This window comes from Pseudodesulfovibrio piezophilus C1TLV30 (assembly GCF_000341895.1).
In the GTDB taxonomy this organism is placed as follows: Bacteria; Desulfobacterota; Desulfovibrionia; order Desulfovibrionales; family Desulfovibrionaceae; genus Pseudodesulfovibrio; species Pseudodesulfovibrio piezophilus.
Genome location: NC_020409.1, coordinates 2,842,672 through 2,900,342, shown reverse-complemented (window position 1 = coordinate 2,900,342; position 57,671 = coordinate 2,842,672). Strand labels below are relative to the sequence as shown.

Below are 57,671 nucleotides of genomic sequence, written 5' to 3'. Positions count from 1 at the left end.
AAAAGCTCTTTGCCATATTCCGTTGGCAAAGGATCAATATGTGCGAGATAGGCAGTCCCATCCACAATCAATTCATGGCTGTAGAGTGTCTTGCTCCCAACTGACTGAAAATCTTCGAGAAGAGCGGTCAGAACAGGAGATTCAAGGCAGTCCACTTCTGACCCCATGCCGGGGTGAGGTTCCAGCTGAATACTGGAAACCAGCCTGTCGGTATCAGGGTAAGCATAAATCCTGCCTTCCGTATCGAAAATCATGATATCACTGGATGGGCTGACCTTCTGCCGCTTCACGAAACAGGAGAGATTGGAGAGAGAAAGATCCACGCCAACAACACCGGATACGACACTATCGAACCGATGAGAAACCGTGATTCCCGGCTCTCCTGACAAAAAAAAGACATAAATATCACTCAGCGTGGGGATATCGTTCTCAAGAGCTGCTTTGAACCAAGGCCGTCCCCTCGGATCATATGCAATATCAGGGATGCAGTCGGAACCAACGGGAACAAATCCGGCATCGAGAAATTTTCGTATTTCATACCGTCGACCGTCTGCCATATGCCCAATGGTTTGGGTATACCATAAAGCAGTCTGTGGGAGGTGCAACTGTGCCTTGAGTTCATCCCGTTCTGCCAATGAAGAGACAAGAAAAAAATCTCCGTCATCAAAACCGATATAAACAGATGTAAAATCGGGGTGTTGACTCAAAAACTTGAAAAAGACAGGACTCATGGGATGGGAATGAATGGATGCCTTAACCCCTATATCGCGAAAACTGACATAGGTATCCACAGTGGTAAAGGCGGTGTCAAACATCTTTTGGGTTCTCTCGACGATGGACGAACCGCTCCTTTGAAGAAGAAGCTCAGCTGAAAGGATTGCGGTATCGGCATTCCTCAAATATCCATAGGAAACAACAATCGCTACCACAGCTGAAATCAAAAGAGCAAAGACAGTCAGGATATTCACGTAGAGCGGCACACGTATTTTCATGACAAGACTCCGGACCGAAAGAACAGGAACGAACCTCCTGCCGAGGGGAAAACCCGAGCAACCCATGTGAGAAAAAGAGTCTCCATACCTGCTCCTCCTGCAAACTCAAAGACCGACGCCCTTTGTTTGGTGTTGTGGCAGATTTGTTTCTTTTTTATTGCTCACTCTCTTGTCATGAGCGTAGTGAGTCTTACAAACTATAACGCTTTTTCCCTTCTTCATGTCAAGAAACAGCCTTGACACGCCACTCATGAGTGCTGGACATATCTCTGTATGAAGAAAACCGGATCCACAGAATCAAGCCATTGACGGTAGGAGTACAATGAGATCTCGCCAAGTCTTGCCCATTCTAGCAACACTCCTCTGCTTTCTCACTCTGGGGCTGAGTCCCCTGAATCGTGCATATGGGGCAGAAAATTCAAGCCAGGAAATATTTCGCTATCAGATCGAATCTTTTTCCCTGCTTCTATCAGAAGAGGAAAATGCAGCCGAAAGGACAGCATCCCTTCTCATGACAATCGAGACCCAACTCGGAGGACTTCTGGAAAGTTACCAGAAAGCGGGTATTGCCAAAAACACCTCAAGCACCTCACCCATTGATCGCAAACACTATGAGGCCTCAATTCGTCACATCCTCGACCAGTGCGATCAACTGACTGCCACGCTGCATGAAGCTGCACGAGCAGGAAACGCCCGACTGGAATTTTTGCAGTCCTATGGGCAGATGACATCGACCCTGCCGCAGGATTCCAGGGCCATGCTCCGCCACTCCGCACAAAACATGAGACAGAGGGTCTCCCGGCTGGAAAAACAGACCGAGACACACCTGGCCAAAATGAATTCATTGCTCCGTCAGATAAAACGATTGAACGGAAAACTGGAATCCCCCAAGGAAGACACTCAAACACTATACGACATATGGATACAATATCTTCTTGTGGGCAAGATGCCCGTCTTCAGTCTTGATTTCTGGCAAAGTCCCGCTCTCGGCAAGAACTGGTTGATACTGAAGCAAACAGAATTTGAATCAGCCCTTATCTCACTCCATGACGGGGGGATCAAATTTATCTTCATCCTGATAACGCTTGCGGCCGTGGGTCTTTCGTCCAAACGTCTCCTCAAGTTGCTGCCCAGCCCGGCGCTCAGAAACAAAAATCACGGCCGAATCAATCTGTACTTTCTGACAGCGGTCGTGGGCCTTTCACTCTTTCTCGCCATCCGCTTCACCTTTCCCAATGGCATGGATTCACTGGCCGCCCTTGCTGCCGGACTTTTCCTGCTCAGTATTCTCAAGCTTGCGAAACACATCTGTGCCGACAGGTATCTTGCCACCTACGGGCACACTCGGTTGGCCTTTCTCTTCGTGGTCTCCACGCAGTTACTCATACTCTATATGCCAAGCCGGACCACGACAGTGACGTTCATGCTCATTGTCCTTATCTTGTGGGCGAACGATTCTTTTCATGCATGGAGAAAAAAAGGACAGAAACTCACGGTCACGGCCATGCGCGGCGGGGCACTGGCTCCTTTGTTTGCCATCACCCTCTTCGGCTATGGCCGCTTGGCCTGTCTCTTGACACTCCTCTGGTGCCTGGGAGTTTTCATTCGGGCGCTCGGGAATGTCTGGGCACAATGTCTGTCCCTGGAAACTGAAAGGAGTGCGAAATTCCAAAAGGGATTGGTTCGGAGTCTGCTGGTCCCTTTTGGCTGGGCTGTCGCTTTTGTCATGACATTTCTCTGGCTTGTCGATTTCTTTGGTGAAAAGACCATAGCAACAGTGCTAGAAATGAAGGCAACCTTTGGGGGCCAGTCCCTCTATCTCAAAGATGTCATCGCCCTCGCAATTCTCTTTTTCCTGACAAAAAGCTGCATTTCCACTTTCAAGGTCTCTCTCGAACACGTCGGCAACCGATGGCCCAGGGCCAAACGCGGGGCTGTCCCATCAATCCAGACACTTTTTTCCTACGCTGTCTGGTCTCTTTTCACTCTGGCAGCCCTGCGCATCCTCGGAGTCAGCCTGACCAGCATCACTGTCATCGCCGGAGGTCTCAGTGTCGGTATCGGTTTCGGCTTGCAAAATGTTGTCAACAACTTCATCAGCGGCCTGATCCTGCTTTTCGGCAGATCCATCCAGCAAGGAGATGTGATTGAGATGGGGCAGGTTTGGTGCACGGTCAAAAAAATCAATATCCGCACAACCCTGGTGGAGACATTCGAAAATGCCGTCATCATGATACCCAACTCGGATCTCGTGACCACACAGGTGACCAACTGGACCAAGAATAACCCGACACTGAGACGGGATATCCTCGTGGGTGTGGCCTACGGATCAGAGACAAGAAAGGTAGAACAAACCCTGTTGGCTCTTGCCCAGGAACACCCGCATGTCCTGAAAACCCCCGCAGCCCAGGTTCTGTTCAATGATTTTGGTGCCAGCAGCCTCGACTTTATTCTCAGGATATGGATTGACGACATTGACAACACAGTCAAAGCGACATCCGAACTGCGTTTCGCCATTGACGCGGCATTCCGGGAAGCCGATATTGAAATTGCCTTCCCACAGATGGATATTCATTTCAAGACTGCCCCGGCCCTTGCAGAGCACTTGATGAAAAAAGAATCCTGATCACGTCGCCGAAGGGCGACCGCTTCGTCGAACCCGAGAGATGCCACGCATCAACCGCCCGAATATATCGGCTCCGGTAATGATGCGCCGATGACGCGCTGTCCAGACAAGTATGGTGTCTGCGTCAATGACATCGTCCTCCGGTGACACCGGGTGAACCTCAAGCCTGTTCAGCACTTCACCCAGTCGGATATGATCATTGTGAACGAGAATAGGTAGGTGGCAATAATCCGCAGGCGAGACAACCCCGCCCTTCATGACGTTTCTCAGATATCCATCGGCATCGAGCAACAGGCGGGGACGGTCCTGGCTATCCGTCAGGACAACCCACTTCTCACCGGAAGAATTGACCTGTTCCACGAAGGTTGCAACGTCCGAGGGAAAAATTGGCCGACCATTCTCAAAACGAAGCCCTATAATACTCTGAATCTGAATAGGCTCTCCTTCCTGACAGACTTCGATGTCGTCAAGTGTCAGGAAATTCATGGCTCCCATCCCTTCGATTTCATCGATGTCGGCGTCAGTGGAATCAATGTGCATCTTCAGCAGATGACGAATCTTGTTCTCCTTGAAATACTCGATATTTTCCCTGCCCACCAGCCGATCCAACATCATTGAAGCGGGTTTGGCCAGAGGATAGAGCACCACCTGATAAAAACGGATGACCGGCACGAGCGTTGCTCCAATCAAAAGAGCCTGGCGTGAGAAGTAGGCCTGTGGCAAAATTTCACCAACAATGGTGATGACAAACGTGGAAAAGGCAAAAGAGGCGACGCCTGTCATGACCGACTCCGAGAGCAGGGTCAGCAGGACGTTGATGCCGACATTCCCCCAGAGAATGGTGCATAAAAGAAGATTCGGCTCCTGCCGCAACGCCAAGACCTTGGCTGCCCGCCGATTGCCGGAATATGCCTCCACTTCCAAGCGAAGCCTGCTGAGACTGAAATAGGCGAGATTGAGACCGGAGAAGATGGCTGACTGGGTCAGACAAAAAACAATGCCACACCAAATGAAGACCGTTTGCATAATACACACTCTTGTTTCAAACTGACGACAGGATCAACCCTGGCGTGTTAAAAAGACAGTCTTTCCATCCCGAGGCTGTCCTCTTGCCATCTCAGAATAAAAGGGGAAGCAGGCGCTCCAACTCCCGATCAAATCCGACGTCTCCATGCCCGAAAAGCACTCGAAAGAGTAAGACTAAAACGAGAAGTACCACCATATGCTCTCCCTCCCCAAATCCGTCTTTCTATCCCTCTTTTTCCATGGCCCCATTCTGCAAAACCACACGCCGACGGGGGAGGCACTCGGGGTAGTTCCGTCGCAGGAAATCTATCAATCCCTCACGCACCATGCATCGGAGGTCCCATGCGGCTGAGGCTCCGGGGGAACTGACCAACGCTCTGACTGTCATGCTCTCTCCCCCTGCCTCCGTCACCTGAAGCACGCAGGTCTTGCCATTCCACAAGGCTCCGGAAGCCTCACACAAGGACTTGAGTTCTTCGCGCAGTGGCTGCAACGGCGTGGTATAATCCACATGCAAAGTCACGGTCCCGATTATTTCAGCGCTTTTTTTTGTCCAGTTCTGAAAGGGTGTCTCAACAAAATAGCTGATGGGGACAACCATGCGCCGCAAATCCCATATCTTGACTACTACATAAGTAAATGTGATCTCCTCGATCCGCCCCCACTCTCCTTCCACGATAACCACGTCATCCAGGTTGATGGGATGGGTCAGAGCTATCTGCACTCCGGCTATAACCGCGCCAAAAGTCTTTTGTGCAGAAAGCCCGAGAACAATGCTCAAGACCCCCGCCGAGGCCAGCATGGCCCCACCAAGAGCCCGAAATCGCTCGAACTGCATCAATATTCCGGCAAGAGCTCCAAGCCAGACAAGAACGGCAGCAATTCGATGCAGAACCCGTACCTTGGTATTTATCTGACGCGCACCCAGATTGTCCTCCACACCAATATCATACTTCCACTGAACCAACCCGGTCAGCACCGTCAGCAATAAAGTCAATGCCCATGCAACGAGTATGATCCAGGCGGTTCCTAAAAAGGCCGTGACAAAAACATCCACCCCGGCATCAAATCGAGCAAGAGGAGCCAACACTGCCAAGCACACCACAAGACCAAGCATCACCATGAAAAGAATGATCTTTCTTTTCATGGAGACTGTCAGCATATCAAGCAATTCCCGCCAGCCTTTTGCATTCCCCTTCTTCAACCAACGAGCGGCGATATATATGCCGAGCAGCACCAACACCGCGAACCACGCCCTGAGCATCACGCCCGAACCATTACTCCAATCCATGCCCCCCTCCTTTTCTTCATTAAACCATGATCAAAACAGTTCCCAAGTCTGGGTATTATTAATATGATAAGACAATCAAATCCATTGCCGGAAGCAATGAATTCATTCTCCCTTAATAGAAAGGATATCGGAGGAAGTACATGGCTCGTTTCCTGAAAAAACGCGACCAGGAGACCGGACGATCACCGGGGTCACTCATTTTCGTCGGACAGCAAAAGACCGACACTCCCCGTCTGCGGTTGATCGACTATGACCAGGAGATGCTCAAGGATGATTTTATCGACTCCCTGGACACTCTCTCGGCTTGCACGGACAGCCAATCCACCAGTTGGCTCAACATAGACGGACTCCATGTCCCAGATCTGATGTCACAGGTGGGAAACCTGTTTGATCTCTCTTCCCTGATTCTGGAGGATATCGTCAATACGGGACAACGCCCCAAGCTTGAAGAATTTCCCGATGCCCTGTTCGTCACGCTCAAGATGCTCTCCCTGGACGAAGAACTAGGCCGGATCAATGCAGAACAGCTGAGCGCCGTGCTGACCGGAAACTGCCTGATCACCTTTCAGGAGAAACCCGGCGATGTCTTTGACCCGGTCCGCGAACGCCTCAGGAGGCAATCCGGCAGACTGCGTCGCCTTGGAGCGGACTACCTGCTCTACACACTCCTTGACTGCGTTTTCGAAAACTACCTCAAGGTAGTTGAAATCCTTGGAGAGAGGATCGAGGAATTTGATGAGGAGGTTCTCGGCAATCCCACCCCGGACCTTTTGGAAGAGATCAACCTCTACAGGCGGGAAATGGCGTATATCCGAAAAGCAGTTCGCCCGGCGCGTGAAATTATCCTGAAATTGGCAAAAACAGAAAACGAAATTATCACGCCTCAGATAGCCCCATTCATTCGCGACCTGCACGACATGGCGGAACAGGTTGTGGATGCGGTGGACATCTACCGAGAGATGCTCAACGACCATCTCAACAGTTACAACATGGCCGTGACCAACAGGCTCAATGACGTCATGAAATTCTTGACAGTATTTGCCACCATTTTTATCCCGCTTTCCTTTCTGGCAGGCGTGTATGGCATGAACTTCGAAATCATGCCCGAACTACACTACAGGAATGGATATTTCATCCTGCTCGGTATTATGGGCACGGTCGCCGCCGTCATGCTGGCATATTTCAAAAAAAGAAAATGGATATGATCGGTCTGCTGCTGTTCTCAAAAAAGAACGAGGACATATTGATACTCAGGGAGACGGCAAAAATGATTTTCATACGACTTTGACAACTGCCAACTCTCAGGTCAGTCCAGCAAATGAACTCAGGGCGACACAACCTCGATCAGCAGCCGTTTTTCCCTGACGCTTTCCCGATGCCAAGAAATGGTTTCTTGTATCGAATTTCATTCACCCCGACGTTGCCAATGCCCACAACAAACAATCAGCATGAACAGGCCATTTTTCGAGGAAAATCATGGGTAAAAGAAAGGCTATCAAAATTCGCAGTTGGAATGAGGATGATCTCCCGGCCATTGTCGCCTGCCAAAAGGCGGCTTATCCCGATTTTGACGACCATTACGACGAGCGCACATATGCCATGCAGTTTGCCGCCTTCCCGGAAGGACAAGTCCTGGCTGAGTGCGATGGAGAAATCATCGGCTACGCGACTTCCATCATCGTCCAATTGGATGAATCCGTTGACTGGTATCGCTATGATGAGATCACCGGAGGGGGGACATTCAGCACGCATACCCCAACCGGCGATACCCTATATGGCGCAGATATCGCGGTTCGACCGGAATACCGGGGCCAGGGAGTAGCCGGGAAAATATATAAATACCGAAAACGTATCATGAAGCGCTACAATCTAAGCAGGATGATCGCCCATGGACGCATAATGAATTACAGCGAGCAGGAAGGTATTCTGACCGCCAAGGAATATGTCGAGATGGTCGCCAAAGGTGAACTGAAGGATTCTGCCCTCAATGCGCACCTCAAGGCCGGATATCGGGTCAAGGGCGTTTTCCTCGACCTGCTCCAGGACGACTCCAGTCTGAATTACTCCACCTTTCTGGAAATGCCCAACCCGGACTTCCAGCCGGTTCGGCGCAAGATCGCGGGTGCTCCTCTGCGTCGCCCTGTTCGCCAATATCGAGTCTGCGCCGCTCAGTACCAAATGCGCAGGATATCATCCTGGGAAGATCTGCGGCAATCCGTTGAGTTTTTTGTCGTGACGGCCGACGCATACCACTGTCATTTCCTGGTCCTGCCCGAACTGTTCACAGCACAAATGTTCAGCACCATGCCCCCGGAGTGGACTCCACGCAGAGCGGTTGCGGAACTGGCAGGAATGACTGACAAATATCTGGACATGTTTCGAGAGCTCGCTAGCACATACAATCTGCATATCATTGGTGGCTCCCACCCCGTACTGCGTGACGGCAAGCTTTACAATGTCGGGCACCTTTTCACGCCTACGGGCAATGTATACACGCAAGACAAACTTCACATCACTCCAGGAGAGCGTGAGGACTGGGGTATCCATCCCGGCGAAGGCTTGAGCGTTTTCCAGACCCCACTGGGGCGCATAGCCATTCAGGTCTGCTATGATATCGAGTTCCCCGAAACCTCCCGACTCCTGGCAATGGCCGGGGCCGAAGTCATCTTCGTCCCTTTCAGTACCGATGAGAAACGGGCCTACCATCGAGTACGGGCCACAGCACAGGCTCGTGCCATCGAAAACTCGATTTATACCGTCATTGCGGCCAACGTGGGAAACCTGCCGGGCGTCAAGACATATCTGTTGAACTATGGACAGTCAGCGATCTTCGCACCGAGCGACTTTGCATTTCCCATTCCGTCTCTTAGCGGAGAGGCTGACCCCGGCGTGGAAACAGTGGTTATAGCGGATCTGGATTTTGCCAGCCTGTCACAAATCAGGGAGTTTGGCAGTGTCCGTCCCCTGCATGAACGCAGGCCGGACATCTATGAACTCAAGGCGCGAAAGAAAATCACCGTAATCAGAACGGAATAAAACACAAAAAAAAGACGGCAGCACCCCCATGGAGCCAGTGCTGCCGTCCTCGAAAGATCTCGAAACACGACTCTGCCGTTCCCTGACTCCTTTCACTGTTCTCTGCTGAGACCGGACAGGGCTACTCGCCAGAGCAGTCTCCAATCCGCCACTTCAGATTTTTCACGGATGCATACGCACCCTCCCCCGAAACCAAGGCATCAAGCCTGGCCCGATGCTGTGCCCCGAGCAGGTCGAGCAATGGTTGCTCCAGATCGAAAATACGCAACAGATTTTCCTCCACAAGCGCATCCCAGGCATCACCATATGTATCGACATCATCAAGCCGCAGTGCTTCTCGGCAGCTCTCACAGTGGCAACAAATTTCATACGGGTCCTGGATATTAAGCAGGCCGTACTCGGTGGTCAGTTCCTCACCTGCCGCAATATCCCTGACTGCAAGCTCCAAACCGTAATCCGTCATCATCGTGTTGCTCTGGCAGTGGTGATTCATATATCGGGCATGATCCCAACTCAAAATCAGATTGCCGCATTTATCATGATAAAGATACGTCTCCATGGAAAGACGAACCGCCTCCGGAAGCGCACAGAATTCCTGCCGAGTCAGGCAGGTATCAAGACTGTCACGGACGACCACAATGGTCCCCCTGGCAATGGGATGAGTGGCGAAGACACCGACGCCGATACATGGGGAAACTGTTCGTACCGTGGTATGTGGATGAATCATGAGGGCCTCCCTCCATCAGTAAAGATATCGAACCTGGTGACGTTCAGCTTCGATGCGGTTGTAGAGTGAATGCATGATGCGTTCGTACAACTCATCCCCCAACAACAAGTCTTCGATCCCGGCATCAATATTCGGATTATCGTTGACCTCTATGACGTAAGCTTTCTTGTTGACCTCTTTCAGGTCCACTCCGTACAGCCCGTTACCGATAAGCGACGAGGCATTAACTGCCGCCTTAAGGATATGGGCCGGAATCTGACTAACGGGAATGGTCTCCGATCGGCCGCTGAACTCCTCGGACTCGCTCGACTGCCAGTTGTAAATTTGCCAATGATTGTTTGCCATGTAATATTTGCATGCGAACAAAGGCATGTTGTCGAGCAGCCCGATGCGCCAGTCATAATCAGAAGTCAGAAACTCCTGGGCTATAACCAGATCGGTTTGCCGAAACATCTCATGCAACTTTGAGCGGAGTTCCTCAAGGGAACACACCCGGTAGACCCCCTGGGAAAAAGAACTCTCCGGCAACTTCAAAACCACCGGCAATGGCAAGGATTTGAGAAGTTCGTCCGAGCATCCTTTTCTGGTCAAAAGCCAACCCCGAGGTTGGCAGACTCCTGCATTGGCCAACCGTTCATGAAGATACACCTTGTTGGAACACAGCAGTATCGACCAGGGATCATCAATGACAACCAATCCTTCGGTATAGGCATGGCGAGCCATCTCATACGTGTGGTTTTCGATTGCGGTTGTCTCCCGCATAAAAAGAGCATCAAACTCACATAACCGCCGATGATCGGCTTTGGTAATAAATTCAACGAAAAACCCAACACGCTCGGCAGCCTTGCGAAATTTCTCCAATGCCAATGGGCACGATGGAGGCGTCCCCTCTTCCTCGTTTATCAAGATGGCGAGATCGTATTTATAGCTCTTGAGTCGTGGACGATTATATCGTTTTTTCTCACAATAACAGGTCAATGCATCCTGCAAGAGCTCTGGATGTTGATGCGCGACTTGCTTGAGATGAAGCGTTTTCAATTTCTTAAATCTCCAGGAATCATGCCGCTCCATCGTGATGGAAAAAAAAGGTATGGAAAAAAGAGAAAACAATTTTCGAGCCAACTCGCCATGATGAGGGTCATCAGTCTTACCCAGCACGATGGTCAGTTCCACCACGCTCCCATCATGAGAGGGCAGCTTGTCATGGGTATACTCACGAATCTCATCCAGCAGGCTCTGGGCGATGCTTGGTGTTGTCCCATCCTTCACCGCCATGACCGATGGCGTAATTCTGTGATTTCTCGCTGAAGCCAGCAGGGAAACGTAATAGCCCATGGAGTGGGTCTTATAGGAATTGCACAGATTCAGAATATGAAACCGATTTGAATTGGAAAAATTGGTATCGGAAAGATACTCTGGAGCAGAGCAGAACTGAATGCCTGAAACACATTTTTTTGCCAAATTGGAATCATCGACGACAATGACGATACGCTCCGATGTCCGTCCTTTGTTGGCCAGGAGCAAAACCATACGAAGCGCAGCTTCTGCCGGACCATAATAATCGGGCATAGCCTTGGTGCCTTCAAAGCCGAATTGGCGGTACCAATCAACAAGTTTCGGGTTCCCAGCGTCTGCTTCAAGGGATATCCGTTCATAGCCATGGCTGAGAGCGAAATCAATAATATGCTGCATGAGCGCTTCGCCCATCCCCTGCATCCTGTGTTCTTTCAGAATCGCCAATGAGTAAACACGCAGCGACCGCTTGTACTCAAAGACAACAGCAGCCCCGGTCGGAACGCCTTGTTTTCTTCCTTTTTTCCTTTCGGCGATAAAAACCATCTGGCTGGCACTCGTAAGACTGTGCCGCAAACTTTGCCTGGAACTTTGTCTGGTTCCACTAAAGCAGTCCCTCTCCAGACTTTCCAAAAAATCCAGATCAGCCGGAACAGCCTCTCGAACCACTGGGCTGAAGCCGGAATCGGGCACAGCCTTGCATTGCGCACTCATACAACCTCCCTCCTGGGAGTAAAATTGCCCACCAACTGCGTGTCATGCACACAAAAGACAGACGGCCAATATCCGTTGTATAAGGTCAGGTAAATAGAAAAAACGATTCAGGAAGAATTTTTTTAAAGGCCGCAAGTCACAACTCGAACACCAGACCAACAACGTCAAAAAAAACTGGGTATCAAAAACTTGTTGATACGTTGAAAAAATAAAGCAAAAGAATTTTCAAGCCAAGCCAAGACAAGAGACAGTGCCGCATACCACCTTTTCGCCGACCAGACCAATCATCCCATGAAAATTGACACTTGCCCGCAAAAAATCATGGTGCCATCACCGTCACTCTTTCTCCATATGTAGCAAAGGAAATGGCTTGCCCATGCCATCAACCGGAGAGCGCCCCGTGGTCTTGAAGCCCATATGCTCATAAAATCCGACTGCTGCCGGATTCTGTTCATTCACATCAACCTTTGTCGCCCCCAATTCGTCAGTAGCAAAAAGCACCAATTTCCTCCCTAATCCGCTCCCTCGCGCGCGTGGAGCCAGAAACAACATCTCTATACTTTGCCCTGACGTTCCCAAAAACCCCTGAATTACGCCCTGATCATCCTTTGCACAAAACAATGTCACGGCAGCCAGATATTCATTGAGAATAAGCTGCTTATAATATTGAATATCTTCTTCAGACAAAAACAAATGCGTCGCCCGTACCGAAGCTTCCCAAACTTCGACAATTTCACTAAAATCACCTTCCCGAGCTGGTACGATCATCAATGTTCCCTCCATATGATACTGTCCTTTTGATTTACAAAGCGCAGGAAACGGCTCAAACTATATAAATTTTTCTGCCACGGCCAATAAGACAACAACAAACTAAAAATTATGGATGTAATCCAATGCACCCTAATATGACCACATACTTACACCAGAATTACCTCTGAGAATCTCATGACATGCCTCATGGCCTTCTCTTGACAGATCAAAAGGAGAAGGAGCACTATATTTACAATATGGTATAGCTAAAGTAGAGAAACTGTGTCTAAAGAAAGAACCAAGTCATCCTCTCCATTTATACTACGCAACGAGATCTTCCCCTCATCGAAGCTGTAAATTCGCTCCTCGACAAACAAAAATAATAAAATTGGCTCTATTTGCCCATTGCTAATGAAGAAAAAAATATACATTGCAGATCTGGTTCACAACACTCTCCCAGGGAATTACTCTGTCCCATTAAACGCCGCAAGCCTTGCTGCTTATCTGAGCACACAAGGAACTCCTCCCCCCGTAACACTTTTTAAATACACAGCAGATCTACTCGACGCGGTGAAACAAGCCTCCCCGGCTGTAGTCGGGCTTTCTATGTACGAATGGAACTGGAACCTAAGCGTCTCAGTGGCAAAAAGGATTAAGCAACTCTCCCCAGCCACCCACATATCCGTAGGAGGTCCATCAATAGAAAATGACCTTACCTTTCTTACCAATTTCTTAACAAAAAATCCTGCCATCGATTCTGCTATCGTATTTGAAGGAGAGATGGCCTTCGCGAATATTGTAAAAGACATCACTTCTCCATCTAACCAACTCAATACATTACATCCTGGAGTTGCATTCCTTCGACATGGAAACCTATGCTATCGCCCCCCCCAGCTCTTTGATGATCTAAGCCACCTCCCATCACCATACCTCGCAGGGTATCTTGATTCTTTCCTTGATCAAGGACTTATACCTCTCTTCGAATCCAATAGAGGTTGTCCATACTCATGCTCCTATTGTGCTTGGGGAATATCCTTTTTAAATCAAACCAGAAAATTTCCTATGGAGAGAATTCTCGCAGAAATAGACTACGTGGGGACCAAATTCCCCACTCTCCCAACCTATATTCTTGCCGATGGGAACTTCGGGATATTCAAACGAGACATCCAAATAGCTAAGGCCCTTAGATCCATAAAAGATGTAAACCCAATTCTTCAACGTATCGTCTTCTGGTCGAGCAAAAACAATGCTGAAACCAATTATGAAATAGTCAAACTGCTCGGAGAAGGAGAACGAGTTTTATTGGCAGTTCAGTCCTTAGACCCAGTAGTGCAAGAAAATATAGGTAGGCGAAATATTCAACAAGATGACCTCAAGGACTACCTCTCCACATACAAAAAAAAACATATCCAAGTCGGCACGGATTTAATAGGAGGACTTCCAGGAGAAACATATGCAAACCACCTGAAAACCCTTGAAAAATGCTTCGAACTAGGATTTGACGTCATTGGGGATAGGACACTTCTCTTTTTGCCAGGGACTCAACTAAATTTGGAAGAAGAACGCAAAAAATATCAATACCAAACAAGTTTTAGGCTAAAATCTGGCTGCTATGGCGAATATCAAGGAATCAAAGTTGTTGAATGTGAAGAAGTTGCAAGTGGCTCAAAGGATATGAGCCCTAACGAATTTAAATCAATGCGACTTTTACAATGCCTAGTAGGATTTTGCTGGAATTCTGGACACCTCAAGCCTTTTCTCTCAAACCTCCACCACACTAATAAGATTAACCCCATACATGTCCTTAACAGCCTTGTTGAGAAAATTACTGAATTGAAGGGCACAGAGACACGACTTGGCCATTTTGCGCGCGATATTATAAACTCGCTGGACACAGAATTACATCCCAGTAGAGATGCATTAATAAAAAAACACACAAAAGAACCACACTGGGGAAGGCTGCTTTCTGGAGGCTTTTCAAAATTATATTTTAAAGTTGTCAGCAGATTGCTGTATGATAGAAAATTATTACTTGATTTTCTCAGTCTTATTTTTTCAGCCACAGAAGAATTAAGTTCACAAAAAGTATCTCCTGCTTTTCAGAAGGTGACTGAAAACAGCTTTATCGACCCCTTAACAGTTTATAACAAACTGCCAGGTTGTACCCATAAAATCCTACCTTTTCCTCATCCTAGCAACTTCAAAACTACTGAATTGGAATATCTTCGTCCCTTCCTTGATTTAGAGAACCGCTCAACTATAACGTTATACAAAGATGAGAAAGTTTGTTCAGCTGTGCGGGCATTACTAAAGAAATATGAATTTGAAAAAAACCCCCAATACGCAGTCGAGAAAGTTCTAGAGACATATCAAAATGCATTTTGCTTTGAACTTAAAGCTTGCGATTAGTTCTCACGACAATACGAACGAGTTACCTTTCGCTTGAATCGACGAGTGCCGGAACAACTATAGGAAGTTGGAATCTGATTGAATAAAATATTCCGACAGTTTGCGGATGTTAAGATTGGGAACCAAGAATCAAATCTAAAGGCAAAGACTCTTTGATCTCAGTTTTTAAACCATGATGCTCACAATGTTATCGAGAATTTGCTGAGACCATTTCAGCGAACAGTCCTTGTTTTCATGCACTTTTGTAACATGCCCCCAGCCTTCAGACGGAAGCATCACGCCCTCTAGCTCCTCATTATGGCAACGCATCCATCGCACTTGCCCAAACTTGATTGAGAAGCCCTAAAGCTACGAAAAACATATTTACATCCTCAATTATAACCTATTTTCAAAGTCATAACACCCCCGGCAAAGCCGGGGGCTTGAGCTTGTGAGCCACTCAAAGTGGCTTTAAGAACCGCCTAAAGGCGGAATTTCAACTGCTCCACCCGCTTGTCTTCATGTTCTTGTTTGCGGATGTATTCCCTTATTACCTTTTCGTCTCGTCCAACCGTGGTCACATAGTAACCACGCGCCCAGAAGCTTTGCCCTGCAAATCCCCTTGCGCGATTTTGGACTTCACGCGCTATGTGTATTGCGCTCTTACCTTTTATATAACCAACTACTTGTGCCACAGAGTATTTGGGAGGAATGGCGATGTACATATGCACATGATCAATGCATAAATGCCCTTCCAAAATCATACATTCACGTTGACGTGCGAGCTTGTGGAACACCTCGCCCAAGTAGTTTTTCAACTTGCCAAACAATACCTTACGCCGACATTTCGGTATCCACACAACATGATACTTGCAGTCCCATTTTGTATGGCATAGGCTTGAATTGCACTTCATAGAGCCTCTCCTCTGCTCACTCTGAGCAGCTCACAAGGAGAGGCTTTATATTACTCCCGCATAAGTCAAACTTTACTGGTCCCCCAGCAGAGCTGGGGGGTTTCTCATTGGACTAAAATTGGAAATATATAAATGGGTTGAAGCCTGTAGGTTGAAAGATAATGACAAGCCACAGCAGGCTGAACAAAAGCGCAGGCGAGTACCAACGAACCGTCTCTGACTCCAAATACTTTTCATAAAACCCAAACCCCTTCAAAATGTGAGCTCCTGCGACCACACCAAGAACAAAAGGGAAATAAGGGAAAAACCAATTTACTCCAGATTCAGGAACAAACATCTGGCGGAGCATCAAACGAGCTTCGCTAAATCCAACGGATCGAAACAGCACCCAGCCCACCACGACGAACAACATTGTTCCAATCCATGCCACTCCCCGTCCTATCAGTCTAAACCCTGGCCCTTCTGCCTTCCATTGCCACATCCTGTTCAATACTAATCCGACTCCATGGAGCATCCCCCAAACAACAAAAGTCCAAGCTGCACCATGCCATAAACCACATAACCCCATTGAAACAAAGACATTAACATACGTACGAGCTTTACCTCTGCGACTCCCCCCAAGTGGGATATAAAGATAATCTCGTACCCAAGTTGACAAAGAAATATGCCATCGGCGCCAAAACTCTTGGGGACTTCGGGATAAGTATGGAAAATTAAAATTCTTCCCGAGATCATACCCTAAGATGCGAGCTATGCCGATCGCCATGTCAGAGTAACCGGAAAAGTCCAAATAAATCTGAAGTGAATATGCTCCCGCAGCCATCCACGTGGTCGCACAATCGTACAACCCGGCATTAGTGAAAACATGATCTGAGAATAACGCCAGCCTGTCTGCAAGAAATACTTTTTTACAAAGCCCATAAGTAAAAAGTTGGAACCCTGCATAGGCATTCCCCGCAGTAAGTGGTTTGTACTCCTTGAGTTGGGGCAGGAAATGCGACGCACGCACAATTGGACCAGCCACAAGCTGTGGGAAAAAACTCACAAAAAGAGAAAAATCCAGTAAATTATCATGCGGCTTTATTTGCCCACGATAAATATCAATCGTGTAACTCAGCGTCTGAAAGGTGTAAAAGGATATACCCACCGGAAGGATTATATCCAAAGAGCCAACATGAAAACCAAAACTTTCTACCAACGGACGCATTGAATCAATAAAAAAGTTGAAGTACTTAAAAAAACCAAGCAGGCCAAGGTTAACCGTCAGACTTACCCCTAAGAGCAACCGACGCGTCCCTTTTTTCTTTTCGTGCCCCAGCATCGCCCCAATTACAAAATCAACAATGGTGGAGATTAAAATAAGAAAAAGGAAACGCCAGTCCCAATAAGCGTAAAAAAACCAACTCCCTAAAAGTAGAAATCTTTTACGAGAAGAATTACGACGAAAAACTCCCAAGCCAACGAGGATACAAAGGAAAAAGAGGCAAAATGTTATCGAAGAAAAAATCACAGGCCGACCTCTAGCAAATATTTATTAAGAGCTTGCGCTATTAAAGCTTGACCTTGCGCGTTCAAGTGACCTTGGCCTTGAGGGGTATTCATGAACCCACGAGGCAGTTTCTTCTTCTGAAGATATAAGGTCTTAAAAGCATCTGTCATATCAATAAATCCAAAGCCCTTGGCGGCACACCCCTTCTGAAACCGGATTTTTTCTTCTGCCTTGCTGTCTTTTAAATCTAAAACACCATTAACAAAACGGGGGATATAGGGAAAATAGACAAATATTATAGGTTTTTTTGTAACTCGTTTAAGTTTGGCTAACAAAAACTCCCAAGCATCATCAGGTGGTACTGATTTTTGTCTCAAAACATTGAGATTCTTATTGCCTGTATCAACAGGTTCATCTGAATGAAATACGATTTTTTTAATGGAGAGATAGACTTGATAAGCAAATTCCAACTTGAATGTATAGATTAATGGGCCCCACCTAAGCCCTCTAGGGGAAGGAGAACAGTCCCCCTCCTCAAAGCGGAACGGATTTGACATGAAATGTCCATTGCACCCATTTTGATATCCTGGAGTAACATCCCCCATGCCAGAAAGGAGGATCACATGCCCTTCAACATTTGGAAAAGCAGCCTCAAAGTGAGGGAGTAAATAATAGTAATCAACAACGCTCAGTCCACTTTGGCCCACGAGTGCTCCTTTTAAAGGGGTTGTTGACTCTCGATTAAATACAGAGATTATCTTATCTTCATCATCAACTTGGTAAGCTTCTCCATGAGAGTCTCCCCAAAATAAAAGGCACTTCGTCTTACTTTCTAAGACATCACTGCTTGCAGCCTGTAAACCATGCTGACCAATGCGAGTATCACCCCACCCCTCACTACGAAAACGAACTGTAATCCCAGGCTTACGGACATACTCATTGAGGACTTCGTCCCAGACTTGTGGAACAGCGCTATTCAAAAAGACCGCTGAGACTGCCCAAATAAACAAGCAGGAAAAAATGAAACCTATCCCCCAAACAAAAAACGTCCTGCATTTCATTGAAGGACCTCTTGTAGAATTCGCTCGGTTTCAGTCACCATACGCTCCACTGAAAACAGTTTTTTTACCCTCGCCCGAGTTGCAAATGTTTTGCCACGGCGCACGTTTTCTATCATTTTTAACATCGCCATCGCCATCGCTTCAGGGTTCAATTTAGGCACGACAATGCCGGTTTCACCCACTTCATATGCAGCATCCCCAACATCTGTCGTGATACATGGCACACTACAACTCATCGCCTCCCCAAGAGCATTTGGGAAACCTTCAGTAACAGACGAAAGGCACAAAATATCTAGAGCATTATAGATATTGGGCATATCCGAACGAGCTCCAACCCAAATAAGATTTTCTGAAAGCCCAAGTCTCTCGCTCAGAGCTTTCAGCTGCTTATATTGCGGCCCATCACCTATGCAAGCAAAGCGGATTTTCGGATTTTCGACTAAAACCAATTTCGCGGCCTCAAGAAAAGTCTCGTGATTCTTCATAGGATCAAGCCGGGCAACGATCCCTATCAGAATATCGTCTCGTTGTAGAGACCATTGCTGTCGTAAAAGGGCAGCACCTGCCTTGTCTGGCTTGAAAAGATCAGTCTCTATTCCGTTGAAAATAACTGACATTTTTTTTCCAGAATAACCTTGGGCCATAGAATATTTTTGCCCGGCACTAGAGTTAACAATGATGTGGTCGGCAAACTTGGACAACTTTGATTCCAAAGCATAACAAAGACGAGATAGTATGCCATATTGACTCAAATCCACATCAGAAGCACGTACCGACCAAACAATAGGAACCCGAATACCTGTCATTTTTAAAAAAACCGACGTGAGATTAGGTACGCCTAAGAAAGAGTAAATTATATCAGGCCGTTTACATTGAACCAATCGACGAAAACGCCAAATAAAACCGAAAAGATCTAATCGCCCTTGTTTTTTTAAGTCATGCGTACAAACTCCCTTGGCCAAGTCTGCAAGCAATGCCCCCTGTTTGTAAAAAAGAGCAACATGGACATCGTGGCCTCGCTGACTTAGCCCATTTGCCAAAAAACTCAATTGTCGTTCAGCCCCTCCAACATCCAAGGAAGGAGCAAGCAGCATAATTTTCAGAGAGCCCTTCATGAAACCAATTTATCCAATATAAGTTTTGAAAAGATTTAAACAGTCATGATTATTAAAGGCTTCTTCAAGGTAAACATCGTCGCCTTCTTTTCGTAAAATAAACCCGGCTTCACCGTCTTTATATTGTTTATTATTCTGGGAAATAAGAATATGGCCTCCCTCGCGGAGACTTTGGCAAAGTTTTGCAACTGCAAGGCAAATTTCTCTATCAGAAAAGTATGCCTTATTTAAAATATTTGAACACTTGATCAGATCGACAGGTTCATCAAGAACATCCTCAAACATATCGAAACGAGTTATGGCCTGTATACCGTACTTCTTCCGAAGAATAGGATTGATAACTTCAATGGGGACACACTCGGTACTATCTTTTACTTTCTTAGGAGATAAGAATATAAAAAAACACAGAATTTTTAAGCCATACATTCTTTTTTCAGCGTCCAAAATGAGCTTCCAGAAAAAATGTTTCCGCACATAGAATCGACTAAATCGATCAGTGAGAACAATACGCTCAAACATCTCAAAATGATCGAAAAGTCCGAGAGAGGAACTACCGTCAGAAACACCAATTTCCATTAGTGATGGTTTTTTCTTTTCTTCTGCTCTCTTTAAAAGCATGCCATCAGCCATGCGAGTGCGCATCAAGCCTGTTGTCTTAAATATTTTTCCAATTTTTAGAGAGGATGTTCCCAGAGCAAAGAGTCTTCCCATCTCTTCATCATCGAAACCATGCTTATACACATCTTCAAGAATCAAAGGAGAAACCCGATAGCGCATGAAAAAGAAAAAAAACAATTGAATGTTCTTTCGATGCATCCAATCAAGTAACCTGATACTGTCAAAACAAAGACAATAACGACGAAAAAAACTCTTCAAGCCACTCCAAAGCACTATTCCCACTCCTCAAGCCAAGACTGAAACATCAGTATACTCCATAGGTGTTGCCCCCACAGTATTTCTCCTCTCATAAACCGATTCAACATCAGTTCGACACGCGAAGCATCCAGATATCCTTGTTGCTTAATACGTGAACTGTCCAACATGTCACAACACCACTTCTTTAACTGAGTTTGCAACCACTCCTGCATTGGAATGCCAAAGCCCATCTTCGGACGCTCCACGATGGTCTGAGGAACATACCGATGCAAAACTTGCCGAAGGAGCCACTTGCCTTTCCCATCTCTAACCTTCATGCTCATCGGCAGACTCGCTGCAAATTCTACTACCCGATGGTCAAGCAAAGGAACTCGAGCCTCAAGAGAGGCAGCCATTGAGGCTCGGTCAACTTTCGTCAAAATATCATCAGGGAGGTAAGCCAACAAATCATAGAGCTCCATCCAACCCCACAAGTTCCCTGTGGGCGGCAAGTTACTTAAACAAGATTCTGGCTCTTCTACACCAAGCACAATCTCATTTTTTTTAAAAACTGAAGTAAAATACTTATAAAATGAAGAAAAATCCTTCATCGCAATGGCATCGAGTCTCCAACGAATCTTAAAACCATTTGCCCCCAGCAAATCGAGGAGAGCATCAGGAATAACTTTATTAGCCCCTCCAAGAAAGCTCCGTACTGAAGCCGGAAGACGCTGCACATTATTCCACATCCTTGTTGCCCAAAAATAACGCTCATACCCAGAGAAGAGTTCATCTCCCCCATCGCCGGAAAGAGAGACCGTTACATGTTCACTTGCCAGACGACTCAGTAAGTACGTAGGCACCTGAGATGAATCGGCAAATGGTTCATCCCAATATTGAGCCATGGCCGGCAACACATCCAGCATATCACGAGGGCTAACATAGAATTCAGTATGGTCTGTGGCCAAATGAGTTGCAACGGCTTTTGCATAAGTTGCTTCATTATATTTATCCTCACGAAATCCAATGGAATAAGTGCGGACAGGCTTCGATGAAATTGTTTGCATCAGCGCCACAACAGTTGATGAATCTATACCTCCCGAAAGGAAAGCCCCGAGAGGGACATCACTTAACATGCGCGCTGAAATAGCCTTTAGTAGAACACTCTCAAGACTGTTCACGGCCTCATCATCACTTCCGGAAAATTGACTTCTCTGACCTGCGCGCCACACGCTATCTGTATCCCACCATTGCCGCAACTTTAAACCTGAACTGTTGATAATAGCCATAGAACCAGGCTCAAGTTTCCAAGTGTCCATATAAACAGAAAATGGCGCAGGAATATAATTATGCCTAAAATACAAGTTTAATGCTTCTCTATTAAGAGCTGGCCTGAAATGAGGGTGCGCCTTTAATGATTTGAGTTCCGAGCCAAATAGCCAACCGCTCCCAAGTTTGCTGTAGTAGATTGGTTTGATGCCCATACGGTCACGTATGAGAAAAAGTTGCCTCTCTCGACGATCCCAGAGAGCAAAGGCGAACATGCCTACAAAACGCCTTAATGCAGGCTCCAGCCCCCATGCACTAACGGCTGCTAGAATGGTTTCCGTATCTGACATTGATTTAAAAGGATAATCAGACAACTCAGAACGAAGTTCTAAGTGATTATAGATCTCTCCGTTGTAGGAAATAATATAGCGTCCACATAAGGATTCCATAGGTTGATGACCAAACGATGAAACATCTAAGATGGAAAGCCGACGATGCCCAAAAGCGACACATTCCTCCTCATTAAGCCATAGCCCTGAATCATCTGGTCCCCGATGGACCATTGCGTCGATCATGGATCGAAGTATCTCCCTATCAGGTAACAATCCAGGGGAGTAAATTCCAACGACCCCACACATAATACTCAACTCCTGTATTCTAAGACCTATTTTTTGCAACGCAACTATTTGAAATTTTATAAACATTCAATTTAAGAATGTAACCTTCATAAGCGGTAGAGCATCTCTAAAAGGATTTTCAGGTATAGTATTTAACTGATGGCTTGCTATATATTTTATCCAATCTGTAAAATACCATTTTTAAGTTCTCTAATAACTTAGTAAAAAAAGCCCCTCGTAAGTCTCTTTCATATTGAAAGGCTAGACCCTCAAAGTATTATCAAAACATTCTTTCCACAAAATCAATATTTTTTCGGTACTATATCTTTGCCCTATCATTTTGGCATTACTCCCAAGCGCACACCTCAATGACTCATTTTCCATGACCTGACGTAGCCCCTGAGCCAGTTCAGTATCGCTCCCAACCTCAACTAATATACCATCTTTCCCATTGGTTATAATATCAGCGGGACCGCTTGGACAATCTGTAGCCACAACAGCCAAACCAAGTCTCATTGCCTCACACAGAACATTAGGGAACCCCTCAAAACGAGAAGAAAGACAAAAAATATCGACCTCAGCGAGAGCTTCATCCAATTGGCTCTGCCAACCAAGAAGCCTCACACGTCCTTCCAACCCTCTGACTCTTATTAAAGTCTCTAGAGTATGGAGTTCTTCTCCTTCGCCATATATAACCAAATCCCACAGAAGGAATGAAGAAGCCAACTGAGCGAATGCGTCAATAAGAAGATCAAACCCCTTTTGATGCATAAGTCTTCCGGCTGCAGCTATTGTTCGTCTCTCGCGCGAATCGCACGACAACCTTTGCTTCGTGGGGGTAATAGGATTAGGAATTATATATGTGGTTGTGCTAAATCGCTCTTTGCACCAAAGCTCTATAGACTTTGTCTGCACAATAAGGGCGTCAGCATAACGATAGACCAACCGCCTTAGCAAATTCCAAAACCAACTAATCCGAAAATACCCAGGGTGAACTCGTTCCGAAATAAAAACAGGCACATTTAGCCCTTTGCAGGCAATGATAGTTCGGACGTTAACCTCATCAATAAAAGACACAACGACAGTCGGTTGTAGGTCACGTATATTAGCTCGAATAATCAGAACACTGTCTAAAAATCGCTTAAAAGCACCTATTTTATTCTTAACAGGATTGAGTAAATTAAGACGTTTAACTTCAATTAAATGAGAAAGGGGATATGCAGACAAGGCACCATAAGCCTCAAACGTCAAAATAGTAACTTTATTCCCTTCGGCTGACCAAGCATTAGCTAACGTACACGCCACTCGTTCTGCCCCACCACCTTGAAGAGATCCTATAATCAAAACGATATGCATGCCACCCATCCTTACTGCATTCTATGAGAAGCCATAATACATCCACTAAAAATCATTACACCTCTACCATATAATAATATTTTTAGTTAATATTATATCGCAGTTGAGACTGTGGGACAAAATATTCGGTCATAAACATATCAATATTTCCCAAGGGGAGACGGCAAATTTCGTACATGTAAACCATACCACTACTCAAGGTATGAATGAGAGTATTTAGACTACATTAGCAAAATATACAAAATGAGACCAAACAGTCACTCAGAATTAAAACACACCTGTTCAATCCAGGAGAGAGAGGTTCCTTAAACTTCCTAATTCTTGGACACTTAGAAGCCTATCAAAACAAATACTTGCTGAGACGAATGGGGAGTCTATTTAACTGCCCAACAATACAGTATCAGGACAAGCCGAAACAACTGTTTCTGCCCGTTTTTGCCATGTATATTTAGCAAGAAATTCTTTTTTGGCGGCAGAAGCCAAATTAGCACGAAGTATAGGATCACGTAATTGTTCTAAAGCCTCAACCCATGCATCTAACGAATCAGGAGAAGCCATAAGGCAATTGACTCCTGAAGTGAGCACCTCATGCAAGACAGGCATATCTGAGACAAGCATAGCCCGACCGCTTGACATATACTCAAAGACTTTAAGGGGTGACATAACTCCACTAGTATCTCCTAAGCCACCAGCAACTGAGACTTTTTTCTGATATGGAGCCAACAATATGTCGCATTTATTACGATAAGAATACACTTCCCCAGGCGCGACATACCCATGAAAAAAAACATTTTTCATGCCCCGAACAGTATGCTTGGCAATGTCATCCTGGGAACCACCCACGAAATGAAAATCGTAATCAGGTAATCGCCGAGCCATTTCCAGCATCATTGAAATCCCACGCCCCCGATAGAGCCCCCCCACATATCCAACCTGCAAAGCTGATCGACGTCCTGGCCAAAACTCCGGCAATCGATCATCTTGGACTATATCCGCGCCATCGGGGGCCACTAACAGTTTCTCCCTGCTCACGGGATGATCTCCCTTGACAACCTGTGTAGCGAGAGCTTCAGAAATCACAACAAAACGTTTAATATTCTTGTGGTTAGCCAAACGATTCATAATATATCGATCAATGATCGAATCAGAATGAAGAACCCAATGAGTCTCATAAATAACAGGATATCCTAAAGTCGCTGCCACATGGCAACCATACGGATCACGGCCAAAGACTAGATCAGGCCTGGAGCGAAAAAGCTTAAAAGCAATGCTCGCCGCAGACGCAACAGTTCCACCCAAGTGGCGACATCTACTCTGCCGACTCTCGTTGTACCAATAGAATTCAATCGGAAATCTAGACTTAACACCATAAAATTCATAAATATCAGAACAAGCGACCTCATCTGCCTTGGACGGTTTTCTCGCCAACAATAAAACTTCATGCCCATTACTCACAAAAGCATCACACATCCGCATAACATGGACACTATTTGCTGTAGAAGAGGGCAAAAATGACGAACTGATATAGACTATTTTCACTTTACTTTAACTCTTAGTAGGCGACTTTTTTAAAGTGAAAAGTTTGCTCGCAACGTAGCCTGCCAGCGCTAAAAATTCTTCGTGCCGACTTCGGCTATCCCCAGCCTCGGCTACTCGCTCTGTTTTGCCCAATATCTTTGAATAAAAATTTACTGCCACGGAATCATCAACGATCAACCCCAAAAGCCTTTCTACCGCCTCTTCGTTGTAGTTATAATTCTTAATGAGTTCAGCAATGTCACAATCAAGGTTAAATAGATCCCTACAAACAATAACCATAGAATTCGGAAGTACTTGATATGGAACTTCTCCCAATACAACAACGGGCTTGCCGCATATAGCAGCCTCAAGCCCTATAGTCCCTGATACAACGGCAACAACAGATGCATATTTCACGATCTCAAAGGCAGGAAGAAACGGATCAACCAAACGAACATTTGGAATTTCCAATAGTTTTTTATAATAATCTAAACTGCGAAACCCGACAGAGCGTGGATGCTCTTTGACAACAACTTTCATTCCAACGGGAACACTCAGGGCCAAATTTCTTACAACCTCAATTTGATTCTGGTATGGTCTCCCGAAGACTTGAAGAGCCACCTCAGGCTCAAAGTGCATAGGATAAAATAAGTATTCACCTTGTGATTTTACTTGCTGCGCACTCAAAAAAGGAATTCGTTTCTGGGAAGAGATCATTCGTATAGGATGTACGACAGTGGTAAAATAAGCTTTGGCCAAAGCCGATTCCCTATGGTTATCCTTGCGAAGAACAGGGTCACGCCAACTCTTCAAATCGGTCTGAAAACCATCAATAAGTTTTCCAAAAGCAGTATGGAAAAGAGCAATAAGTCTCGACACATTGAAATCTATCACTCCCTCATATTGAAGACCTTGCCCTCGAATTTCTTCAATTATATGCTTTGCTAATTTGGTTGATGCACTGGATGCAGGCTTTCCAGACTCATACCGATGGGCAAAAATGGGACAATTACCCATTCCTGTTTCACTTATGATCATCCTATTTTGCACTTTTGCAGATTTAAGTTGGAAATATGGAATATTTTTTTCTTTTGCTACAAGCTCAAAAAGACAATCGGCGAGGGTTACAGAGCTAAAACCGATTATAGCATCTGGCCTATAGTTATCTACAAAAGCATCAATATCTCTTACAGCAGCGCACAGAATTCCTAAGAGTTCGGTCTCACTGAAACGTGAAGAATAATCTTGGCAAAACTTACAATGTTTTCCGAAATACAGTCGTCGGTCAGCAAGAATTGTTCTCCAAAGACTGACAGGAAACCGTTGCTGGTATTCTTTTAAAATCTCGACATTAACACTATTTTTCCGGCCTCTTTCAATGAAGTCCCATTCAGTCAAAGTCTTATATTGAGATAACTCCGGAAACTCTTGCTTTGCATTTTTATAATTATTTGCATCTGATACAAATATAGCAGGGGAATTTAATGGTAGAAATGAGGAAATATGTTTGTGCAACTCTACAAAAACCTGCAGGAAGCCCCCCATAGTAACACCCAGTAATTTCATATTATCTCCAAATAGACCAAGATTTGCATAACTAGAGATGAGGATTCTTCTATAGTCATTCATCAACTATAGGGTATCCCCCTACATGCCATCTAAAAGAATGACTAAGGGACGCGCTCCATTTTCTCTTTTTGATTTTGCAAAAGCATCTCGACAAATGAGAATTCTATGGGGGTATCAATGACTAGAGACCTTTCATAAGGCATGTAATAACCGTAGTATTTATCCGGGAAAAATGTCTTATCCCGAAGTAACGAATTTGTTGAGCTAACATACACTGCGCCATTTCGCATCAATGCTACTGGCAGATCTTGTCTCCGCTCATAACTAATTTTATGTTCAATGAACGGGGTAAGGCTCCCATCGTCCTCTTGTTTACGCACAAGAAAAGGATGGTGAACACAATCAGTTACTGACACAACCGATGCAATTCCTTTTTCATGGAATAAAGTTATAGCCATTTCCAAAGCACCATCTATATCAGAAGCTAAGCGTAATGGTGATGTTGGTTGTAACAAACAGACAAGATCGGGGACATAATTTTCCTCTAATTTAAGCCACTCCAATGCGTGCAGCACACAGTCGATATGAGGAGAATCGTCTTCAGCCAAATATTTTGGACGCATAAAAGGGACTTCAACTCCGGAAGATCGAGCAATATCAGCGATTTTTAAATCGTCAGTACTAAGAACTACTCGACCAAGTAATGAACTCTTCAACGCTTCTTTTGCAGTCCAAGTTATTAAAGGTTTACCTGCTATTTCTTTATAGTTTTTCCCAGGAATTCCTTTTGACCCCCCCCGGGCAGTTAATAAACCTAATATTTCCATCTGGCACTCCCAACAAGCAAGGCTCTTTGCAAAATATGTGAGTCATAAAACACATAGATTGTACTTTTCTTAAACAATCTTATGAATCCAATCTAGAAAAGCCTCTTTCATATACAATGAAAGATATTTACGAATTTTGACATAAGCTGCCTTTGATAAAGTTCCCTTAGATTGAAAACATCAAAATGAGGGACTTTTACTTAATATAATTAATTTATTCCGGTACTCTTAAGACGGAATATACTGAAGTATTCATACCCAAGTCGATTTGCCTTCCTTAAAATAACGTCAGAAACAATTACATCATATTCATTATAGAGTCTCGACTTAAGAGCATTCACAGTACTCTCCCGTATATCCACAACAATCGTTGCAGGTGACTGAGTTTGGAGTAGATCAAAGATGTTAGTATTAACAGCTGTCTTATTTTTTTCTCCATTCACAAGAAGAGAGGGGCCATCAATAAAAACAAAATCATATTCTTTCTTAGCAGTAAAATCGTATTTAACTTCGGGAGGTTGTCGCATATCTTCACAAATGGAAGGAGCTACTATAAATTCGGCAGCGCTTTCTAAAGCGGAGTTTTCCCAAGCTATTTTTTTTGCATGCTCTAACCATTTTTCACTTTCATCAACAGAGGTCATAACGCACTCTTTACCAGCACTACGCACATACTCAGCAAAGACCGGGGTAGTTGAACCTGAGCCCAATTCCAGTATTGAGCTTGGTCTGCAAGACCACAACAGTTGTTTCAAATGATACAACTTATATTCTTGAAAAAGATGCTGAAGCCCCCCCCCCTTATGATATGCCTGTAAAATACGCCGGATATTATTATATTCTTCAGGATGCTCCATCGCATTTCTAGCATGAGCTTTTTCGATGCCATGATAATAGAATTTGGTTTTCAACTGTAGTATAATCTCTTGTAAAAACGAACGCATAAGACTCCTGAAGATTAACTATGATGTAATGATTCCAACTTCATCTTCAATTTATTGACCATAAATAATTCTGTGCTTTCCATGGATTCCATGGTGGCCCCCCCAATATGAGGCGTTATGACAACATTATAATTCTCACGGGCCAATTGGATAAGCGGCGAATGATTTATCCAATCAGGAGATTCAGACAGTTCGGAAGTCAAAACATCAAGACCTGCGCCACCCAGGTGTTTATTTAGAATTGCATTCCTTAACGCCTCTTCCTGCATTATCTCACCACGCGATGTATTAATGAATAAAGCACCTCTTTTCATACTGTCAAACTCACGACTCCCTAGAAGCCCGCAAGTTTCATTGTTAAGAGGAAGATGGACTGAAACAACATCGGAGTTCTCTAATAAAGAGTTCAGGGAGCACGAAGTGACATAATCTGGAAGCCTGTCAACATATGGATCATGCGTGAGGACTTCCATACGAAAGATTCGCCCATATTCTGCGACCATTTTTCCAAGACGCCCAAACCCTAACACACCAAGGACCTTCCCTTTTAACTCGTTTCCTCTAAAGGCATCTCGATCCCATCCCCCCATGTTCACATGCCTCATAGCAGCAGGTAAGCGCCTTACCAAACTCAATAACAGGCCCCATGTCAATTCAGCTGTTGCTGTAATATTTTGGAGAAAATCCTGTTCCCCTTTCAATGAAAGAACTGTTATCCCGCGCATCCTTGCTGCTTCAAGATCGATATGATCAAGTCCTGTTGTTGCCGTCACAATCACTTTCAGGCGTTTTGCCCTTTTCAAAATTTTTTCATCTATTAGGTGTTTCAGTCGAACAATAAGGACATCAGCATCTTCAACGAGTGTGAGCAACATAGAATAATCGGCATTAGTCATATGCACATCACCCAATTCTCGCAATGCCTGTTCAGCTTTTGGCGAATACCCCTTAGCTTCTACATTAACTATTTTCACCAAAATCCCCTTTTTGTACCGCAATAAGAAATGCCTGCCCCATGGGTTCAGAGCATAGCCAGCCATGCCGGCCAGTCACAATCTTACGGAGAAAAATCGCTCCTTTGAAAAGCATCACTAAAAAGCGTTCCAATGGCGAGGGTAGCAATGAAAACGGAAATTCTGGAGAATGACTTATCATCGGCATTGGATACATCCCAGTTACCACGACCTTGCTTGGATTCAATGTCTCAATCATTGGCAAGTAGACGTCCGAAGAATAGTCATTTCTATAGATGTCCTGCTTTGAAATTTCACTTTTTTTGCTCAGGAATTTACCCACTGTTTTCCGCAAAAGAATATTTACCCAATTAAAATATTTTTGCACATTTTGAGGACGCTCAGGGACGATATACGAAAACACCCACCCTCCAGGTCTCAAAACCCTCCACTGCTCATTCAAAGAGGTTGAGGCATCTTCAAAGTGTTCCAGCAATCCAATGCTAAAAACCACATCAAAAGAATCCGACTCGAAAGGTAAATTATTTGCATCGCCAGAAAAGAACTGGCCACTGTGTCCATTAATCTGAAAAATTCTTTTTGCTATCTCTATGACCTCTGACGAGCTATCCAATAAGGAGACCCGCCACCCATTGTCTGCAAAATAACTGGATAAAGAGCCTCGCCCACATCCAACTTCCAAGCTATCACCAGGCTCAGAAAAATTCATAAACTCGGAAAAAATCTCCCAATGGTTACGAAAAGCAAACTGAATCTGATTGGTGGTTTTTCCATCTGTCCAATGGTTATACTTGCTCTCTTTGCGAGAAGCCCAATTGGTCCGGAACTCATTCTTACTTCCAGAGTATTTAGTAGAACTAGACATGGAAAAAACTTTTGGTAATAGACAAGTCACAACTACTCAAAATATCGGCGATCCTCTCTCCAGCTCCCCCGTCCCCATAAAGACTTACTGAGTTATACTTGCCATGTGCCAGTTGCAGCTGTATTGCGTCATAAATAGCTTTACTATCATACTGAACATCCATCACATTCTCCCCGCGTTGCCGACAATTTTGGCGAGTTCCGATATTGACAACAGGGGTTCCGAGAAATGCGCCTTCTCTGATTCCACTTGAAGAATTACCGACTAGACAAACAGCTCTATTAATAAGATGCACATAATCTTCAGGGCGAAAATTTCTATAAAAATGAACTGGAAAGCCCTCATCCGCTGCTAAAAACATCCTCAACCTTTTGGCAATCGCATCAGAGCCTGCGTCCACGTTAGGCCACAACCAAACAGTTTGCATACCAACACGACGAACAGCTTCCAAAGTTTCTTCTATTTGCTTCGCCCCTTGGGTGTATTCTGTTGTTACTGGATGTTGTAAAACAACTATGTACGGCTTGTCCCAATTTAAAGGATAACCGGTCCCACCATAAAGCTCAAAGAGATTTTCTGTTTTTTGGCTGACAGCATTTGCAGCCAGATCAATAGCAGGACACCCTGTGATATAGACTCTCTCAGGATTCTCTCCTAACTGATACAGAACCTTGGCGGCTTCATCATTAGAAGGGAAATGGATATGTGATAATTTGGAAATCGCATGCCGAACGCTCTCGTCTATTGATCCTGTAAGTTCACCCCCTTGAGTATGGGCGACCGCGATATTCATATAGGATGCCGTCACAGCAGTAGCCATGGTTTCAAAGCGATCAGCAACAGTAAGAACTACATCCGGCTTCAATTGGTCAAAAAGCGTCGAAAGTTCCATGACCGCAAGCCCCGTAGATTTAGCCATTGTAACAAGATTCTCTCCATCAACAACAGAATATGCTGTCGCTGTGACCTTTAAACCATCCTGCTCTATAGTTTCAATTACATTACCATACTTGTAAAGTAATGCAGAAGCTTCTACTATAAGTTGCAATTCAAGCCGATCATGAGCACTAATTGCCTGCAACACGCTCTTTATACGACCATAATTTGCTCGACTAGCAACAATTACACATATTTTTCTTTTATTCATATTCATTTCCAATATCTTCAATGCACAACAAACGAGAGGCGGGAACCGCTCGCGTGAGGGGTTTTCCTATAAGGTTAACCAACTCTTTATGAGGAATACCTGATCCAGGTTTTTTTAGACAAAGATCCTCTTCTGTAAGGATAGCCCCTTTTGCTAGATCATGACGTAGTGCCAAGCTTCTACCAAATAATTTTCGCATCTTCCCCATTTCTTGAGCTGTTGTATTTTTATCTACTTCGCTCCCCATGCTGTGAAAAGCATTCCGCGCTTCCACAACAAAGGCCAGTTCATCCAACGTCAGTGACGCTTTCGTGTCTAGCCCAAACATTCGCTTATCAAAAACTACGTGAAATTCAACAATAGCAACACCACGAGCCATAACTGCCAAACTTGGGAAAACGGTCCCGGAATGGTCCGACAATCCAGAGATTATACCAAAATCATTCTGAAGGCGGTCAATGACATTTAACCCAACATCTTTCAAAGGAGCAGGGTACTTCGAAGTACATTGCAGCAAAGCCATGTCCATTTTCCGCTCAGTACAAAATGCAATGACATCCTCAATCTCATCCCATGAAGACATACCTGTACTAAAAATAACGGGTTTACCTGTATGAGCCAAGGCTTCAGCCAACTCCCAATTACCCAGATCGCCAGACCCGACTTTCCAACCTCTTACACCTATTTTGTCAAGCCAGTGAACTGCAGTAGTGGAAAAAGGAGTGCTTAAAAAAGTCAAACCTCTCTCTTGAGCATGCGCAAACAGCCCATCCCATTGCTCAAAGGTAAACCCGGTGCGTTTCCAATAGTCAAACCGAGTAGCGTCTTCATAGGAAAAGTTAATTCGAAACTGCTCATTACTTGTGCTCTCAGCTTCTGCTATATGCGTCTGGAATTTAATAGCATCTGCTCCTGCGTCAGCAACAGCGTCAACATAACTATGAGCCATTCCCAGCGAACCATCATGAGCCAGCCCAATTTCGGCAATAATAAAAGTTTTCTTCCCATTACCAATACTTTTCCCATCTAAAGAGAATGTACGCAAAATCCCTCCAAAACCCGTTGTTTTAACGGCCCAAAAGACTTACTCCAATCTAACAGACCAAAATATAAAGAGAAATAAGACTGACATACCGTTATCAACATAAAAGTCACAACCAGAAAGAAGCGATAAAGCTTTGATTGTGATGTAAAAGTCTTTGATTGCAACTTTTCATTTTTAGCCGAACACTGTGATCCTGAATATTTTCACAGAAACTCCCAAATCAAATGAATGTTACATGATCTCATCAGAAGTACACACAAAGTAGTGTATGCAATTTAAGAGTCACAGGCTAAAACCATTCTCACCCGAACTAAATGAATTGGTTAAATCCTCAAATTACGATCATTACTTCCCGTAAAATTTTTGTTCACGAATGAAGCCAGTAACATCAAATATATATATCGATCTTTTCCCCTTATAAACGGCATCCACAGACACCTTCAAGCCATTTCGACTCCACCGGGGGTGCAAGTCACAGCGAACTTCTCCCGTAAAATGACTCGGCGTATAAAAACCAGCAATATCCACTCGCCTTTCAGGTTTCATGGAACAAATTGCAACAGATTGCACTCTCTCAGGAGTTGGATAGGAATCTATCAGCATAAGATCATGGGTAGGGGAAATTGACATATGACAATCTTCTTTAACAAGATCTACCAAGACGGCATCAACACTATCGGATTTGTCGCGAAAACGATGCACATGCATTCCACTTTGTGGCAAGTCACTGTAGCAAAACAAAACATCATCACCATCCCAACAATAATGTGACGCATGCCCTGAATTCATAACTAAATGTATATTTTCACCATTACAATCCGCAGTAAACATACGCCCAAATTTTTCACCATGACTTGTCCAAAGATGTATGAATAAAAATCGTGTGCCTGAAGGATTCACCAAAATATGATTAATGTAGTGGTCTGCACCCTCCATACCGGGTAAAGGAGATATGCTGGCAAGTTCCTTGATGGAAAAAAGTAATACTTCTTCCCCTGTTCGCAGATCAATTCGCCAGATACCGTTATCATGAGGGCACTTCTCATCACGACTCAACTCCAACTCGCTGGCGTATCCATATCCGGGCCGAAGGCGGTGCAATCTTCCAAAATCGAGACTATAGGCATAGTGATTTCTAGAATCGCAAGCATACACAGGGCGAGAGAATTTCTTCACAATCTCAAATGTTTTGATATTCTGTATGACACTTCCGACTCCCCTCTGCCGAGTATTATACAGCACATGATCATCTTCATTCCCACCCAAGCCTGGAAACCATTGTAGCCGGCAGCCTTGTTGCCAGCACCAGGAGCGCGTCTCCCCTATTTTTACAAAGTCAGACACTCCAACACCAAGATTGTAGTATCCTACTTCAGCGATCTCATTTGCGGTGGGAGGGGTGTTTTTACCTGCAACTCTAAGAGCTAGGCATTTATCATTTACAAAGTTGAGTGGTGAAAAATCGTAATACCCAAAAAAAACATGATAATTTGAAGAACCTATACGCTTAAAAGGAAGGTCAGTCTTGAGGGAACTCCCTCCCTGCCTCCAATTCATACAGAAATGGCGAAAACGCATACGAAAATCATATGTTAGATCATACAGTTTACAGGTCAAATAAGAACCAATAACTTTTTGCAACACGGCTCCCAAAGTCATAACCAACACCTACTTCAGAAGCACAGGAATATATTCTGTGTCATACATGAATGTTAGGGGAGCCTTTATTTTTCGAATAAAGCGCCGATGAAATTCAATTGTCCTTCCAGGTGAATTTAACTCAACACTTCTCCGAACCATGTAAGGAAATCGAGAATACACAGAACTTGTTCGAGCTGAATCCACAATATTAGTCAACTGACAAGGAGATGCTTGATGCATATTTTGATTGCCTTGCGCCCCTTTCCCTTTGCGAATAATGCATTCAAACGGAGAATGACTGTATTCAACAACACAACTATCTAAATTCGAAGTTTGTAAAAAACGCCCGACAGAATAAGGACTAAGATAAGAAACGATGACTCCCAGATGAGCCAACTGGACCATATTATGCTCCTGAAAATTGCTCACTGAAAAGAACAGAAAGCCACCATCAACCACGTGCTCAAGAGCCGCTTGGATAACCGCAAAGGGATTAACCAAGAATTGAAGCACATTAAAAAGATATATAAGATCAAATTTTTCATGATTGTTGGCAAGGTAGGTTTCACCATCCCCTACCAGGATATTGCGCATTCGAGTTGTCGCTATTTGGGTACGATGCTCTGAAGGGTCAACGCCATATACGTCAAAACCATTGTTATGAAATGGCAGCAGGCGATCCCCGATACCACAACCAAGATCCAAGACTCGGCCTCCAGCTTTAACTAAAGGTGCTAATTTGGTATAGGGATATAGCGACTCTCTCAGAACATCATCTCTTCTGATCAGCCATCTTTTAGCAAAGTGCTGCGATATATACTGACCACCCAACTGACTGGTTTTTTTTACAAAACCACACCTTTGGCAAATACTAGTGACACATCCTAAGGCTCCAGCGGAATTGGAAATCTGAAAACAAGGAGTCATGGAAGCCCCACAACCGCAACAATAGGGGGTCTCGTAATACTCATCAGGCCAGCTTTGGGCTAGCCAACAATGATCTTCTTTACCAAAGGTCCACCCACGGACTTTGATTATATCCCCTGAAATATTCGCCACATTTAACTCCTCTCCAGACAACAATTTCTACCCCGTAGAGACATCTTTTTATATGAAACTCTTTCCCATCAATGTACCAAGTTTTTTATACAACCTTGTTAAAATAGATTGGAAGGACTTCAGCACAAGACCTGCTCTGTACCCAAGATTAGTCACCGCCTGACAACCAATAAAGGCTTCCATTCCATCATGAGGTTGATATTTGGACATATAACTACAATCATTGCCTATGGTCTTTCGCCATCGTTCAGGAAACCGTGACCCCACTGCAAAAATATACACAGAAGAGTCACAGTGCTCATTAAAGCTTAGGTAAACTAATTTCAGCCCATTCATCAAAAACAATTTTTCCACACTTTCTGGTGTAAATCGCCAAAAATCTCCGAATGTACTGTGCATCTGTTGTAGATGAGGCACCACAACTATGACCATATCCTTGGAAAGTGAACATAAATTTGAAAATGCGGTAAAGACGTCGAACGTGTGCTCCAGAGTTGTATGATTAAAAGCAACGTCAAACCTCTGTACCAATTCTCCCGAGAGTACTTGTTCCAAATCCAAAAAGATCTCGCCTTCCTTCCCCTGAAATCCTCGCGCTTCAGCCTTGTAATTAGTGATGCTATAGTGAGAAGCATTGCGGAAATAATCGCAATAAAAACCACCTTCTTTATCAGAGTCTTTCCACGCACTAACATTGACGACCTCTCCTTTGATCAAAGGAGCAATCTTCCTCAACTCTTTATTAGACCATTTACGTGGCAAACGGTATTTTCTATCGATAAAAAAAGATCCCATTCTTTAATTTTCTCCATAAACCATCATAGATTCTCTTCAAAAAACCGTAACTCGCTCATGTGAGTAATATATCCCAAAAAATGTGGGTAAATTCGATTAGCCACCATATTTATGTAAATACAATTACTGTTTTTTTATTGATAAACGATCAAGCAATGGCAATATTTCCTCAGGTGTTCCGATTTTATGAACTTTCCCTTTATCCAACCAAAGAATAGAATCGCACCCTTCAAGAGTACTCATACGATGTGCTACTAATAGTAATGTAACATTCCCTTTCAGTGAATAAATCGTTTCACGAATAGCTAACTCTGTCCCTTTATCAAGGGCGCTTGTAGCCTCATCAAAGATCAGTAGCTCCGGTTTATGATACAAAGCCCGTGCGATGGAAATTCGCTGCCGCTGCCCACCGGAAAGCCTCACACCCCGCTCACCAATTCGTGTATTAAAACCATCGGGAAGTTCGTCTAAAAAATCAACGGCAGCCATCTGACAGCAAGTTTTGACCCGCTCCATATCTATAGCTCGACCACTCAATCCAAAAGCAACATTCTCCGCCAAAGATGCATCAACTATGTAGGGGTGCTGAGACACATACCCAAACAGATTCCGCAACCGGCCTAAATCAAGGTCAGAAATCCTTTTCCCATCTAACAGGATTTCTCCGGAATCCGGTGTAAGTAATCCCACAAGAAGATCAATAAGAGTACTCTTCCCTGCTCCAGACTGGCCCACAACACCGAAGACGCTCCCTTTTTGTATCCGAAAATCAATAGAATGCACCGCCTTAGGGAGCCCTTTTTTATAACGGAAATCAACCTTGTCAAAAACGATATCTTGCTTCCAATTCAGTAAAGTACCAGATGCAGGATTAAGCAATGGGTTAGCTTTTTGCATCTCTAAATAATCAAATATTTTAGACAAATAAGGGAGAGAGCTTCTTAAAGAAGAGATGGAGACCAATAACCGTGATGCTACAGGAAGAACTCTCCATGCTGTTACAGCGAGAAGCACTACAATACCAATAACCTTCCCTCTAGGCATTGGAAAAATAAAAAGTAATGCAAACATAGAAAAAACAAGCATGGTAAAACCAAATGCTTCCAAGACTTGCATAGGTATATTTGTAAAGAGTCGTTGACGTGCTAATATTCGTTCTTGCCGCTGTGCAGATGCATCATATTCGTTAATAAACTCTCTCTCTTTAGAAAAAACTATGACATCCTTGACACCTTGTATTATTTTCAGTGAAATTTGGCTTATTTTCATTTTATACTCTTGACCCAATACAACCTCCTGATCAAGAACTGTACGAGTTTTTCGATATATAAAACAGCCTCCTCCCCCCACAAAAAAGACGACAAAAAAAGAAATTACGGGCGCAACAACAAAAAGAGAGGCCAGAACAAATAATATAAATGCGCAATCCACAAATAAATTTATCAAAGATAAAAGCATCACTGAGCCAAAATGCGACCGCCAGCTAATTGCAAGTAAGAGATCAGACGAATTCTGTTCAATATGCCAACCGTATGGCATATTCAAAAAACGCCCTAAAAGATGCTTACCTATTAGCCTATCCATCCCAGCTGCAAATCGAACAACTCTATATTCGAATAAAGCGCGACAACTATTTTTGATAATAATAAAAAATGTAGCAAGCATTCCCACGCCCACGATGATTGCTCTGTTCTCAAAGGAGAGAAAGACTGGGAATATACTGCACAATCGAACACCAATTTCGCTTTGCATTATCGTCGATGGATCATTTAAAACAGTAACCATTAGCGCTACTAGAGCGACTGAAATGGCATCTACAATCGCAACCCCAACACCGCCAAACGTCAACACAAAAAAACGTTTTCTATCTTTGCTCTGTAAAAAAGAAAAAATCCTTTTAATATTCCACAGTAACCGAAAGTTTTTTTGCTCCACCGCATTTTCCTGAAGACTGGTCACAGCTATAAAACCTTCCAATTCGGCCTACTCAAAAACACACTCCGACTCTCTTCAAATTCTTCTGGGTTTACATCCATGGTGCGCACCTTTCTCCCCACTTTACTTTCCACAATACTACGAAGCTCATCTAAACGACTTTTATCTATGTTTCCGACAATCAAAGCATCAATCAATCCAGAATCATTTCCTTGAGCATAGTCATCCAAAATATAAACTGCATGAACATCTCCTAAGCTAGAAACAACCTCATTAACTAATTTATCTATACCGCAAGTCTTACGAACAATGGAGCTGATTTCCGGGAAGAAAGGATGAGCTTTATTTGCCTTGAAGTAGACGCTTCGCCCTTTTTTCTCTCGTTCCAAATACCCCGCTTCACTCAACCGATCCAATTCACACTTAAGCGCATTGGGAGACTGAGAAAACTCAGCAGCTAATCCCCTAAGATAACAAGATACTTCTGGGTTCAAAAAAAGCTTAAGCAGCACTTTTATTCTTGTTTTTGATGTGAATAACTCTGATAGCATCGGTTTCCCGTACATTTTTTTTGAACGAATTACAACTGAGCTAATCTTGTTTTGGAGGACATATTGCTGAAAGAATAATTAGATACCCCCACCCCAAAATGGGGCTTGAGTATCTGAGTAGCTCAGAAAGGTGGTCCAGTTGTTCGGACAGAAGACATGGAGTTGACCGAAGCCCTCAAAAAGCACCGCACCACAACGGTCAATAAATGGGTCTTCATTCAACCCAAAGGACAACACCAAGGAAAGCCATACACTGAGAACCGGAAATTACCATAAGCCTTGTGCGACGAAGCAGAGGAGAAAAAGTTTGGTTGTCCTGGCATCCGAGGACTTACAGCCTCAAGACTCGCCAAGCATGACGTGCCTGTGGTCGCAATTCGGGACACGCTCAGACATAAGAATCTGAAAATCACCGAGCGATATGTTCGCGGCATGGATTCAGTAAGAGATCATCTCAAAGTATTAGAGATCAGAACAGTATGAGACTAATACGGACGTTTACGTCCCTTTTGGGTACATCCGGTTCAAGCGTACTTTTGACAAAATGAAAGGACATGGCCTCCAACCGTTGGAAGCATCACCGACCAGCGGAGGGAGTTATCGCCATGTCCACGAGTTTCATCTGCCATGCGTTCGGCCTGCGAGGCTACGACCATGTTCGACAGGATTTCATCGCAGGCAACATTATCCTGAAAGTACAGCTCAAGGACGACTTGATTCGTTGCCCTTGCTGCCATTCCAGAGACATCATTCGCTACGGCTTTGCTGAGCGATGGGTTCAGACTGTGCCCATCGGTTTCAAGCCTGTCTGGCTGGTTATTCCTGTCTAACCGGTAGGATGTCGCACTTGCGGCATCATTCGCTTGATCACATTCAGATCGCCGACTCCAGGAACTGGTATACGAAAGCTTTTGAGTGATATGCTCTCGCCCTGGCAAAAATGATGACAATACAAGATGTGGCTGACCTGATCGGTGTTGGGTGGGATACCATCAAATCAATCTTCAAGCGATATCTGGTTCACCGCTTCTCAAAGCCCAAGCTGGGGGAGCTCAAGTATATCGCCATCGACAAAATCAGTGTCCGGAAGGGGCAAAAGTCTTTAACATTGGTTATGGACTTTGAAAACGACGCAGTCGTTTTTGTTGGCGAAGGTCAAAGCCGTGAAACACTCCTCCCGTTCCGGGAACGTCTCAAGAAGACAAGAGCCAAAATTCCGGCTGTAGCGAAGGACATGAACGCCGGTTATATCAGCGCAGTCATGGAGAACCTACCGAACACGGCTGTCGTGTTTGACCGGTTTCATGTGGTCAAGCTGATGAATGAAAAGATTACACAGATACGTCGCCAGCTCTTCCGGGAACTCACCTCGCCACTTGAAAGGAAGGCGGTCAAAGGGACTTGATGGATTCTTCTGAAAAACCCGGAAAATCTGGATGAAAACCGCGATGAAAAGGAACGCTTGGATGAAGCGCTGCGGCTGAACAAACCTTTGGCGACAGACTACTATCTGAAAGAGGACTTGCGTCAACTCTGGTCCCAGCCGGACAAGGAGACGGCAGAGAAGATCATCAATGACTGGATCGTCGGGGCCGAAGCCTCTGAGATACGCCCTTTGCGGGGTATGGCGAAGGCGCTTGCCGCATACCATTTCGACATTCTCGCTTACTACGATACCCCCATCTCATCAGGCCCAATCGAAGAACGGCAAGCCTATGGCTATCGGGACACCGAGTGCTTCAAGCTCAGGATCATGAAAATTCACAAAGCGAAGTATGCCTTAGCCGGATGAACCTTTTTTAGTCTGCTTTTATCTGCTTTGTTGCAACTCTCAGACCTAGATAGGCAACGAGGCCAACAACGACTCCAGATGTCAGCCCAAACCACAGCGATACAAGTCCGAAAACAACTCCTGCCCCTATGATCTGGTGTACATTTTTCATCGCCTGCAACTTAACAGACTATCTACTTTGACTGCTTAATTCGCAGATCTTCGTCATAACATTTGCCAGCCTTTGGCTCATAATTTGGTGTGATTACTATCGACGTTTGCCCCTTGTACTCCTCCATAAATGAAAATGGCTCAACAACTTCCAAACCTAGCATCAGACTGTCTGATGCTCCGGGGAATGGCAGATCGAAGACCATGATCAGTGGCACCGAGTAGTCGTCGCTTCCACTCCATCCTCGACGAGTCACAGGATGCGTGAGCCCATCGGCAATCACTTTCCCATCTGATACGAATTGGTAGCTCAACAGTCCTTTTCCCTTTTTTTGAGAGCCCTGCGTTTTCTGCTGATTTCCTGGTACAACCTTCTCTTTTTCATCCTTTTTCATTCTTTCTAGCCGCGCACGACAAATCTGATCGTCCGGGGGTGGGGCGAAATGGTTAGGAGTACCCTTTCCGGCGAGGAGAAAGATTGTCTCGCGTTGCGCGCCAACAACTTCCGTTTTTGGCGATACCGATTAGCTCGGGGGCGTCCGAACAGTTGATGACAATCTTTGAATCCTTTTCTTGGGCTTGCTGACAACTCTTTCAGATCGCCGGATCGGACATTGAAAAAACGGTCGTTCTTGATCAAAAACGACCAGTTCCACGAAATTGACACGTTTGCCGGAACCGGACCGAAAGCCATGTTTCGGTCCGGTTTGGCCAAATTCGACCGATTTGCAGGAACCGCCCTTATTTCGGCGATGCTGACAAGGGATAAAACGGACAAGGGCTGCCGAGGCAGCCCTTTCAAAATAAACCAGTAAGCTAAGTCAAAGGCCCCAACAACGAGTCCGTCAAAGGCCTTTGCAATTGTTATTGCTTTTTCCGAGATGTAAGAAACCAAGGAACAACAAGCCAAACAATCCCGGCAACCAAGCACGCGGCACTGAAGACTTCCGGGTATGGAATAGAAACATCGTAATGAAACAATTCCTTTTCGCCCATGCCCATCACGCCCATAGAGACCAGTATAATCCCCATGACGATCTCTGCTGGCTTGATTTTCATGTAGTCTCCCTACTTTTTTCTTTATATTTGTCGTACATCCATTTGGCACCACTCCCGGCATAACCGGGTACCGAGGCCGGAGGCGGCCCCGGATCAAACCAGCCAGAAGCTATATCTACAATGGCCTTTGAACCGGCAGCCAGCTTATCCGGGTGCTGCATGGCAGCACCGGCTATGGCTGGTGTTGCTGCCGTGCCGACGGCTGCAACAATGGGCAGCGCACCTGCCACCAAGGATATCGCCGTATATTTTTGCAAATCCTTGTTGGTTGCAAAGGCCTCCGCCGTCTTGCTCAGTGCTTCTCCAGCACCCTTCGTCCCCTTGGTAACGCCTCACCTATACCCGCAGGGGTCTTGTCCCACAATTCTCCGAACCCAGCTCCGATTTTTTTTCATTCCTCCCCAAAATCCGCCTTCCAGCCCCAACGGGTCCACCCCGTTGACCGGATCATCGAGGCAATAGCCATACCAATCCGGATCGCCGCCCTTGTCCCCGATGGGATCAGGCGCGGTCCACCGGCCGGTGAAGGTGTCGTAGTCCCGCCAACCGAAGCGGACGAAGCCCAAATCCCAGTCGTGCAGACCGCCCGCAAAGCCGAGGGGGACGCGGAAACCGGGGTTGGTGTCCTCAATGGTCCCGCCGAAGGGATCGTACAGGATTTCCTTTATCACGTCGCCATCCGCGTCGGCAACCACACGCAGAGAACCGACCTGGTCGTAGTGCAGGGGGAAGACGGCCCCATCTTCGCGCCGCATGGCCGAGGGAAGGCGTGCGTTATCCGCGTAGCCGAACTCGTATCTCATGCGCCCGTCGTGGAACGCGCCGAGCCGGATGAAGTCGAGCCACCCATAGGCCTCGACAAGTTGGCCGTTGAAATACTTGGCGACCCGCCGGCCCTGCTCATCGTGGCAAAAGGTAAAGACGCGATTTTGATTCTCCACTTCCATTTTGAGCAGCCGGCAGTCCGGCGCGTACTCGTACAGGTGGTACATGTCGCCGTTCGACCAGATGGACCGGAATCCGTTTTCCTCCTTTTTCATCTTTTATGGCCGCGCACGGCAAATCCGATCGTCCGGGGGTGGAGCGAGATGGTTGGGAGCACCCTTTCCGGCCAACTGCTCGACATGGGCAGTTGGCCTTTTCTAGTCTGTTTTGACCTGCTTCGTGGCAGCCCTCAGGCCCAAATACACAACAAGGCCAGCAATGATTCCAGATGTCAGTCCAAACCACAGTGATACAAGTCCGAAAACAATTCCTGCCCCTATGATCTGGTGTGCATTCTTCATCGTCCGTAGTCCTCGTTGATTGGCTCTTCGTTGTAGGCCATATACGTTTCAGCCTGAGAGTCTTCTTAATGGAGTCGTATGTTGAAGGCAGGCCTTCCTCGTTCATTTTCTTTTTCAGCCGCTTCATCTTTTCAATCTGATGCTTAGCAGTTGCATTGTCATCTCCGTATTCTTCAAGGCGGGAGATTTCCTTATCTGCTTCTTCCTTGATGATCCTTTCAGGCGACATGGGGTTAATGACCTTGTGTACCTTCTTGGTTCCTTGCTGAATCAACCAATTCAAAAACAGACCAAGTGGATCGTTGCCGTTTACGGGATCATCAAGACAGTATCCATACCAATCGTCATCGCCACCAGCATCCCCCATGGGATCGGGAGCGGTCCAACGGCTGGTAAAGGTATCGTAATCCCGCCAACCGAAACGGACAAAGCCGAGGTCTCGGTCATGCAATCCACCAGCAAACCCGATGGGGATTCGCAAGTCGGGATTGGAGTCTTCGATGATGCCACCGAAGGGATCATACAGAACCTCCTTTATCACGTTGCCTAACTTGTCGGCAACCACTCGCAGGGAGCCGACCTGGTCATAGTACAGGTAGGCTACGACTCCGTCCTCACGCTGCATGGCATAGGGAGTTCGTTCATCACCATCGTAGGCGAAGCGATATCCAGCTTCGCCGTCATGAAATCCAGCCAGCCGGACGAAATCAAGCCACTTGTATGCCTCGACAACCTCGCCGTTGCGATACTTGTACTCACGCTGGCCGTCTTCATCATGAGCAAACTCGAATATGACCTTGTCGTCCGGTATCTCGACTTTGAGCAGACGGTAATCCGGCGCATACTTGTACAACGTGTATTTGCCTTCATGATTCCAAATGGACCTGAATCCCTGCTTGTCATGGGTGTAGCCGTTGTTTCCGGCCTGTTGCAGTCGGTTGTCCATACGGTAGTGGTAGTTCCGCAACTGACTTCCGTGCGTCCTGGGGAAGTAATCCTGCTGTCGCCTGCCGTCCCTATCGTAATGACACTGGCAGACCAGTCGGTTGTCCAGGTGCGCCTCGAACAGGCAGCCCTTTTTGTCATAGGAGTAGGTCCACTTGATGGACTTGCCCTTGACGGTTTCTGTTTTCTCCGCAATGCGACCACTCTGGTCGTGCTTCAACTTCACTTCATATACGCTCATATAGTCTCCTTCGGACCACTGAGCAGACGGCCCTTCATGTATTTGCGAAGAGCGTAGCATGGGGTTTTGAAGAAAATGGCGGTATGCGCGCAGCGTGTCGGTGAAATACAGTCCGATGTCGGTCAAAAGCACGCCAGGGACGGCCAAATACAAGGTGATTTCCGCAAATAGTGCCTGACAGGTTTTGAAAACAGGCCTGAATCCACCTGAAATGATAGATGAAATAAAAAAGAAAGCCCCTGAAAACTCAATTTCAGGGGCTTTTGAAGTGCCTTTTACACATTTTTTTACACACGCCTTGACCACACATAATCCAAAGAAAAAGGACACCAACTTAAATAGTTGATGTCCTTGATCTTTAGTGGCGGAGCCGACGAGACTCGAACTCGCGGCCTCCGGCGTGACAGGCCGGCGTTATAACCAGCTTAACTACGGCTCCGCACTGGTATAATACAGCGTTTTAAAACGCTCTATTTCAAATATGGTAGGCGCGACAGGGCTCGAACCTGTGACCCTCGGCTTGTAAGGCCGATGCTCTCCCAGCTGAGCTACGCGCCCGCAGGAAGAGTGTGTTTATCCCGGCTGTTCAACTCTGTCAACCCTCTTTTTTCAGGGGAGTCAAACCATTTGCTGGGGAACTCATCCGCGTTCAGCGAAGGGGATACTGCCCACAGTCTCTTCTTTTGTCAACGGTTTTTCTTAACATTTTTCAACACACACAAGATACTGTTTTATAACACCTATTTCGAAGTGAGAATAACCCTGCTCCCCTTTCGGGAAAGCCAACCAAGAGAAAGTCCTCGAAAAAACAGGCCGACGCTCGCCTTTCCTACCGGGGAAGGAAGACTTTGTCCGGTCAACAACTGCTCAATAGGCTGAGGTTCTTCCACATTCAAGATATCCACACTCTCCCCTCCTTTCGGTAAAAGCACTTTGGCCATTCCATCCGGTCGGAATTTCGCACCCTCTCCACGACCGGACACCTTCCCGAGCAATGCCCCTTGCCAACGAAGTGACGAGGGAACCCTTCGGAGCGCCTCCTGATGCAGAAAATAAACCTTCCCACCGAAATCAAATGTTTCACCTGGGGGCAATGAGATCAGCGACATGGAGCGCCCCCCTTTGAGACGCGACAAATCCACCCGCTTCCCAGGAAGATCTTTCGCTGGCGCGAGAGTCACCTCTTCCTCTGAAGAGGCTCCAGGCTTGCGAAACCGAGCCAAAAAGAACCCCTGACCTGCCGAGTCTTCAGAGACCCGGAGCACTCCGTCCATGCCGGGAAGTTGGGGTGTGCCGAAGACAAATCCCTGAGGCGGCTCAAGAGCCTCAAGCTCCAAACCAAGTGCATCAATGGCCCATGCCACCTGTTCCTCGTTCTCTTCTTTATTTGTCGTACAGGTCGAGAACAGAACTGTGCCACCGGGCTTGAGCATGGCCGAGGCCTTTTCCAAAAGAGTCTTCTGCAACCCGATAAGAGGGGCTGTTTTTGATTCTGACCACAGCTCCATGACTTTAGGATTCTTGTCGACTGTCCCCCAACCACTACATGGCGGATCAAGCTGGATATAATCCCATGAATTATCGGGGAAAGGCAGATCCTGCGCCTTTGATTTGGCTGTTGCCGAATTGACGGATGATGTCCGCCTCAAATTGGCCCGCAGTGTTCCGAGACGGTCTGCCGACGGCTCTGATGCAAAAACAAATCCCTCCCTGCCAACCAATTTTGACAACAGGCTCGTCTTGCTGCCGGGAGCGGAGCACATATCAAGCACGGAAGCCCCGTTAGGCGGTGCGAGCAGGAGCGGCGGAAGCATGGACGATCTATCTTGTATGTATATACGACCGAACCGGGAGGCCAGGCTTTCACCCAAAGGGAAGGGTTCATGCGTCAATTTTCGGGCCATGGCATAAAAAGGTTCCGGCTCGAAACGAAATCCCTGTGCATGAAGAAGGGCCTCGACAACAGGAACCTCTTCTTCCGTACAGACAAGTCGAAATGTTCTGTATTCATTACTCATAGGAAACTCCAATACAGCCTTGCCTCCAAGGAGGCAACAGCTTAACTGTCTTTGCATCCCGGTGAGGAAACTGTTACAAGACTTTGCCGCGTGGTACAGAATTTTCCCGCGACGCTTACCCTGAAAACACCCCTTTTTGGAGGAATACATGTTGAATCGACGTCTTGCCGTCACCATGACCGCCTTGCTGGCTGTTGTGTTGTTGGCCGGTCCGGCCATGGCCCAGCAGGCTAAAAAATATGCTGTGATGCCCTTTACCTACAACGGACCAAAAAAATACTCATACTTCCCGAAGGCTTTTCAGGCCAGCCTCAATAATGATCTGGAATGGGCGGGATATGCCGAACCGGCTGGTGATGCACTTGTTCAGGGACTCAAAGTCCCTTCCGGTAAAGCGGAAGCCATCTCCATTCTTCGCAGCTCCGAGCTGGATTACCTCATCAGCGGTACTATTTCGATCCTTGGCAAAGAAGCCACTTTGAATATGGCGGCCACAACCCGTGACGGAAAGACATGGGAAAAATCAGGCCAGATGGGAATAGATGAAATTACCCCATGGCTTGATGAACAAAGCAAGGCCATCATGGGAGACGTGTTTAACCGTCCCGGTTACAGTACGACAGAAGAAGCAAGCAAAGGATCGGATATTGAAGACCAGATTCGCAGCCCCCTCAATTCCTCAATCGTTCAGGCTGACAACGACGAATTTCATGCCGACACCCTGAACCCGCAATTCCGCTACGAAGGCGGCACGGAAAACCAAGGCCGTTGGCGCAGCCAGACATTCCGCTTCTTTTCCACCAGCATGGTGGTGGCCGATGCCGATAATGACGGCAAGAATGAAATATTCATTCTCCAGGCCAAGGGTATTTCCGCCTACCGTTTCAATAAGGGAAAGCTGGAATTTCTGGATACCATGGAAATGACTCCCAGCACCACCTACATGCGACTTGAAGCCGTGGATGTTACCAAAGATGGAATCCCGGAACTGGTTGTCGCATCCTATCAAGCATACTACCGTTCTACGCTCAAGGCTCCTGAAGGCACGCCCCGATCCCACATTTTGTCATTCGAAAACGGAAAATTCAAATATTTGCTGAAAAACTACAAGCAATTCCTCGGCGTCTTGCGCATGCCTCCTTTCTTCAAGCCTTCCTTGGTGATCCAGCGCATCGGCCGCAGACATATCTTCGCAGGAAAAATCTACGAAGCCTATTACAAGAACGGCGAACTTGTTGAGGGAGAAACCATCAGTACCCCGGAATTCGGCAACATCTTCAACATGCTCTACCTGCCTGACGGGCTGGGCTACAAATATCTTGTTCTTGACGACTTCAACAGACTCAAGGTCTACAGCCAGTCCATGGAACGGTTGTCATCCAGTGACGACGCCACATACAACAGTTCAGGCGTTGGTCTGGAGGTCAGTGACAAGCAGCAGGGCATGGGACCGGGAACCGTTGATGAAAAAGTCAGCGTCTATAATGTTCCCATCCGCATGATAGCAGCAAGATTAAGCTCCAAGGACAAATACGAATTGCTGGTAAACAAGGACCTGTCCATCGCCTCTCAGGTTTTCGAACGCTTCAAGTACTTCTCCCAGGGTGAAATTCACTCCCTGGCCTGGGATGGTGTAGGCATGAACCTGGCATGGAAAACCCGCCGCATCAGGGGGCAGGTTTCCGATATAGCTCTGGCCGACCTGAACAATGACGGCAAGAAACAACTCTGCGTGCTCGTCAATACATTCCCCGGCTCCATGGGCTTTACCAAACGGAAGACCGTCGTCCTCGCATACGATCTGAACGCACAATAATCCTGACGGGCGGTTGGAGAGGCCGCCCGTCTTTTTGATTCATCATAGAAAAGAGAGAGAATCCGATGAAGAAACTTATGACCGTGATCGTCTGGACCATGACGACCACAGCCTTACTGGTCTCTGCCGCCCTGGCCGGAACCACCTTGACGTATGCGAATTTCCCCCCTGCTCAAACATTCCCCTGTGTTCAAATGGAACACTGGAAGGCCGAGGTGGAGAAGCGTACGGAAGGAAAAATCTCTGTCCAGACATTCCCCGGCTCCACGTTGCTTGGCCCCAAGAATATGCTGCGCGGAGTCCAGACCGGTCAGGCGGACATCGGCTGTATCAGCCTTCCATACTATCCCGGAGTCTTCCCGGCCATGTCCGCAGTCAATCTGCCTGTGGCCTTTACCTCTACGGAAGTCGCCAGTCTGACCATGTGGGATCTTTTTACCAAATACCAGCCAAGCGAATTCGACGATGTCAAGGTGCTGACCATGTTCACTTCGGCTCCGTCGCAAGTCATGAGCAAGATCGCCATCAAGCAACTTTCGGACCTCAAGGGCGTGGAACTCCGCGCCTCGGGATCGATCCTCAAAATTCTTGGGGGACTTGACGCGCAGGGCGTTGGTATGCCGATGTCCCAAACACCCGAAGCATTGCAAAAAGGCGTGGTCAAGGGATTGGTTTCCTCGTTCGATGTTCTCAAGGACATGAATTTTGCCGAAACCTGCCGATTTGAAACCATAACCAACCTGCCCGTCTATCCTTTTGCCATCATCATGAACAAAGCCCGGTGGGAAACCCTCCCGACTGATGTCAAAAAGGTTCTCGACGATATGGGGCGGGAACAGGCGCAATGGACCGGACACTACCTGGACAACTATACAAACGAAGCCCTGGCATGGGGCAAACAAAAGTATCAGGTTGAAGTCTTCACGCTCACCGATGCTGAACACGATGAAATCAAGACCAAAAGTGCCGGGCTTGTCGAGTCATGGAAAACCGCTGCTGCCAAGGCTGGACTTGATGCCGAAACCATTCTGGCTGACATGCTGGCGATGAAGGCCAAGCATGAAGCCGAAATCGGCAAATAACCATTCAATCCAAGGCCCCTCACTTGCTGGGGGGCGTTTCTTCATATCATGATAGACAGACTTGACCGGCTGAGCGAGTGTCTTGCCAAGGCTCTGACTTTTCTCGCAGGCGTTTTCCTCGTATGCATGATGCTTCTGGCATGTGCCAACATGGTCTTTCGTGCAATGTGGGCACCTATTCAAGGGACATTTGAACTCATGGGCTTCATGGGTGCTGTTGTCGCTGCCTTTTCACTCGCCTTTTCCCAACGACAAAAATCACATATTGCGGTCGGCCTGCTCCTGAATCGCTTTCCCCAGGCTGTCCAACGCATGACTGACGCCCTAACCAGTCTCATTTCCTGCCTTTTCTTCATCTTTTGTGGACTAGAAACCACAAAATGGGCGGCATTTTTGGTACAAACAGGAGAACTCTCCGAGACACTCCAGATCATTTATCATCCTTTTGTTTTTGCCACTGCGACCGGATGCTTCGCCCTGTCATTCGTTCTGTGTGTGGACACTCTCAAAATCCTGACAGCACGGAAGGTACAGTAATGGACCCGATTACCTCCGGAATCGTCGGCACTCTTCTCCTCCTTGCGGTCATTTTTCTGTTCAGAATCCCGGTTGCCTTTGCCATGGCCATCATCGGATTCGGCGGATTTGCCTCTGTTCTCAACTGGAATGCCGCCACCGGCATGCTCGGTACAGAACTCTGGAATGTCTTTTCCCGATACGGCCTGACAGTCATTCCACTCTTCATCCTCATGGGCCAGATATGCTTTCACTCCGGGGTCAATGAACGGCTCTACAAATCTGCCTATGCATGGATGGGAGAAATCAGGGGCGGACTGGCCATGACCACCATTCTCGCCTGCGCCGGGTTCGCCGCCATATGCGGGTCCAATTCCGCGACAGCGGCAACCATGTCCACCGTGGCTCTGCCGGAGATGAAAAAATTCAAGTACAATTCCATCCTGTCCACAGGCGCTGTGGCAGCAGGTGCAACGCTGGGCGTCATCATCCCCCCATCGGTCGTCTTGATCATCATCGGATTGCAGACAAGCCAATCCATCGCCCAACTCTTCATGGGCAGTATTGTTCCGGGCGTCCTCCTCACAGCACTCTTCATGGGAACAGTCTGGTTCCTGTGCCGCAAACATCCGGATTGGGGGCCGGCCGGTCCCAAGACCACATTCAAGGAAAAGCTGGCCTCTCTGCCCGGCTCCATCGAAATGATCATTCTGTTCATTCTGGTCATGGGAGGCCTGTTTCTCGGATTTTTCACCCCCACCGAAGCAGGAGCGGCCGGAGCAGCACTCGCTCTCATCATTGCCACTCTTTCCGGAAAGATGACATTCAGGAAATTCTGGCTGGCGGTAAACGATTCCCTCAAGATTTCATGCATGATCATGGTCATCATTTTCGGCGCAGTCATCTTCGGCCGTTTTCTGGCCATTACCAGACTCCCCTTCGAGGCGGCCAGTGCTGTGGCGGCCCTCCCCATACCGCCCATGGTCATTATCCTGATCATTTGCCTGATTTATGTTATCGGCGGCATGGTCATGGATGCCCTGGCCCTGCTTCTGGTCACTATCCCGATCTTCTTTCCCGTGGTCACGGCCATGGGCTATGATCCCCTGTGGTTCGGCGTTCTTATCACCGTCGTTACCACCCTGGGGGCCATAACTCCACCTGTGGGGGTCAATCTTTTCATTGTTGCTTCCATGGCCAAAGACGTCCCCATGACCGATGTCTTCAAAGGTGTGACATACTTTATGCTTGCCTACTGTCTGTGCGCAGCCCTGATCATGCTTTTCCCCGGCATAGTGACCTTTGTCCCCGGTTTGATGCAATAAGGACAGGATCCTTGTCATACAGGCCCGGAACACGGTATATGCCGACAACAGCCACCCGATTGATGCTGTCGGGAGCATGCCATAGGAAAGACATCACAGACCCACTCCGAAAGACTTCAACCATTTGCAAATCGGAAGACCATGCCGGAAGTCCAATTCATCACAGTCTCAAAGGCTGAATCAGGACAAAAGCTCCTACAGTTTCTCGAACGCCGCCTGACCGGAGATGTCCCACGTTCTGCCATCCAGCGATGGATTCGCAAGGGACAGGTACGTGTGAACAAAGGGCGGAAAAAACCTTTTGACCGCATTGAATCGGGACAAATAGTTCGCATCCCACCGTATACTCCAGGTGCTGAATCAGCCGTGGCTGCCAAGGGCGGTTTGGATATCATCCATGAGGATGCTCATATTATGGCCATTGCAAAACCTGCGGGATTGGCTGTTCACGGAGGTGATAAAGTGAAAGACTCCGTCACAGGCCGACTCACCGCTATGTTTGCCGATGCGGATTTCATGCCCACCCTGGCACACAGATTGGACAAGGGCACCTCTGGGTTGTTGCTGGCTGCCAAAGAGTATTGCACCCTACGGCGACTCAATGACAGTTTCGCGGCGGGAGACGTCGCAAAACTGTACCTGACCTGGGTCGAAGGTCAATGGCCTCACTCCGGAGAAATGATACTGGAAGACAAAGTGGAAAAGCAGGGGAGCCCAGGGAAGGAAAAAGTCAGGGTCGGTTCCGGAAAGGCTGCACTAGCACGAGTCGTCGCCCTCACCCAGACGCAACGCCACACCCTGCTTGCGGTCCGTCTGCTCACAGGCAGAACACACCAGATTCGGGTCCAACTCGCCTCACGGAATCATCCTGTGGTGGGCGACCATAAATATGGCGAAAAGAACCAGCACCGAACCATGCGACTGCATTGCTACAGCATGCGGATCGACGGGCATGACTTCAGCCTGGCTCCTCCATGGACAGGGCCATGGTCGATTCCCGATACCATGTTGCAATCAGCGCTCGCTCTGCTTGCCTAATGAAGTTGCTCCCAGTGCGCAAAACCGATACAAAGACATTACCTAGAAATTCTCAGGGGGAATTCATGAGACGCTCCGTATTCTTGTCATTCACATTGATCATGTTGGCAGTCCAGTTTATCGGCGGGTGCGCCGTATACGATGTAGCCGTGGAAGAACGCAATGTCGGCACCTACACCAGCGACAGAAAAATATCCTTTCTCATTGAAGAACAGTTTCTGAAAGATGATACCATCAAATTCCTCGACTTTGACGCATACAGCTACGAAGGCAATGTCTATCTGGTTGGCGAATATGACAGCCATGCCCAGGTGGACAAGGCTGTCTCCATTGCCAAGGGAGTGAAAGGCGTCAAAACCGTCACCACCTATTTTTTGCCCAAGCGGGAAGATGATCTTTGCGGAACAATGGACACCATGGATATTGCGGCCAAGCTCAAGAACAAACTGGTCGGAGACAAGGACATCTGGTCCACCAATATTGATGTCGAGATAGTGCAGTGCAAAATCATCATGCTCGGGCTTGTTGGGACGGAAAAGGAACGGGATGAAGCCATCGCCCATGCCAAGTCAGTGCCCGGCACTCGCGGCGTCAAATCTTTTATCCGAGTACGATAAGAGAGCCGAATGTCCCGTATCTCTGCCCAGCGACACAAGCACCATACAGGCATATTCTCCACGGCTTGCCTGATGCTTGTGTTGCTGTTGGCCGGGGGATGCGCCGCCCAAAAAAAGTATACCCCGCCCGGAGCACATCAGGCCGAAGTCTCCACGGCTTCAAGAACGGTCCCCACCAAGGCTGCACCAATTATTCGGACTGCGAGGAGCCTTATCGGAGCGCCGTACAAATGGGGTGGAACCAGTCCGAGTACAGGATTTGACTGTTCCGGCTTCGTCTATTTCGTCTTTCGCCAACACGGTATCAGAATACCCCGTCTGTCATGGCAACAATTCGGCTGGGGGCAGACTGTCAAATATACCGACATCCGCCCCGGTGACCTGATTTTTTATCAGGTGGACAAAGGCAAAAAGGGACTACACGTCGGGATAGTCACTGACAGGAGAACATTTGTCCACTCTCCCAGCTCAGGAAAGCGGGTCATGGAATCCCCTCTGCTCAACAGCTATTGGCACAAACGCTTTCTCGGTGCGCGCCGAGTATTGTAACCTACAATCAGTGCTCGCCTTTTAGCATCAAGGGCTTATAGTACATGCCAATCTTGACCCGACCTGTTGCATACTGGCTTTTGAGCTTGATCCTGAGATCGTCATTCTCCCAGAGGGAAACATCCCACCCGTCTTCCAGCCTGGTCTCAGGCAGTCCGTAGGTTTCTACAAATAAAGAAACAATCTTGCGCAGGTCATCTGTCCTGTCGATCTCAACAAGGGTCGAGTACAGACGTTCATGACGAAATCCGTAGGTGACACGACTCCCCTCAAGCCTGGACAGGCCACAGGTCTCGACTCTGGTAACAGTGTAATACAAAATCCCCGAAGCTGTGCCGGAATAGGTAAGATTCTGCACCGCTGAGAGTTTCTCACCCCACGGAATGGTTGTACATATACCGTCAGCCGCCGCCGTATACGGTCCCCAAGACAAGATACCCACAAGAATGAATACAAGTCGAAGCCATTGTTTCATACCATTATTTCCTCCTTCTCCTCTTCTCGACATATCAGACTGATACAGAGCAATATCCCTATTATAGGGCGGGCATTGTTTGGGAGAGTGTGCTTTCAAGCCTCCCTTGCGTGACATTTTTGTCAACTATCAAAATTTCTTCTGGTGTAAAATACCGAAAAACGGTATCGGAGACCATGGATATGAACCTGTTCTTCGAAGAAGATTTCGACCCTTATCTGCTCCAAAGACTCTTCTACGTCGAGCGGTATGCATGGTTGTCTCTTTCTCCCGACATGTGTGCCGTCATCTCCATTGATGGACAATTCGAAGACGTCAATACTCATTGGGAAGGAGTGACAGGCATTTCCCGAGAGGATCTTCAGGGAAATTACCTCATGGAACATATCCACTTTGACGATCGGGAACGTGTTCTTGCCGACATGCAGCAACTCATCACTTCAGACATCGGCTCCACATCCTTTTCCTTCAGATTCATGTGCAAGAATGAAAAATACCTGAAGCTCAACTGGAACGTTATTTTCTCCCCAGACCACAATGCCTATTTCTGTACGGTCCATGACCCGGAACAGGATAAATGTACCATGCAGCTCGCCTATCGGGATACTCTGACCGGGCTGCGCAACAGACTCGCCCTTGAAGAAGCCCTGCCCAAGGAACTCACTGACGCCGAAGACACTGATACCAAAGTGGCTATAGTCTTCATTGACCTTGATGGTTTCAAGGAAGTCAACGACAATCTCGGGCACAAGGCCGGGGACACCTTACTGGTGCGGGCTGCACGACGCATGAACCACGTCGTCGCACAACACGGCGTCACTTATCGGCAAGGTGGAGATGAATTCATCGTTATCCTGCCCCGAGCCGACAGAAGCATGGCTGCAGCCCTGGCCGGACAACTGGTGGAACGCCTGCGCACACATTATGTCATTGAAGGCGATCGCGTGAATACAGGGGCCTCCATCGGCATAGCCCTGTATCCCACAGATGGCGAAAGTGTAGAGTCGATCATGGACGCGGCAGACAAGGCCATGTATCAGGTCAAACGGAAAGGAAAGAACAATTTTGCTTTCTATGACAAACAGGAAAACGCCTAACTGTTTGTCTTGGTTCCCTTGTATGTGAACGCCTTTTTGTCCATTGTGTAAAAAAGGCCACGGTCAATCCCCACGGCCTTCCCGCAGGAACAGAACACCTTCCCATCCCTTTCTATCAAGGTAAAAACCTTGTGAATGCGATCTTTGTGGCAACGGTGCACCTCTCCCTGCCCTTTCTTGTAATACTTCCAGAGTTTGCGACGGCACGCCGCACATTTGAGCACAAGCATGAGACAAGACTATAGCAAAACCCGAAACTCTTCAAATCCGGCTCCCCATTACCCGCGCTCAAACTGAAGGGTGTCCACTTCCGGAAAATCACCCAAAGACTTGGCTATCCCCGCATTCAGAAAGGAATCAACCCACCAGTAGATATTGTTCTTGCGAATATTATCCCGCAGATTGGCCATATGCCCGCGCCGTTCTTCCTTGTCCCAGTGAAAAGCCCGATTAAGAGCCTTGGCAATACCTTCCATATCATACGGGTTGACCAGATAGGCGTCTTTCTGGAGCTGTGCGGCAGCCCCGGCAAATTCACTCAGGACAAGAACACCATCTTCATTGACATTGCAGGCGCAATACTCCTTGGCGACCAGATTCATTCCATCACGCAAGGGAGTGACCAGCGCTATATCCGCCGCACTGTAATAAGCGACAAGCTCTTCCGGGGGAAAACTCTTGTAATGATAGTGTACCGGCACCCAACCGGGAAAAGAGAATTCCCCGTTGACTCGCCCCACCAGTTGTTCGATTTCAATGCGGAGTTCCTTGTATTCATCCACTTCCTCGCGACTGGGTACGGCTATCTGGACAAAATTGATCCGTCCTATCAACTCGGGATAACGGCGAAGCAATGTCTGGATGGAACGGATACGCTCAGGAATGCCTTTGGTATAATCAAGACGGTCAACACCGAGAATTATCTTGCGATGCCGCAAAGCCTCCTTGATCTTGAAAGATTCTTCGACGACTTCCGGCTGTTCCGCCAGCTCTGAAAACTGATTGAAATCTATCGATATAGGGAAAGCCCCCAAACGAAATTGTCGATTCCCCATATCTACTGAAACCACGGCTCCACGACCGACAACACGTGTCTCAGGCATAAGACGCCGCAGGCATTCAGTGAAATTTTTTCTGTCCTGCATGGTTTGAAACCCTACCAGATCGAATTCTGTCAGAGCCTGAATAACCTTCCACCGCCACGGCAACTTCATAAAGATATCCGGAGTGGGAAACGGAATATGCAGGAAAAAACCCAGATTCCTTTTGACCCCCATGGATTTCAGGAAAAAAGCCTGATGCATGAGATGATAGTCCTGAATCCATATATAATCATCAGAGGTCGTTTTACGCGCCACCAATTCGGCAAACTTGAAATTCACATCCAAAAACATCCGCCAATACATCGGGTGAAATCGGCACCGAGTCTGAAGATCATGAAACAGGGGCCAGATGATCTCGTTGGAAAAACCAAAGTAATACCCATCCACTTCCTTTTTTGTCAGGGGCACGGTGTACAGGTCATAACCGGCACTCGAAGAAAAATCTTCCAACAGCGAATCAACATCCATTTCCGGGTCCGAATTCCCTGCCCAACCTATCCAGACCCCTCCCCTGTTCTTGAGAACCGGAGCCAGTGCCGTGACGAGCCCTCCGGCCCCTGCCTTGACTGTCCAGCCGTCACCATCCCTTTTGATTGCGGCGGGAAGCCGGTTTGAAACCACCACCAACCGCTGCTGTCCGGGTTGCATTATTTTTCCTCCTCCACCATCTCGAAATTATCTTTCTTCATGCTCTCTTTGTTACAGGTCTTCGCCATATATGACAAGCCGGCCTCTGTGACGTCAGTGGAAAAATATTGCACAGGAGTGTTGACACACGATACCAGGGTCTTATCTCTGTGCGCAGTCAACACGAATGCGCCGCCTCAGGGCGGTACTATTTTCATCATAAAGGAGATATCAGATGGCTTTGAAACCGTTGAACGACCGCGTCATCGTCAAGAGGAAGGAAGAAGAGGAAAAGACCGCCGGAGGCATCTACATCCCGGATTCCGCCAAGGAAAAACCGCAGGGTGGAGAAGTCTTGGCAGCCGGCCCCGAGTGCCAGACCGTCAAGGCCGGAGATACCGTCCTGTTTGCCAAATACGCAGGCAGCGAGTTCTCCATGGACGGAGAAGAGCTGATCATCATGCGTGAAGATGACATTCTGGGCGTGTTCGCTTAATCCTTACAACCTGACTTCATAGGACTTACAGACAATGGCAAAAGCAATCGATTACAAAGCAGTCGCCCGTGAAGGCATGCAGAAAGGCGTTAACACTCTGGCCAATGCCGTCAAGGTAACCTTGGGACCCAAGGGACGTAACGTCATGTTGGAAAAGACCTGGGGCGCTCCCCAGGTAACCAAGGACGGCGTCACCGTCGCTGAAAAGATTGACCTGGAAGACAAGCTCGAAAACATGGGCGCCCAGATGGTCAAGCAGGTCGCATCAAAGACCAACGAAATCGCCGGAGACGGAACCACCACTGCGACTATTCTGGCCCAGTCCATCTTCAATGAAGGTGTCAAACTGCTGGCCGCCGGTCGTAACCCCATGTCTATCAAACGCGGTATTGACATGGCTGTCGAGCATGTTGTCGCGGAATTGGAAAAATTGACCAAGCCCGTGAAAAAAAGCTCCGAAATAGCCCAGGTCGGCGCAATTTCAGCCAACAATGACGATGCCATCGGAGCAATCCTGGCTGAGGCCGTGGAAAAAGTCGGCGATAACGGAGTCATCACAGTTGAAGAATCCCAGGGATTGACCATCGAGTTGGATGTGGTCGAAGGTCTCCAGTGGGATAACGGTTGGCTCTCACCGTATTTTGTCACCGATCACGACAAGCAGGAAGCAGTATACGAAAACCCCTTCATTCTGCTTTCCGAGGGAAAAATCTCCAACATCAAACCGCTGGTTCCTATTCTGGAAGCAGTGGCCAAGGCTGGACGTCCTTTGGTGATCGTGGCCGAAACCATTGAAAATGAGGCGTTGGCAGGTCTGACCATCAATGCCATGCGTGGCGCACTCAAGGTCTGCGCTGTCAAGGCTCCCGGTTTCGGAGACCGTCGCAAAGACATGGTTCGCGATATCGCGATCATGACCGGCGCAGGCGTCGTGTCCGAAGACACTGCCGTCACCCTGGAATCCATCAAGCCTGAAGACTTCGGAACCGCCAAAAAAGTGGTCATCGGCAAGAAAAACACCCTCATCGTGGGCGGAGCAGGCGAGAAGGC

General features: G+C 46.8%; 50 protein-coding genes, 2 tRNA genes and 1 pseudogene (2 of these 53 only partly in view). 16 read left to right on the top strand and 37 right to left on the bottom strand.

The features are described from left to right. Positions 1 to 992: the 5' portion of an adenylate/guanylate cyclase domain-containing protein gene (locus tag BN4_RS13585; protein ID WP_015415981.1), read on the bottom strand. Its footprint begins 1,162 nt before the window's first position; the window shows 992 of its 2,154 coding nt (coding positions 1–992); the start codon lies at positions 990 to 992; its stop codon lies off the left edge, out of view. 322 nt (positions 993 to 1,314) lie between these two features. On the opposite strand from BN4_RS13585, the gene BN4_RS17295 reads away from it, so the two are divergent. Continuing rightward, complete coding sequence (locus tag BN4_RS17295) at positions 1,315 to 3,618, top strand: mechanosensitive ion channel family protein (protein ID WP_015415980.1); 2,304 nt, start codon at positions 1,315 to 1,317, stop codon at positions 3,616 to 3,618. Here the strand turns inward: BN4_RS17295 and BN4_RS13575 are convergent, their stop codons facing one another. Together BN4_RS13575 and BN4_RS13570 are read right to left on the bottom strand one after the other, a co-directional pair. Next, entirely contained in the window at positions 3,619 to 4,644 is a 1,026-nt protein-coding gene (locus BN4_RS13575; protein ID WP_015415979.1) for a DUF21 domain-containing protein, read from the bottom strand. 223 nt (positions 4,645 to 4,867) lie between these two features. Then, on the bottom strand, positions 4,868 to 5,935 hold the full coding sequence (locus BN4_RS13570; RefSeq protein WP_015415978.1) for a mechanosensitive ion channel family protein: 1,068 nt from the start codon (positions 5,933 to 5,935) through the stop codon (positions 4,868 to 4,870). A gap of 140 nt (positions 5,936 to 6,075) precedes the next feature. On the opposite strand from BN4_RS13570, the gene corA reads away from it, so the two are divergent. After that, positions 6,076 to 7,140 carry a magnesium/cobalt transporter CorA gene (gene corA / locus BN4_RS13565; protein WP_015415977.1) on the top strand — a complete coding sequence of 355 codons (1,065 nt, stop codon included), beginning with the start codon at positions 6,076 to 6,078 and terminating at the stop codon, positions 7,138 to 7,140. A 271-nt stretch (positions 7,141 to 7,411) separates the two neighbouring features. After that, entirely contained in the window at positions 7,412 to 8,971 is a 1,560-nt protein-coding gene (locus BN4_RS13560; RefSeq protein WP_015415975.1) for a bifunctional GNAT family N-acetyltransferase/carbon-nitrogen hydrolase family protein, read from the top strand. Between the two features lie 121 nt (positions 8,972 to 9,092). On the opposite strand, the gene BN4_RS13555 is transcribed toward BN4_RS13560, so the two are convergent. The 3 genes from BN4_RS13555 to BN4_RS13545 form a co-directional block, all read right to left on the bottom strand. Continuing rightward, entirely contained in the window at positions 9,093 to 9,698 is a 606-nt protein-coding gene (locus tag BN4_RS13555) for an SET domain-containing protein (RefSeq protein ID WP_015415974.1), read from the bottom strand. Positions 9,699 to 9,713: 15 nt separating this feature from the next. Beyond that, the gene (locus BN4_RS13550) at positions 9,714 to 11,705 is read right to left on the bottom strand and encodes a GNAT family N-acetyltransferase (RefSeq protein ID WP_015415973.1); all 1,992 of its coding nucleotides are present in this window, start codon (positions 11,703 to 11,705) and stop codon (positions 9,714 to 9,716) included. A gap of 336 nt (positions 11,706 to 12,041) precedes the next feature. Further along, positions 12,042 to 12,473: a GNAT family N-acetyltransferase gene (locus BN4_RS13545; protein ID WP_157871392.1), complete on the bottom strand. Its 432-nt coding sequence runs from the start codon at positions 12,471 to 12,473 to the stop codon at positions 12,042 to 12,044. 393 nt (positions 12,474 to 12,866) lie between these two features. On the opposite strand from BN4_RS13545, the gene BN4_RS13535 reads away from it, so the two are divergent. Beyond that, a complete protein-coding gene (locus tag BN4_RS13535; RefSeq protein WP_015415971.1) occupies positions 12,867 to 14,864 on the top strand; it encodes a B12-binding domain-containing radical SAM protein in 1,998 nt (665 codons plus the stop codon). Positions 14,865 to 15,325: 461 nt separating this feature from the next. Here BN4_RS13535 and tnpA read toward each other — a convergent pair whose 3' ends face one another. The 20 genes from tnpA to BN4_RS13435 form a co-directional block, all read right to left on the bottom strand. Then, the gene (gene tnpA, locus BN4_RS13530) at positions 15,326 to 15,757 is read right to left on the bottom strand and encodes an IS200/IS605 family transposase (protein WP_015413585.1); all 432 of its coding nucleotides are present in this window, start codon (positions 15,755 to 15,757) and stop codon (positions 15,326 to 15,328) included. 112 nt (positions 15,758 to 15,869) lie between these two features. Further along, the gene (locus BN4_RS13525) at positions 15,870 to 17,267 is read right to left on the bottom strand and encodes an MBOAT family O-acyltransferase (protein WP_015415970.1); all 1,398 of its coding nucleotides are present in this window, start codon (positions 17,265 to 17,267) and stop codon (positions 15,870 to 15,872) included. Further along, a complete protein-coding gene (locus BN4_RS13520; protein ID WP_015415969.1) occupies positions 17,264 to 18,307 on the bottom strand; it encodes a hypothetical protein in 1,044 nt (347 codons plus the stop codon). The genes BN4_RS13525 and BN4_RS13520 overlap by 4 nt, the downstream gene beginning before the upstream one ends. Next, the gene (locus tag BN4_RS13515; RefSeq protein WP_015415968.1) at positions 18,304 to 19,422 is read right to left on the bottom strand and encodes a glycosyltransferase; all 1,119 of its coding nucleotides are present in this window, start codon (positions 19,420 to 19,422) and stop codon (positions 18,304 to 18,306) included. The genes BN4_RS13520 and BN4_RS13515 overlap by 4 nt, the downstream gene beginning before the upstream one ends. A 9-nt stretch (positions 19,423 to 19,431) precedes the next feature. Next, positions 19,432 to 20,313: a hypothetical protein gene (locus tag BN4_RS13510; protein ID WP_015415967.1), complete on the bottom strand. Its 882-nt coding sequence runs from the start codon at positions 20,311 to 20,313 to the stop codon at positions 19,432 to 19,434. Then, the gene (gene asnB / locus BN4_RS13505; RefSeq protein ID WP_015415966.1) at positions 20,313 to 22,184 is read right to left on the bottom strand and encodes an asparagine synthase (glutamine-hydrolyzing); all 1,872 of its coding nucleotides are present in this window, start codon (positions 22,182 to 22,184) and stop codon (positions 20,313 to 20,315) included. Before asnB ends, BN4_RS13510 begins: the two co-directional genes overlap by 1 nt. 240 nt (positions 22,185 to 22,424) lie before the next feature. Further along, positions 22,425 to 23,519: a glycosyltransferase family 4 protein gene (locus tag BN4_RS13500; protein ID WP_041720399.1), complete on the bottom strand. Its 1,095-nt coding sequence runs from the start codon at positions 23,517 to 23,519 to the stop codon at positions 22,425 to 22,427. Between the two features lie 378 nt (positions 23,520 to 23,897). Next, positions 23,898 to 25,058 (bottom strand): glycosyltransferase family 4 protein, encoded by a 1,161-nt coding sequence (locus tag BN4_RS13495; RefSeq protein WP_015415964.1) that lies wholly within the window; start codon positions 25,056 to 25,058, stop codon positions 23,898 to 23,900. A 6-nt stretch (positions 25,059 to 25,064) separates the two neighbouring features. Next, entirely contained in the window at positions 25,065 to 26,603 is a 1,539-nt protein-coding gene (locus BN4_RS13490) for a capsular polysaccharide export protein, LipB/KpsS family (RefSeq protein ID WP_015415963.1), read from the bottom strand. 104 nt (positions 26,604 to 26,707) lie between these two features. Next, complete coding sequence (locus BN4_RS13485; protein WP_015415962.1) at positions 26,708 to 27,433, bottom strand: acylneuraminate cytidylyltransferase family protein; 726 nt, start codon at positions 27,431 to 27,433, stop codon at positions 26,708 to 26,710. 209 nt (positions 27,434 to 27,642) lie between these two features. After that, positions 27,643 to 28,377: an O-methyltransferase gene (locus BN4_RS13480; RefSeq protein ID WP_015415960.1), complete on the bottom strand. Its 735-nt coding sequence runs from the start codon at positions 28,375 to 28,377 to the stop codon at positions 27,643 to 27,645. Positions 28,378 to 28,391: 14 nt separating this feature from the next. Next, positions 28,392 to 29,351, bottom strand: a complete 960-nt coding sequence (locus BN4_RS13475) for an NAD(P)-dependent oxidoreductase (protein WP_015415959.1) — start codon at positions 29,349 to 29,351, stop codon at positions 28,392 to 28,394. Next, entirely contained in the window at positions 29,338 to 30,216 is an 879-nt protein-coding gene (locus BN4_RS17290) for a class I SAM-dependent methyltransferase (protein WP_015415958.1), read from the bottom strand. The genes BN4_RS13475 and BN4_RS17290 overlap by 14 nt, the downstream gene beginning before the upstream one ends. Then, positions 30,209 to 31,363 (bottom strand): UDP-N-acetylglucosamine 2-epimerase, encoded by a 1,155-nt coding sequence (gene neuC / locus BN4_RS13465; protein ID WP_015415957.1) that lies wholly within the window; start codon positions 31,361 to 31,363, stop codon positions 30,209 to 30,211. The genes BN4_RS17290 and neuC overlap by 8 nt, the downstream gene beginning before the upstream one ends. Beyond that, positions 31,356 to 32,408, bottom strand: coding sequence for an N-acetylneuraminate synthase family protein (locus tag BN4_RS13460; protein WP_015415956.1), 1,053 nt, complete (start codon positions 32,406 to 32,408; stop codon positions 31,356 to 31,358). Before BN4_RS13460 ends, neuC begins: the two co-directional genes overlap by 8 nt. A gap of 345 nt (positions 32,409 to 32,753) precedes the next feature. After that, positions 32,754 to 34,067 (bottom strand): hypothetical protein, encoded by a 1,314-nt coding sequence (locus tag BN4_RS13455; protein WP_015415955.1) that lies wholly within the window; start codon positions 34,065 to 34,067, stop codon positions 32,754 to 32,756. 9 nt (positions 34,068 to 34,076) lie between these two features. Next, complete coding sequence (locus tag BN4_RS13450; RefSeq protein ID WP_015415954.1) at positions 34,077 to 35,108, bottom strand: class I SAM-dependent methyltransferase; 1,032 nt, start codon at positions 35,106 to 35,108, stop codon at positions 34,077 to 34,079. 48 nt (positions 35,109 to 35,156) lie between these two features. Further along, entirely contained in the window at positions 35,157 to 35,903 is a 747-nt protein-coding gene (locus BN4_RS13445; RefSeq protein ID WP_015415953.1) for a hypothetical protein, read from the bottom strand. Positions 35,904 to 36,026: 123 nt separating this feature from the next. After that, positions 36,027 to 37,880, bottom strand: coding sequence for an ABC transporter ATP-binding protein (locus tag BN4_RS13440; RefSeq protein WP_015415952.1), 1,854 nt, complete (start codon positions 37,878 to 37,880; stop codon positions 36,027 to 36,029). Beyond that, entirely contained in the window at positions 37,865 to 38,389 is a 525-nt protein-coding gene (locus BN4_RS13435) for a winged helix-turn-helix domain-containing protein (RefSeq protein ID WP_015415951.1), read from the bottom strand. The genes BN4_RS13440 and BN4_RS13435 overlap by 16 nt, the downstream gene beginning before the upstream one ends. A gap of 605 nt (positions 38,390 to 38,994) precedes the next feature. Here BN4_RS13435 and BN4_RS18175 point away from each other — a divergent pair. After that, the gene (locus BN4_RS18175; protein WP_231856541.1) at positions 38,995 to 39,219 is read left to right on the top strand and encodes a transposase family protein; all 225 of its coding nucleotides are present in this window, start codon (positions 38,995 to 38,997) and stop codon (positions 39,217 to 39,219) included. Positions 39,220 to 39,329: 110 nt separating this feature from the next. After that, a pseudogene (locus BN4_RS18170) lies at positions 39,330 to 40,181 on the top strand (ISL3 family transposase). Between the two features lie 173 nt (positions 40,182 to 40,354). Here BN4_RS18170 and BN4_RS13420 read toward each other — a convergent pair. The 8 genes from BN4_RS13420 to BN4_RS13380 form a co-directional block, all read right to left on the bottom strand. Further along, positions 40,355 to 40,726, bottom strand: coding sequence for a hypothetical protein (locus BN4_RS13420; RefSeq protein ID WP_015415946.1), 372 nt, complete (start codon positions 40,724 to 40,726; stop codon positions 40,355 to 40,357). A gap of 469 nt (positions 40,727 to 41,195) precedes the next feature. Then, on the bottom strand, positions 41,196 to 41,390 hold the full coding sequence (locus BN4_RS13410; RefSeq protein ID WP_015415945.1) for a hypothetical protein: 195 nt from the start codon (positions 41,388 to 41,390) through the stop codon (positions 41,196 to 41,198). Further along, a complete protein-coding gene (locus tag BN4_RS13405; protein WP_041720390.1) occupies positions 41,387 to 41,647 on the bottom strand; it encodes a hypothetical protein in 261 nt (86 codons plus the stop codon). The genes BN4_RS13410 and BN4_RS13405 overlap by 4 nt, the downstream gene beginning before the upstream one ends. A 75-nt stretch (positions 41,648 to 41,722) precedes the next feature. Beyond that, entirely contained in the window at positions 41,723 to 42,337 is a 615-nt protein-coding gene (locus BN4_RS13400) for an RHS repeat domain-containing protein (RefSeq protein ID WP_015415943.1), read from the bottom strand. Beyond that, positions 42,291 to 43,862 carry an RHS repeat domain-containing protein gene (locus BN4_RS18165; protein ID WP_015415942.1) on the bottom strand — a complete coding sequence of 524 codons (1,572 nt, stop codon included), beginning with the start codon at positions 43,860 to 43,862 and terminating at the stop codon, positions 42,291 to 42,293. Before BN4_RS18165 ends, BN4_RS13400 begins: the two co-directional genes overlap by 47 nt. 362 nt (positions 43,863 to 44,224) lie before the next feature. Further along, positions 44,225 to 44,301, bottom strand: a tRNA-Asp gene (locus BN4_RS13390). A 43-nt stretch (positions 44,302 to 44,344) separates the two neighbouring features. Continuing rightward, a tRNA-Val gene (locus tag BN4_RS13385) sits at positions 44,345 to 44,420 on the bottom strand. A gap of 182 nt (positions 44,421 to 44,602) precedes the next feature. Beyond that, the gene (locus BN4_RS13380) at positions 44,603 to 45,880 is read right to left on the bottom strand and encodes a class I SAM-dependent methyltransferase (protein WP_015415941.1); all 1,278 of its coding nucleotides are present in this window, start codon (positions 45,878 to 45,880) and stop codon (positions 44,603 to 44,605) included. 148 nt (positions 45,881 to 46,028) lie between these two features. Here BN4_RS13380 and BN4_RS13375 point away from each other — a divergent pair, with 148 nt between their 5' ends. From BN4_RS13375 to BN4_RS13345, 7 genes are all read left to right on the top strand, one after another. Beyond that, the gene (locus tag BN4_RS13375) at positions 46,029 to 47,696 is read left to right on the top strand and encodes an FG-GAP-like repeat-containing protein (RefSeq protein ID WP_015415940.1); all 1,668 of its coding nucleotides are present in this window, start codon (positions 46,029 to 46,031) and stop codon (positions 47,694 to 47,696) included. A gap of 65 nt (positions 47,697 to 47,761) precedes the next feature. Then, positions 47,762 to 48,778, top strand: a complete 1,017-nt coding sequence (locus tag BN4_RS13370) for a TRAP transporter substrate-binding protein (RefSeq protein WP_015415939.1) — start codon at positions 47,762 to 47,764, stop codon at positions 48,776 to 48,778. Between the two features lie 48 nt (positions 48,779 to 48,826). Next, positions 48,827 to 49,315: a TRAP transporter small permease gene (locus tag BN4_RS13365; protein WP_015415938.1), complete on the top strand. Its 489-nt coding sequence runs from the start codon at positions 48,827 to 48,829 to the stop codon at positions 49,313 to 49,315. After that, positions 49,315 to 50,619, top strand: coding sequence for a TRAP transporter large permease (locus BN4_RS13360; RefSeq protein ID WP_015415937.1), 1,305 nt, complete (start codon positions 49,315 to 49,317; stop codon positions 50,617 to 50,619). Before BN4_RS13365 ends, BN4_RS13360 begins: the two co-directional genes overlap by 1 nt. A 141-nt stretch (positions 50,620 to 50,760) precedes the next feature. Further along, entirely contained in the window at positions 50,761 to 51,657 is an 897-nt protein-coding gene (locus BN4_RS13355; protein WP_015415936.1) for an RluA family pseudouridine synthase, read from the top strand. 65 nt (positions 51,658 to 51,722) lie between these two features. After that, positions 51,723 to 52,274, top strand: coding sequence for a BON domain-containing protein (locus BN4_RS13350; RefSeq protein WP_015415935.1), 552 nt, complete (start codon positions 51,723 to 51,725; stop codon positions 52,272 to 52,274). Positions 52,275 to 52,283: 9 nt separating this feature from the next. Continuing rightward, positions 52,284 to 52,823: a C40 family peptidase gene (locus BN4_RS13345; protein WP_015415934.1), complete on the top strand. Its 540-nt coding sequence runs from the start codon at positions 52,284 to 52,286 to the stop codon at positions 52,821 to 52,823. Between the two features lie 7 nt (positions 52,824 to 52,830). Here the strand turns inward: BN4_RS13345 and BN4_RS13340 are convergent, their stop codons facing one another. After that, a complete protein-coding gene (locus BN4_RS13340; RefSeq protein WP_015415933.1) occupies positions 52,831 to 53,298 on the bottom strand; it encodes a hypothetical protein in 468 nt (155 codons plus the stop codon). 176 nt (positions 53,299 to 53,474) lie between these two features. Between BN4_RS13340 and BN4_RS13335 the strand changes: the two genes are divergently transcribed. After that, on the top strand, positions 53,475 to 54,395 hold the full coding sequence (locus BN4_RS13335) for a sensor domain-containing diguanylate cyclase (RefSeq protein ID WP_041720387.1): 921 nt from the start codon (positions 53,475 to 53,477) through the stop codon (positions 54,393 to 54,395). On the opposite strand, the gene BN4_RS18160 is transcribed toward BN4_RS13335, so the two are convergent. Both BN4_RS18160 and BN4_RS13325 read right to left on the bottom strand, forming a co-directional pair. Further along, positions 54,392 to 54,625, bottom strand: coding sequence for a hypothetical protein (locus tag BN4_RS18160; RefSeq protein WP_041720386.1), 234 nt, complete (start codon positions 54,623 to 54,625; stop codon positions 54,392 to 54,394). The genes BN4_RS13335 and BN4_RS18160 overlap by 4 nt on opposite strands. A 48-nt stretch (positions 54,626 to 54,673) precedes the next feature. Continuing rightward, positions 54,674 to 56,146 carry an alpha,alpha-trehalose-phosphate synthase (UDP-forming) gene (locus BN4_RS13325; RefSeq protein ID WP_015415931.1) on the bottom strand — a complete coding sequence of 491 codons (1,473 nt, stop codon included), beginning with the start codon at positions 56,144 to 56,146 and terminating at the stop codon, positions 54,674 to 54,676. A 214-nt stretch (positions 56,147 to 56,360) separates the two neighbouring features. Here BN4_RS13325 and BN4_RS13320 point away from each other — a divergent pair, with 214 nt between their 5' ends. Next, on the top strand, positions 56,361 to 56,621 hold the full coding sequence (locus BN4_RS13320; protein WP_015415930.1) for a co-chaperone GroES: 261 nt from the start codon (positions 56,361 to 56,363) through the stop codon (positions 56,619 to 56,621). Positions 56,622 to 56,655: 34 nt separating this feature from the next. Next, a protein-coding gene (gene groL, locus BN4_RS13315) for a chaperonin GroEL (RefSeq protein ID WP_015415929.1) crosses the window boundary here: on the top strand, positions 56,656 to 57,671 show its 5' portion. The gene runs 574 nt beyond the window's last position; only the first 1,016 of its 1,590 coding nucleotides appear in the window; its start codon is at positions 56,656 to 56,658; the stop codon falls past the right edge of the window.

What these genes read in the sequence shown, in the direction of transcription:
- BN4_RS17295 (WP_015415980.1), top strand. Translation starts at nt 1,315, where the DNA reads ATGAGATCTCGCCAAGTCTTGCCCATTCTAGCAACACTCCTCTGCTTT.
- BN4_RS13575 (WP_015415979.1), bottom strand. Translation starts at nt 4,644, where the DNA reads ATGCAAACGGTCTTCATTTGGTGTGGCATTGTTTTTTGTCTGACCCAG.
- BN4_RS13570 (WP_015415978.1), bottom strand. Translation starts at nt 5,935, where the DNA reads ATGGATTGGAGTAATGGTTCGGGCGTGATGCTCAGGGCGTGGTTCGCG.
- corA (WP_015415977.1), top strand. Translation starts at nt 6,076, where the DNA reads ATGGCTCGTTTCCTGAAAAAACGCGACCAGGAGACCGGACGATCACCG.
- BN4_RS13560 (WP_015415975.1), top strand. Translation starts at nt 7,412, where the DNA reads ATGGGTAAAAGAAAGGCTATCAAAATTCGCAGTTGGAATGAGGATGAT.
- BN4_RS13555 (WP_015415974.1), bottom strand. Translation starts at nt 9,698, where the DNA reads ATGATTCATCCACATACCACGGTACGAACAGTTTCCCCATGTATCGGC.
- BN4_RS13550 (WP_015415973.1), bottom strand. Translation starts at nt 11,705, where the DNA reads ATGAGTGCGCAATGCAAGGCTGTGCCCGATTCCGGCTTCAGCCCAGTG.
- BN4_RS13545 (WP_157871392.1), bottom strand. Translation starts at nt 12,473, where the DNA reads ATGATCGTACCAGCTCGGGAAGGTGATTTTAGTGAAATTGTCGAAGTT.
- BN4_RS13535 (WP_015415971.1), top strand. Translation starts at nt 12,867, where the DNA reads ATGAAGAAAAAAATATACATTGCAGATCTGGTTCACAACACTCTCCCA.
- tnpA (WP_015413585.1), bottom strand. Translation starts at nt 15,757, where the DNA reads ATGAAGTGCAATTCAAGCCTATGCCATACAAAATGGGACTGCAAGTAT.
- BN4_RS13520 (WP_015415969.1), bottom strand. Translation starts at nt 18,307, where the DNA reads ATGAAATGCAGGACGTTTTTTGTTTGGGGGATAGGTTTCATTTTTTCC.
- BN4_RS13515 (WP_015415968.1), bottom strand. Translation starts at nt 19,422, where the DNA reads ATGAAGGGCTCTCTGAAAATTATGCTGCTTGCTCCTTCCTTGGATGTT.
- asnB (WP_015415966.1), bottom strand. Translation starts at nt 22,184, where the DNA reads ATGTGTGGGGTCGTTGGAATTTACTCCCCTGGATTGTTACCTGATAGG.
- BN4_RS13500 (WP_041720399.1), bottom strand. Translation starts at nt 23,519, where the DNA reads ATGCATATCGTTTTGATTATAGGATCTCTTCAAGGTGGTGGGGCAGAA.
- BN4_RS13490 (WP_015415963.1), bottom strand. Translation starts at nt 26,603, where the DNA reads ATGAAATTACTGGGTGTTACTATGGGGGGCTTCCTGCAGGTTTTTGTA.
- BN4_RS13485 (WP_015415962.1), bottom strand. Translation starts at nt 27,433, where the DNA reads ATGGAAATATTAGGTTTATTAACTGCCCGGGGGGGGTCAAAAGGAATT.
- BN4_RS13480 (WP_015415960.1), bottom strand. Translation starts at nt 28,377, where the DNA reads ATGCGTTCGTTTTTACAAGAGATTATACTACAGTTGAAAACCAAATTC.
- BN4_RS17290 (WP_015415958.1), bottom strand. Translation starts at nt 30,216, where the DNA reads ATGTCTAGTTCTACTAAATACTCTGGAAGTAAGAATGAGTTCCGGACC.
- neuC (WP_015415957.1), bottom strand. Translation starts at nt 31,363, where the DNA reads ATGAATAAAAGAAAAATATGTGTAATTGTTGCTAGTCGAGCAAATTAT.
- BN4_RS13455 (WP_015415955.1), bottom strand. Translation starts at nt 34,067, where the DNA reads ATGACTTTGGGAGCCGTGTTGCAAAAAGTTATTGGTTCTTATTTGACC.
- BN4_RS13445 (WP_015415953.1), bottom strand. Translation starts at nt 35,903, where the DNA reads ATGGGATCTTTTTTTATCGATAGAAAATACCGTTTGCCACGTAAATGG.
- BN4_RS13435 (WP_015415951.1), bottom strand. Translation starts at nt 38,389, where the DNA reads ATGCTATCAGAGTTATTCACATCAAAAACAAGAATAAAAGTGCTGCTT.
- BN4_RS18175 (WP_231856541.1), top strand. Translation starts at nt 38,995, where the DNA reads ATGTCCACGAGTTTCATCTGCCATGCGTTCGGCCTGCGAGGCTACGAC.
- BN4_RS13420 (WP_015415946.1), bottom strand. Translation starts at nt 40,726, where the DNA reads ATGAAAAAGGATGAAAAAGAGAAGGTTGTACCAGGAAATCAGCAGAAA.
- BN4_RS13410 (WP_015415945.1), bottom strand. Translation starts at nt 41,390, where the DNA reads ATGAAAATCAAGCCAGCAGAGATCGTCATGGGGATTATACTGGTCTCT.
- BN4_RS13400 (WP_015415943.1), bottom strand. Translation starts at nt 42,337, where the DNA reads ATGGAAGTGGAGAATCAAAATCGCGTCTTTACCTTTTGCCACGATGAG.
- BN4_RS18165 (WP_015415942.1), bottom strand. Translation starts at nt 43,862, where the DNA reads ATGAGCGTATATGAAGTGAAGTTGAAGCACGACCAGAGTGGTCGCATT.
- BN4_RS13380 (WP_015415941.1), bottom strand. Translation starts at nt 45,880, where the DNA reads ATGAGTAATGAATACAGAACATTTCGACTTGTCTGTACGGAAGAAGAG.
- BN4_RS13375 (WP_015415940.1), top strand. Translation starts at nt 46,029, where the DNA reads ATGTTGAATCGACGTCTTGCCGTCACCATGACCGCCTTGCTGGCTGTT.
- BN4_RS13370 (WP_015415939.1), top strand. Translation starts at nt 47,762, where the DNA reads ATGAAGAAACTTATGACCGTGATCGTCTGGACCATGACGACCACAGCC.
- BN4_RS13365 (WP_015415938.1), top strand. Translation starts at nt 48,827, where the DNA reads ATGATAGACAGACTTGACCGGCTGAGCGAGTGTCTTGCCAAGGCTCTG.
- BN4_RS13360 (WP_015415937.1), top strand. Translation starts at nt 49,315, where the DNA reads ATGGACCCGATTACCTCCGGAATCGTCGGCACTCTTCTCCTCCTTGCG.
- BN4_RS13355 (WP_015415936.1), top strand. Translation starts at nt 50,761, where the DNA reads ATGCCGGAAGTCCAATTCATCACAGTCTCAAAGGCTGAATCAGGACAA.
- BN4_RS13350 (WP_015415935.1), top strand. Translation starts at nt 51,723, where the DNA reads ATGAGACGCTCCGTATTCTTGTCATTCACATTGATCATGTTGGCAGTC.
- BN4_RS13345 (WP_015415934.1), top strand. Translation starts at nt 52,284, where the DNA reads ATGTCCCGTATCTCTGCCCAGCGACACAAGCACCATACAGGCATATTC.
- BN4_RS13340 (WP_015415933.1), bottom strand. Translation starts at nt 53,298, where the DNA reads ATGAAACAATGGCTTCGACTTGTATTCATTCTTGTGGGTATCTTGTCT.
- BN4_RS13335 (WP_041720387.1), top strand. Translation starts at nt 53,475, where the DNA reads ATGGATATGAACCTGTTCTTCGAAGAAGATTTCGACCCTTATCTGCTC.
- BN4_RS18160 (WP_041720386.1), bottom strand. Translation starts at nt 54,625, where the DNA reads ATGCTTGTGCTCAAATGTGCGGCGTGCCGTCGCAAACTCTGGAAGTAT.
- BN4_RS13325 (WP_015415931.1), bottom strand. Translation starts at nt 56,146, where the DNA reads ATGCAACCCGGACAGCAGCGGTTGGTGGTGGTTTCAAACCGGCTTCCC.
- BN4_RS13320 (WP_015415930.1), top strand. Translation starts at nt 56,361, where the DNA reads ATGGCTTTGAAACCGTTGAACGACCGCGTCATCGTCAAGAGGAAGGAA.